This is a genomic window from Streptococcus sp. Marseille-Q7087, assembly GCF_965111935.1.
Map to the genome: position 1 here is coordinate 254,560 of NZ_CBCOPJ010000001.1, position 57,671 is coordinate 312,230.

The 57,671-nt window shown below is 40.9% G+C and carries 57 protein-coding genes (1 of these 57 running past the window's edge); 50 read left to right on the plus strand and 7 right to left on the minus strand.

Features of this window, described 5'->3' with window-relative positions; genetic code table 11:
- The 9 genes from ACWPVF_RS01375 to ACWPVF_RS01415 form a co-directional block, all read left to right on the plus strand.
- Positions 1-16, plus strand: partial view of a metallophosphoesterase gene (locus tag ACWPVF_RS01375; RefSeq protein WP_454384228.1) — the final stretch only. Its footprint begins 506 nt before the window's first position; the window shows 16 of its 522 coding nt (coding positions 507-522); its start codon lies off the left edge, out of view; its stop codon occupies positions 14-16.
- Positions 13-474, plus strand: coding sequence for a cyclic-di-AMP-binding protein CbpB (gene cbpB, locus ACWPVF_RS01380; RefSeq protein WP_454384230.1), 462 nt, complete (start codon positions 13-15; stop codon positions 472-474). Before ACWPVF_RS01375 ends, cbpB begins: the two co-directional genes overlap by 4 nt.
- Entirely contained in the window at positions 471-1,205 is a 735-nt protein-coding gene (gene xerD, locus ACWPVF_RS01385) for a site-specific tyrosine recombinase XerD (RefSeq protein ID WP_454384232.1), read from the plus strand. Before cbpB ends, xerD begins: the two co-directional genes overlap by 4 nt.
- Positions 1,205-1,939: a segregation/condensation protein A gene (locus ACWPVF_RS01390; protein ID WP_454384234.1), complete on the plus strand. Its 735-nt coding sequence runs from the start codon at positions 1,205-1,207 to the stop codon at positions 1,937-1,939. The genes xerD and ACWPVF_RS01390 overlap by 1 nt, the downstream gene beginning before the upstream one ends.
- 12 nt (positions 1,940-1,951) lie before the next feature.
- A complete protein-coding gene (scpB, locus tag ACWPVF_RS01395) occupies positions 1,952-2,521 on the plus strand; it encodes an SMC-Scp complex subunit ScpB (RefSeq protein WP_016466837.1) in 570 nt (189 codons plus the stop codon).
- Positions 2,508-3,233, plus strand: coding sequence for a pseudouridine synthase (locus ACWPVF_RS01400; protein ID WP_016466836.1), 726 nt, complete (start codon positions 2,508-2,510; stop codon positions 3,231-3,233). Before scpB ends, ACWPVF_RS01400 begins: the two co-directional genes overlap by 14 nt.
- Complete coding sequence (gene yidD / locus ACWPVF_RS01405; RefSeq protein WP_016466835.1) at positions 3,233-3,469, plus strand: membrane protein insertion efficiency factor YidD; 237 nt, start codon at positions 3,233-3,235, stop codon at positions 3,467-3,469. The genes ACWPVF_RS01400 and yidD overlap by 1 nt, the downstream gene beginning before the upstream one ends.
- A 120-nt stretch (positions 3,470-3,589) precedes the next feature.
- Entirely contained in the window at positions 3,590-4,654 is a 1,065-nt protein-coding gene (pepA, locus tag ACWPVF_RS01410) for a glutamyl aminopeptidase (RefSeq protein WP_454384237.1), read from the plus strand.
- 24 nt (positions 4,655-4,678) lie between these two features.
- Positions 4,679-4,975, plus strand: coding sequence for a bacteriocin immunity protein (locus ACWPVF_RS01415; protein WP_314945637.1), 297 nt, complete (start codon positions 4,679-4,681; stop codon positions 4,973-4,975).
- Positions 4,976-5,004: 29 nt separating this feature from the next.
- Here ACWPVF_RS01415 and ACWPVF_RS01420 read toward each other — a convergent pair whose 3' ends face one another.
- A complete protein-coding gene (locus ACWPVF_RS01420; RefSeq protein ID WP_454384239.1) occupies positions 5,005-6,636 on the minus strand; it encodes a Na/Pi cotransporter family protein in 1,632 nt (543 codons plus the stop codon).
- Positions 6,637-6,936: 300 nt separating this feature from the next.
- Here ACWPVF_RS01420 and ACWPVF_RS01425 point away from each other — a divergent pair, with 300 nt between their 5' ends.
- From ACWPVF_RS01425 to ACWPVF_RS01455, 7 genes are all read left to right on the plus strand, one after another.
- Positions 6,937-11,769: an endo-beta-N-acetylglucosaminidase gene (locus tag ACWPVF_RS01425; RefSeq protein ID WP_454384241.1), complete on the plus strand. Its 4,833-nt coding sequence runs from the start codon at positions 6,937-6,939 to the stop codon at positions 11,767-11,769.
- A gap of 234 nt (positions 11,770-12,003) precedes the next feature.
- Positions 12,004-13,203, plus strand: coding sequence for a phosphoglycerate kinase (locus tag ACWPVF_RS01430; RefSeq protein ID WP_045614609.1), 1,200 nt, complete (start codon positions 12,004-12,006; stop codon positions 13,201-13,203).
- A 135-nt stretch (positions 13,204-13,338) separates the two neighbouring features.
- Entirely contained in the window at positions 13,339-14,289 is a 951-nt protein-coding gene (gene folP, locus ACWPVF_RS01435; RefSeq protein ID WP_454384244.1) for a dihydropteroate synthase, read from the plus strand.
- A 1-nt stretch (position 14,290) separates the two neighbouring features.
- A complete protein-coding gene (locus ACWPVF_RS01440) occupies positions 14,291-15,589 on the plus strand; it encodes a bifunctional folylpolyglutamate synthase/dihydrofolate synthase (protein WP_454384246.1) in 1,299 nt (432 codons plus the stop codon).
- 3 nt (positions 15,590-15,592) lie between these two features.
- On the plus strand, positions 15,593-16,147 hold the full coding sequence (gene folE, locus ACWPVF_RS01445) for a GTP cyclohydrolase I FolE (protein WP_214262416.1): 555 nt from the start codon (positions 15,593-15,595) through the stop codon (positions 16,145-16,147).
- Positions 16,148-16,187: 40 nt separating this feature from the next.
- Positions 16,188-17,009 carry a 2-amino-4-hydroxy-6-hydroxymethyldihydropteridine diphosphokinase gene (folK, locus tag ACWPVF_RS01450; RefSeq protein WP_454384248.1) on the plus strand — a complete coding sequence of 274 codons (822 nt, stop codon included), beginning with the start codon at positions 16,188-16,190 and terminating at the stop codon, positions 17,007-17,009.
- Entirely contained in the window at positions 17,002-18,285 is a 1,284-nt protein-coding gene (locus ACWPVF_RS01455; RefSeq protein WP_454384250.1) for a DUF308 domain-containing protein, read from the plus strand. Before folK ends, ACWPVF_RS01455 begins: the two co-directional genes overlap by 8 nt.
- Positions 18,286-18,318: 33 nt before the next feature.
- Here the strand turns inward: ACWPVF_RS01455 and ACWPVF_RS01460 are convergent, their stop codons facing one another.
- Positions 18,319-18,636 carry a DUF960 domain-containing protein gene (locus ACWPVF_RS01460; RefSeq protein WP_045614591.1) on the minus strand — a complete coding sequence of 106 codons (318 nt, stop codon included), beginning with the start codon at positions 18,634-18,636 and terminating at the stop codon, positions 18,319-18,321.
- A gap of 204 nt (positions 18,637-18,840) precedes the next feature.
- Between ACWPVF_RS01460 and ccpA the strand changes: the two genes are divergently transcribed.
- Positions 18,841-19,848, plus strand: coding sequence for a catabolite control protein A (ccpA, locus tag ACWPVF_RS01465; protein ID WP_454384252.1), 1,008 nt, complete (start codon positions 18,841-18,843; stop codon positions 19,846-19,848).
- A 40-nt stretch (positions 19,849-19,888) separates the two neighbouring features.
- Here ccpA and ACWPVF_RS01470 read toward each other — a convergent pair whose 3' ends face one another.
- Complete coding sequence (locus ACWPVF_RS01470; RefSeq protein WP_454384254.1) at positions 19,889-20,851, minus strand: asparaginase; 963 nt, start codon at positions 20,849-20,851, stop codon at positions 19,889-19,891.
- A gap of 65 nt (positions 20,852-20,916) precedes the next feature.
- Between ACWPVF_RS01470 and ACWPVF_RS01475 the strand changes: the two genes are divergently transcribed.
- Positions 20,917-22,308: a Cof-type HAD-IIB family hydrolase gene (locus ACWPVF_RS01475; RefSeq protein WP_454384256.1), complete on the plus strand. Its 1,392-nt coding sequence runs from the start codon at positions 20,917-20,919 to the stop codon at positions 22,306-22,308.
- A 29-nt stretch (positions 22,309-22,337) separates the two neighbouring features.
- Here ACWPVF_RS01475 and ACWPVF_RS01480 read toward each other — a convergent pair whose 3' ends face one another.
- Entirely contained in the window at positions 22,338-22,790 is a 453-nt protein-coding gene (locus ACWPVF_RS01480; protein WP_454384258.1) for a universal stress protein, read from the minus strand.
- A 144-nt stretch (positions 22,791-22,934) separates the two neighbouring features.
- Here ACWPVF_RS01480 and ACWPVF_RS01485 point away from each other — a divergent pair, with 144 nt between their 5' ends.
- From ACWPVF_RS01485 to dnaJ, 22 genes are all read left to right on the plus strand, one after another.
- Positions 22,935-23,774: a metallophosphoesterase family protein gene (locus ACWPVF_RS01485; RefSeq protein WP_454384260.1), complete on the plus strand. Its 840-nt coding sequence runs from the start codon at positions 22,935-22,937 to the stop codon at positions 23,772-23,774.
- A 70-nt stretch (positions 23,775-23,844) separates the two neighbouring features.
- Positions 23,845-24,282 carry an Rrf2 family transcriptional regulator gene (locus tag ACWPVF_RS01490; RefSeq protein WP_454384262.1) on the plus strand — a complete coding sequence of 146 codons (438 nt, stop codon included), beginning with the start codon at positions 23,845-23,847 and terminating at the stop codon, positions 24,280-24,282.
- Between the two features lie 197 nt (positions 24,283-24,479).
- Entirely contained in the window at positions 24,480-26,699 is a 2,220-nt protein-coding gene (recJ, locus tag ACWPVF_RS01495) for a single-stranded-DNA-specific exonuclease RecJ (protein WP_454384264.1), read from the plus strand.
- A gap of 191 nt (positions 26,700-26,890) precedes the next feature.
- Positions 26,891-27,553 carry a COG3942 and LysM peptidoglycan-binding domain-containing protein gene (locus ACWPVF_RS01500; RefSeq protein WP_454384266.1) on the plus strand — a complete coding sequence of 221 codons (663 nt, stop codon included), beginning with the start codon at positions 26,891-26,893 and terminating at the stop codon, positions 27,551-27,553.
- Between the two features lie 324 nt (positions 27,554-27,877).
- Entirely contained in the window at positions 27,878-29,539 is a 1,662-nt protein-coding gene (locus ACWPVF_RS01505) for a ribonuclease J (protein WP_414254311.1), read from the plus strand.
- A 68-nt stretch (positions 29,540-29,607) separates the two neighbouring features.
- Positions 29,608-30,387 carry an alpha/beta hydrolase gene (locus ACWPVF_RS01510; protein WP_178895447.1) on the plus strand — a complete coding sequence of 260 codons (780 nt, stop codon included), beginning with the start codon at positions 29,608-29,610 and terminating at the stop codon, positions 30,385-30,387.
- Positions 30,388-30,491: 104 nt separating this feature from the next.
- Entirely contained in the window at positions 30,492-31,193 is a 702-nt protein-coding gene (locus ACWPVF_RS01515) for a matrixin family metalloprotease (protein ID WP_178895446.1), read from the plus strand.
- Positions 31,194-31,262: 69 nt separating this feature from the next.
- Positions 31,263-33,089: an excinuclease ABC subunit UvrC gene (uvrC, locus tag ACWPVF_RS01520; protein ID WP_454384269.1), complete on the plus strand. Its 1,827-nt coding sequence runs from the start codon at positions 31,263-31,265 to the stop codon at positions 33,087-33,089.
- A 68-nt stretch (positions 33,090-33,157) separates the two neighbouring features.
- Positions 33,158-34,108: a 16S rRNA (cytosine(1402)-N(4))-methyltransferase RsmH gene (rsmH, locus tag ACWPVF_RS01525; protein ID WP_454384271.1), complete on the plus strand. Its 951-nt coding sequence runs from the start codon at positions 33,158-33,160 to the stop codon at positions 34,106-34,108.
- Positions 34,109-34,117: 9 nt separating this feature from the next.
- On the plus strand, positions 34,118-34,435 hold the full coding sequence (gene ftsL, locus ACWPVF_RS01530) for a cell division protein FtsL (protein ID WP_070460255.1): 318 nt from the start codon (positions 34,118-34,120) through the stop codon (positions 34,433-34,435).
- A gap of 3 nt (positions 34,436-34,438) precedes the next feature.
- Positions 34,439-36,694: a penicillin-binding protein PBP2X gene (gene pbp2x / locus ACWPVF_RS01535; protein ID WP_454384274.1), complete on the plus strand. Its 2,256-nt coding sequence runs from the start codon at positions 34,439-34,441 to the stop codon at positions 36,692-36,694.
- Between the two features lies 1 nt (position 36,695).
- Positions 36,696-37,676, plus strand: a complete 981-nt coding sequence (gene mraY / locus ACWPVF_RS01540; protein WP_454384276.1) for a phospho-N-acetylmuramoyl-pentapeptide-transferase — start codon at positions 36,696-36,698, stop codon at positions 37,674-37,676.
- 119 nt (positions 37,677-37,795) lie between these two features.
- Positions 37,796-38,317, plus strand: coding sequence for an FUSC family protein (locus ACWPVF_RS01545; RefSeq protein ID WP_454384278.1), 522 nt, complete (start codon positions 37,796-37,798; stop codon positions 38,315-38,317).
- 80 nt (positions 38,318-38,397) lie between these two features.
- Positions 38,398-38,754, plus strand: a complete 357-nt coding sequence (gene glnR / locus ACWPVF_RS01550) for a transcriptional repressor GlnR (RefSeq protein ID WP_000659543.1) — start codon at positions 38,398-38,400, stop codon at positions 38,752-38,754.
- A gap of 35 nt (positions 38,755-38,789) precedes the next feature.
- A complete protein-coding gene (glnA, locus tag ACWPVF_RS01555) occupies positions 38,790-40,136 on the plus strand; it encodes a type I glutamate--ammonia ligase (RefSeq protein WP_254726567.1) in 1,347 nt (448 codons plus the stop codon).
- A 127-nt stretch (positions 40,137-40,263) separates the two neighbouring features.
- A complete protein-coding gene (locus ACWPVF_RS01560) occupies positions 40,264-40,584 on the plus strand; it encodes a PadR family transcriptional regulator (RefSeq protein ID WP_454384281.1) in 321 nt (106 codons plus the stop codon).
- Positions 40,584-41,156: a DUF2812 domain-containing protein gene (locus tag ACWPVF_RS01565; RefSeq protein ID WP_454384283.1), complete on the plus strand. Its 573-nt coding sequence runs from the start codon at positions 40,584-40,586 to the stop codon at positions 41,154-41,156. The genes ACWPVF_RS01560 and ACWPVF_RS01565 overlap by 1 nt, the downstream gene beginning before the upstream one ends.
- A 34-nt stretch (positions 41,157-41,190) precedes the next feature.
- A complete protein-coding gene (locus tag ACWPVF_RS01570) occupies positions 41,191-41,697 on the plus strand; it encodes a DUF2812 domain-containing protein (RefSeq protein ID WP_454384285.1) in 507 nt (168 codons plus the stop codon).
- Positions 41,698-41,863: 166 nt separating this feature from the next.
- A complete protein-coding gene (gene hrcA / locus ACWPVF_RS01575) occupies positions 41,864-42,898 on the plus strand; it encodes a heat-inducible transcriptional repressor HrcA (RefSeq protein WP_454384287.1) in 1,035 nt (344 codons plus the stop codon).
- A gap of 26 nt (positions 42,899-42,924) precedes the next feature.
- On the plus strand, positions 42,925-43,440 hold the full coding sequence (grpE, locus tag ACWPVF_RS01580) for a nucleotide exchange factor GrpE (RefSeq protein ID WP_454384289.1): 516 nt from the start codon (positions 42,925-42,927) through the stop codon (positions 43,438-43,440).
- A 255-nt stretch (positions 43,441-43,695) separates the two neighbouring features.
- Positions 43,696-45,519: a molecular chaperone DnaK gene (gene dnaK, locus ACWPVF_RS01585; RefSeq protein WP_454384291.1), complete on the plus strand. Its 1,824-nt coding sequence runs from the start codon at positions 43,696-43,698 to the stop codon at positions 45,517-45,519.
- Between the two features lie 401 nt (positions 45,520-45,920).
- Positions 45,921-47,057, plus strand: a complete 1,137-nt coding sequence (gene dnaJ, locus ACWPVF_RS01590; RefSeq protein ID WP_454384293.1) for a molecular chaperone DnaJ — start codon at positions 45,921-45,923, stop codon at positions 47,055-47,057.
- Between the two features lie 76 nt (positions 47,058-47,133).
- Here the strand turns inward: dnaJ and ACWPVF_RS01595 are convergent, their stop codons facing one another.
- From ACWPVF_RS01595 to ACWPVF_RS01605, 3 genes are all read right to left on the minus strand, one after another.
- Complete coding sequence (locus tag ACWPVF_RS01595; RefSeq protein ID WP_454384295.1) at positions 47,134-47,775, minus strand: hypothetical protein; 642 nt, start codon at positions 47,773-47,775, stop codon at positions 47,134-47,136.
- A gap of 85 nt (positions 47,776-47,860) precedes the next feature.
- Positions 47,861-48,148, minus strand: a complete 288-nt coding sequence (locus ACWPVF_RS01600; protein ID WP_004251799.1) for a hypothetical protein — start codon at positions 48,146-48,148, stop codon at positions 47,861-47,863.
- 9 nt (positions 48,149-48,157) lie between these two features.
- Positions 48,158-48,568 carry an HIT family protein gene (locus ACWPVF_RS01605; protein ID WP_454384297.1) on the minus strand — a complete coding sequence of 137 codons (411 nt, stop codon included), beginning with the start codon at positions 48,566-48,568 and terminating at the stop codon, positions 48,158-48,160.
- A gap of 67 nt (positions 48,569-48,635) precedes the next feature.
- On the opposite strand from ACWPVF_RS01605, the gene ACWPVF_RS01610 reads away from it, so the two are divergent.
- From ACWPVF_RS01610 to rbfA, 10 genes are all read left to right on the plus strand, one after another.
- Entirely contained in the window at positions 48,636-49,367 is a 732-nt protein-coding gene (locus tag ACWPVF_RS01610) for an ABC transporter ATP-binding protein (RefSeq protein WP_454384299.1), read from the plus strand.
- On the plus strand, positions 49,364-50,413 hold the full coding sequence (locus ACWPVF_RS01615) for an ABC transporter permease (protein ID WP_373074986.1): 1,050 nt from the start codon (positions 49,364-49,366) through the stop codon (positions 50,411-50,413). The genes ACWPVF_RS01610 and ACWPVF_RS01615 overlap by 4 nt, the downstream gene beginning before the upstream one ends.
- A gap of 47 nt (positions 50,414-50,460) precedes the next feature.
- On the plus strand, positions 50,461-51,255 hold the full coding sequence (gene ccrZ / locus ACWPVF_RS01620; RefSeq protein ID WP_454384301.1) for a cell cycle regulator CcrZ: 795 nt from the start codon (positions 50,461-50,463) through the stop codon (positions 51,253-51,255).
- Positions 51,252-51,887 (plus strand): tRNA (guanosine(46)-N7)-methyltransferase TrmB, encoded by a 636-nt coding sequence (gene trmB, locus ACWPVF_RS01625; RefSeq protein ID WP_414268405.1) that lies wholly within the window; start codon positions 51,252-51,254, stop codon positions 51,885-51,887. Before ccrZ ends, trmB begins: the two co-directional genes overlap by 4 nt.
- Positions 51,888-52,005: 118 nt before the next feature.
- Positions 52,006-52,494: a ribosome maturation factor RimP gene (gene rimP, locus ACWPVF_RS01630; RefSeq protein ID WP_454384303.1), complete on the plus strand. Its 489-nt coding sequence runs from the start codon at positions 52,006-52,008 to the stop codon at positions 52,492-52,494.
- A gap of 42 nt (positions 52,495-52,536) precedes the next feature.
- Positions 52,537-53,673 (plus strand): transcription termination factor NusA, encoded by a 1,137-nt coding sequence (nusA, locus tag ACWPVF_RS01635; RefSeq protein WP_006144963.1) that lies wholly within the window; start codon positions 52,537-52,539, stop codon positions 53,671-53,673.
- 21 nt (positions 53,674-53,694) lie between these two features.
- Complete coding sequence (rnpM, locus tag ACWPVF_RS01640) at positions 53,695-53,988, plus strand: RNase P modulator RnpM (RefSeq protein ID WP_006144965.1); 294 nt, start codon at positions 53,695-53,697, stop codon at positions 53,986-53,988.
- The gene (locus tag ACWPVF_RS01645; RefSeq protein ID WP_178895425.1) at positions 53,981-54,280 is read left to right on the plus strand and encodes a YlxQ-related RNA-binding protein; all 300 of its coding nucleotides are present in this window, start codon (positions 53,981-53,983) and stop codon (positions 54,278-54,280) included. Before rnpM ends, ACWPVF_RS01645 begins: the two co-directional genes overlap by 8 nt.
- Before the next feature lie 16 nt (positions 54,281-54,296).
- The gene (gene infB / locus ACWPVF_RS01650; protein WP_454384306.1) at positions 54,297-57,038 is read left to right on the plus strand and encodes a translation initiation factor IF-2; all 2,742 of its coding nucleotides are present in this window, start codon (positions 54,297-54,299) and stop codon (positions 57,036-57,038) included.
- 250 nt (positions 57,039-57,288) lie between these two features.
- A complete protein-coding gene (rbfA, locus tag ACWPVF_RS01655) occupies positions 57,289-57,639 on the plus strand; it encodes a 30S ribosome-binding factor RbfA (protein ID WP_373113734.1) in 351 nt (116 codons plus the stop codon).
- The last annotated feature ends 32 nt before the right edge of the window (positions 57,640-57,671 follow it).

Here is a 57,671-nt window from a genome sequence, read left to right on the forward strand (position 1 = left end):
GGAGTTTGCTCGATGATTGCCAAAGAATTTGAACAGTTTTTACTGGAGCAAGAGGAAACCTTTTTAACTCCTGCTGAAAATTTGGCTGCGCTCATTGATACTCACAATGCAGATCATGCAATTCTCCTCCTTAGCCAGATGACCTATACCAGAGTACCAGTCGTGACTGATGAGAAAAAATTCGTCGGAACTATTGGTCTTAGAGATATCCTTGCCTACCAGATGGAGCAGGGATTGAGTCAGGAAGCTATGGCAGATACGGATATCGTACACATGACCAAGAAGGATGTTGCAGTGGTAGCTCCAGATTATACATTGACAGATGTTTTACATAAGTTAGTGGATGAATCTTTCCTACCAGTTGTTGATAAGGATGGAATTTTCCAAGGGATTATTACACGGAAATCAATCCTTAAGGCTGTCAATGCCCTTCTGCATGATTTTAGTAAGGAATATGAGATTCGAAGCAAATGAGAGAATGGATTTTAACATTTTTAGAAGAAAAGCAAAATCTATCTAGTAATTCTAAACAGTCTTATAAGTATGATTTGGAGCAGTTTTTGGATTTTGTTGGAAAACAAATCTCAGAGACAAGTTTAAAAATCTACCAAGCTCAATTATCAAATTTTAAAATGAGTGCCCAAAAGCGGAAGGTTTCTGCTTGCAATCAATTTCTTTACTTTTTATATCAGAAAGGAATGATTGGCACCTTTTACCGTTTGGAATTACCCAAACAGGCTGAGAAAAAACAAGGGAAGTCGGAACTTTTAGACCTCAGTTCTTTCTGGCAAGAAAGTGCTTATCCAGAAGGACGCCTACTAGCCTTGTTAATAGTAGAGTTGGGCCTCTTGCCGAGTGAAATTCTAGCCTTAAAAACAGGTGATGTGAACCTGGATTTTCAAGTTTTGAGAGTCAATAAAGCTTCTCAACAAAGAATCTTGAGCCTTCCCACAAATTTGCTTGCGGAGTTAGAGCCCTTGATGAAGCAGACCTATCTCTTTGAAAAAGCTGGGAAACCGTATTCCCGTCAATGGGCCTTTCGTCAGTTGGAAGCTTTTTTAAAGGAAAAAGGATTTTCAGATTTATCTGCCCAAGGATTGAGAGAACAGTTTATATTAAGACAAATCGAAGAAAAGGTTGACTTGTACGAAATCGCTAAAAAATTAGGATTAAAGACAGTCATGACCTTAGAAAAATATAGATAATGGATATTAAATTAAAAGATTTTGAAGGGCCTTTGGACTTGCTCCTACACTTAGTTTCAAAGTATCAGATGGATATCTATGATGTGCCGATCACAGAGGTTATCGAGCAATATCTAGCCTATATCTCGACATTACAAGCTATGCGTTTAGAAGTTGCAGGAGAGTATATGGTGATGGCTAGCCAACTGATGCTGATTAAGAGTCGCAAGCTCTTGCCAAAGGTTGCAGAAGTGACGGATTTAGAGGATGACCTAGAGCAGGATCTCCTTTCTCAGATTGAGGAATACCGTAAATTTAAACTTTTGGGAGAGCAGTTGGAAGTGAAACACCAGGAACGAGCCCAATATTACTCAAAAGCACCTACAGAGTTGATCTATGAGGATGCAGAACTTGTGCATGATAAAACGACGATTGATCTTTTCTTAGCCTTTTCAACCTTACTGACCAAGAAAAAGGAAGAATTCTCGAAAAGTCATACAACTATTTTACGAGATGAGTATAAGATTGAGGATATGATGGTTATCGTCCGAGAAGCCTTGATTGAAGGTCAGCAATTATGCTTGCAGGATTTGTTTAAAGAAACAAAGGATTTACAAGAGGTCATTACACTCTTTTTAGCAACTTTGGAGTTGATTAAAACTCAAGAAATTCTCTTGATTCAAAAAGAGAGTTTTGGAGATATTTATCTCATGAAAAAGAATGAAGAAAATCAAGTAGAGCAGAGTCAAGCTTGATAGAGAGGAAATATGAGTACTTTAGCAGAAATAGAAGCACTCCTGTTTGTAGCGGGGGAGGATGGCATTAGAGTCCGTCAGCTAGCTGAGGTCCTATCGCTTCCACCGACTGGGATTCAGCAAAGCTTAGAAAAGTTAGCCCACAAGTATGAAAAAGACCAGGATTCTAGTTTAGCACTGATTGAGACTGGTGGTGCCTACAGATTGGTGACCAAGCCACAATTTGCAGCGATTTTAAAAGAATACTCTAAGGCACCAATCAATCAAAGTCTATCTCGGGCCGCCCTTGAAACCTTATCCATCATTGCTTACAAGCAACCCATCACACGGATTGAGATTGATGCTATTCGGGGGGTTAATTCAAGTGGAGCGCTAGCTAAGTTACAGGCCTTTGAGTTGATACGAGAAGACGGGAAAAAAGAAGTTCTTGGGCGCCCTAATCTCTATGTAACTACGGATTATTTTCTAGATTACATGGGAATTAATCACTTGGAAGAGTTGCCCGTGATTGATGAGCTTGACATTCAAGCACAAGAAAGCCAATTATTTGGTGAAAGGATAGAAGAAGATGAGAATCAATAAATATATTGCCCATGCAGGAGTGGCCAGTAGGAGAAAAGCAGAAGAGTTGATCAAGCAAGGCTTGGTGACGGTTAACGGTCAAGTCGTGCGTGAACTAGCAACGACCATCAAGTCAGGCGACAAGGTCGAAGTTGAAGGTCAACCAATCTATAACGAAGAAAAAGTCTACTATCTGCTTAACAAACCGCGCGGTGTGATTTCCAGTGTAACGGATGATAAGGGTCGTAAGACTGTTGTAGATCTTTTGCCCAATGTGAAAGAGCGCATCTATCCTGTGGGTCGCTTGGACTGGGATACGTCTGGAGTCTTGATTTTGACCAACGATGGTGACTTTACAGATGAGATGATTCATCCTCGTAATGAGATTGATAAGGTCTATGTTGCGCGTGTGAAAGGAATTGCCAATAAAGAAAATCTCCGTCCTTTGACTCGTGGAGTTGAGATTGATGGCAAGAAGACTAAGCCAGCTGTTTACGAAATTCTCAAAGTAGATCCAGTAAAAAACCGCTCAGTTGTTCAGTTGACCATCCATGAAGGGCGCAATCACCAGGTTAAAAAGATGTTTGAAGCTGTTGGCCTCCAAGTGGATAAACTCTCTCGTACTCGTTTTGGACATCTAGACTTAACGGGCCTTCGTCCAGGAGAATCACGTCGTCTTAATAAAAAAGAAATCAGCCAATTACACACCATGGCTGTAACCAATAATAAATAATGAAAAAAATTTTAATTGCGCCAGTGCGATTTTATCAACGATTTATCTCGCCTGCTTTTCCACCTTCTTGTCGCTTTGAACCGACTTGTTCGAACTACATGATACAAGCTATCGAAAAGCACGGCGCCAAGGGAGTTTTGATGGGCTTAGCACGGATTTTACGGTGCCACCCTTGGTCCGAAGAGGGTAAAGATCCAGTGCCGGATGTTTTCTCATTAAAAAGAAATTCAAAATAAAAGAATCACATTTGTGGTTCTTTTTTGTTGCAGGAAATAAGTTACATGGTAAAATGTTGATTTCTACTACCTTTCTCCTATAAAAAGTGGTAAAATGGTTGAAAGAAAGAAGGGATAGAAATGACAACATTATTTTCTAAAATCAAAGAAGTAACAGAGCTTTCTGCTATCTCAGGTCATGAAGCACCTGTTCGCGCTTATCTTCGTGAAAAATTAACACCTCACGTGGATGAAGTGGTGACTGATGGCTTGGGTGGTATTTTTGGGGTTAAGCACTCAGAAGCAGCCAATGCACCTCGTGTTTTAGTAGCCTCTCACATGGATGAAGTTGGTTTCATGGTCAGTGAAATCAAAGCAGACGGGACCTTCCGAGTAGTCAGCATTGGTGGTTGGAACCCAATGGTTGTTAGTAGCCAACGCTTTAAACTCTTTACGCGCCAAGGACGTGAAATTCCAGTCATCTCAGGTTCAGTACCTCCACATTTGACTCGTGGGACAGGCGGGCCAACCATGCCAGCTATTTCAGATATCGTCTTTGATGGTGGTTTTGCAGATAAGGCTGAGGCTGAAAGTTTTGGTATCCGTCCTGGAGACACCATCGTTCCAGATAGTAGTGCAATCCTAACTGCTAATGAAAAAAATATCATCTCCAAAGCTTGGGATAACCGTTATGGAGTGCTCATGGTTAGTGAATTGGCAGAAAACTTGTCAGGTCAAAAACTGGGAAATGAACTTTACCTTGGTGCTAACGTCCAAGAAGAAGTCGGACTTCGTGGTGCTCATACCTCAACAACCAAATTTGATCCAGAAGTATTTTTAGCAGTTGACTGTTCACCTGCTGGTGATGTTTATGGTGGTCAAGGTAAGATTGGTGATGGAACCTTAATTCGTTTCTACGATCCAGGTCACTTGCTTCTCCCAGGTATGAAGGATTTCCTTTTGACGACAGCTGAAGAAATTGGAATCAAGTACCAATACTACTGTGGAAAAGGTGGAACCGACGCAGGTGCAGCTCATCTGAAAAATGGTGGTGTCCCATCAACAACAATCGGTGTTTGTGCCCGTTATATCCACTCTCATCAAACACTTTATGCTATGGACGATTTCCTTGAAGCTCAAGCTTTCTTACAAGCCTTGGTTAAAAAATTGGATCGTTCTACAGTAGATTTAATCAAAAATTATTAAACAGAAAAGATGGAGGTGATAGGGATGGAAGAACCAAACCTAGAAACCTTGATACGGGATCTTTACAATAATGCCCGTCAAAACCTGAGTGAAGATCTAGTGAATGCACTGCTAGAGACTGCTAAGAAATTACCTAGCACCAATGAGCGCTTGCTAGCAGTGCGACTTTCAGGGCTAGTCACACTTGAACTACTCAAAAATCCCAAGACCCCAGCGCCAGAGTTAGTCAATTTGGCTCGCTTTATCAAAAAGGAAGAAGCGAGATACAGGGGTGCAGCCGCATCTTCCTTTATGATTGGAGAGCTATTTAAAATGCTTTGATTCGAAAGAATCAAAGCATTTTTTTCGTTTTAAATTTGTTCTGCCAAAACCTTTTCAGCAAGGTTCATAGCGTGGTCTGATACACGAGTGTAATGTGAAATAATATCAATAAAGTTGACACCTGCTTGGGTAGAACATTCTCCGTTATTTAGACGTTTGATGTGAGTCTTACGAAGGACACGTTCCATGTTATTGATGTCTTCGTGTCGCTCGATAAGAGCTTTAGCTTTCTCAAGGTCGTTGTTTTCCACACTCTCAAGAGCATCTTTGACGAAATCACTAGTTTTAAGATAAATCTCTGCTAGTTCTTCTAAGGCAGCCTCAGAGAACTGAACATTCTTGCGTTGCAAGTAATCGTTAAGATTGAGCAGGGCTTCTGCGTGGTCTCCGATACGTTCCAAGTCTCGTGAAGAGTCAAGGATATTGGTTAAGACTTCACTCTCTTTTTGGCTCAAAGCTTCACCAGATAAACTAATGAGGTAACGAGTCAATTTTTCATCAATGGTATTGATAGCTTCTTCAGTCTTATGTCCCTTTTCTGCAACTTTTTCATTAGAGTTGATGATATAGTCGTAAGAGAGGTCAAAGGCTTTCGCAGCATAATTACCCAAGTGTAGAAGTTCTTTTTTAGCATTTCCAAGAGCGATAGATGGAGCTTGTTTGATCAGTTGCTCATCAAGGTAAAGTGGCTCGTATTTGACAACTTCGTCTTCTCCAGGGATAAGTTTGGTTACCAAGAAGGCAAGAGCTCCGATGAATGGAAACTGAATGATCGTATTGGTAATGTTGAAGGTTCCGTGGGCGAAGGCAATGGTCATTTCTGGAGCTAGATTTAAGAAGCTCTCAAACCATTGGATTAAGCCTGTAAATGGAACGAGGAAGATAATACAGATAACAGTCCCGATAACGTTAAAAGCCACATGGGCTGCCGCCACACGTTTGGCTGCAATATTAGCACCCAAAGAAGCGATAATAGCAGTGATGGTTGTTCCAATGTTATCTCCAAAGAGAACTGGTAGGGCACCCTGAAGGTCAATCAGATTGCTAGCGTAGAGATTTTGTAGAATCCCGATGGTTGCGGAGGAGGCTTGAATCAGAAGGGTTAAACCTGTTCCGACAAGAACACCCAAGATTGGATTTTTACTCAGTTCTACCATGTAGTCTTTAAAGACTTGTAAATCCTTAAGGGGTTCCATAGCGCCACTCATAAGATTGAGGGCAAAGAAGATACCACCGACACCAAAAACAATTCGTCCGATGTTATTGATGGTTCTATTTTTTGTGAAGAAGAGACAGACTGCTCCGAGAAAGAGCATAGGTAATGCGTAGTCTCCCAATTTAAAACCAATGATAAAGGATGTGACAGTTGTTCCAATATTGGCTCCCATAACAATCCCAATAGCCTGACGTAAAGTCAATAGTCCAGCACTAACCAGACCAACTGTAATAACCGTAACACCTGAACTCGATTGAATCAAGGCGGTCATCCCAATTCCAACTAAAATTCCAAAGAAAGGATTGCTAGTATATTTGTCAATGTAAAATCGAAGACGATCTCCAGCTGCTTGTTGCAAACCGTCCCCCATGGTTTTGATACTATATAAGAATAGTCCCAGGCCACCTAAAAAGTGAAATGCAATTTCCTGCCAATTAATGGACATTTTATTTTCCCTCCGAAAACTAATCGCGGAATTTCTCCCATTCTATTTTAAAGGATTAATAGCAATCTAACAAGTAGTAAATGAAGTTTTTTAAGAAAAATGCTAGTAAAAGTAGAAAAATGCTTCTGATTGTCTAATTTATATCATTTATTCACTCCTTTATAGATATTTATGGGCAAGTGTTGACTCTTCCTTTAAATAACGTAAAATAAAAATGAACAGTTCTGCTATTTCAAGAGCAGTTACTTTTTTTAAAACAAAAAATAAAGCGCTTACTTTTGAAAGTAAAAGGAGAAAAAGATGAAGAATCCATTTTTTGAGCAACGTTGCCGCTATAGTATTCGAAAATTATCTGTGGGTGCCTGCTCCTTGATGATTGGATCGGTTTTGTTTGCTAACCAGGCTTTTGCAGAAGAAGTCGCCCTTCCAGCAAATGAGACCACGACCACTGCTGTGGCTGCAGAACAAGCAGCAAATAGCACAACAGAACAACCAGCAACTGCTACAACAGAACAACCAACAACAGCTTCACCTGAAGTCTTGAAGCAGTTGGAGGAGACAGAAAACAAGGTTAGTGAACAGCCTATTTCAGAAGAAAAACCAACCTTGGACCAATTGACTACAGCTGATAAGGAAGCAACTAGCCCAGTTACTGAAACTCCTAAGGTTGAAGAAACACATGCAACTACAGAAAATAAGCCAGAAGAAAAAGCTACTGTTTCTGATGTTCCTAAGAAAGAAGAAAAAAGTCTCCGACCAAAAGAAATTAAGTTTGACACCTGGGAAGATTTGTTAAAATGGGAACCAGGTGCCCGCGAAGACGATGCTATTAACCGCTCTTCAGTAGAACTAGCCAAGCGCTATCGTGGACATGTTGTCAATGAAAAAGCTAATAAGGATGCCAAGGTTGAGGCTCTTGCTAATACCAACTCTAAGGCTAAAGATCATGCTTCTGTAGGTGGTGAAGAGTTTAAAGCCTACGCTTTTGACTACTGGCAATACTTGAATTCAATGGTCTTCTGGGAAGGCCTCGTTCCGACTCCAGATGTGATTGATGCTGGTCACCGAAATGGTGTTCCTGTGTTGGGAACTTTGTTCTTCAACTGGTCAAATAGTATTGCAGACCAAGAAAAATTTGCTGCAGCTCTTCAACAAGATGAGGATGGAACTTTCCCTATCGCTCGTAAGTTAGTTGATTTGGCTAAATATTATGGATTTGATGGATACTTTATCAACCAAGAAACAACAGGAGATATCGTAACGCCTCTTGGTAAGAAAATGCGTGACTTCATGCTTTATACCAAGGAGTATGCTGCCAAAGTCAACCACCCAGTCAAATATTCTTGGTACGATGCCATGACTTATGAATATGGTCGTTACCATGAGGATGGACTTGGTGAGTACAACTATCAATTCATGGAAAAAGAAGGCGATAAAGTGCCTGCAGATCACTTCTTTGCAAACTTTAACTGGACTAAAGAGAAAAATGATTACTCTGTAACAATGGCGGAATGGATTGGACGCAGTCAGTATGATGTTTTTGCAGGTTTGGAATTGCAACAGGGTGGTTCTTATAAGACAAAAGTAAAATGGGATGCCCTTTTTGATGAAAATGGAAAACTTCGCTTGTCACTTGGACTCTTTGCGCCTGATACTATCACGAGTCTTGGAAAGACTGGAGAAGACTATCACAAGAATGAAAATATCTTCTTCACAGGCTACCAAGGAGATCCGACTGGTCAAAAACCAGATAACAAGGACTGGTACGGCATTGCCAACCTCGTAGCTGACCGTACACCAGCAGTAGGTCGTACCTTTACAACATCCTTTAACACTGGACATGGTAAAAAATGGTTTGTGGATGGTAAAATCTCTAAGGATTCTGAATGGAACTATCGTTCTGTATCAGGTGTTTTGCCTACATGGCGCTGGTGGCAAACTTCATCAGGAGCTAAACTTCAAGCTAATTATGACTTTGAAGATGCCTACAATGGAGGAAACTCACTCAAGTTTGCGGGTAATTTGGCTGAAAATACTAACCAAGATGTTCGTCTCTACTCTACAAAACTGGAAGTAACGGATAAAACAAAACTTCGTGTTGCCCATAAGGGTGGTAAGGGAAGTAAGGTTTATGTAGAGTTTGCGACTCAGAAAAATTATACCTATGGTGGAGAGAATACTCGCAAAGAACTGACTCTATCTGACGATTGGACAAAAGACGAATTTGACTTGAGTGAATTGGCTGGGCAAAAGATTTATGGGATCAAACTCACCTTTGAAAATACTGCAACTGTCAGGGATTACCAATTCAATCTAGGAGAGTTGACTGTTACAGATAATCAAGAGGCTCCTCAAGCACCAACAACTCTAACAGTAGCTAAGCAATCTCTTAAAAACGCACAAGAGGCAGAAGCCATTGTTCAATTTAAGGGCAATAAAGATGCTGACTTCTATGAAGTTTACGAAAAGGATGGCGATGCTTGGCGTCTATTGACAGGATCATCAGCAACTACGATTTACCTACCAAAAGTTAGCCGTTCAGCTAGTGCAACTGGAACCAGTCAAGAGTTGAAGGTTGTCGCAGTTGGTAAGAATGGCCTTCGCTCTGAAGCTGCAACCACAAACTTTGACTGGGGAATGACGGTCCAAGACACCAGTCTTCCAAGACCTCTAGCAGAAAACATCGTTCCAGGAGCTACTGTTATCGGAAGTACCTTCCCAAATACAGAAGGTGGAGAAGGCATCGAAGGTATGTTGAATGGTACGATCACCAGCCTATCTGACAAATGGTCTTCTGCTCAGTTGAGTGGTAGCGTTGATATCCGTTTGACACAACCACGCCGTGTTGTTAGATGGGTCATGGACCATGCTGGTGCTGGTGGAGAATCCGTTAACGATGGTTTGATGAATACGAAGGACTTTGACCTTTACTACAAGGATGATGCTGGAGAATGGAAGCTAGCCAAGGCTGTTCGTGGCAATAGAGCTCATGTTTCAGATATCACTCTTGATAGCCCAATTACTGCGCAAGAATGGCGCTTGAACGTCATCACATCTGACAATGGAACACCATGGAAAGCCATTCGTATATATAACTGGAAGATGTATGAGACTCTTGATACGGAGAGCCAAAATATTCCAATGGCTAAAGTTGCAGCGCGTGTTCTAACTGACAATAAGGTTCAACTTGGTTTCTCAGAAGTTCCTGCTGGAGCAACAATTACAGTCTATGACAAGGCAGATTCACAAACTCCAATCGCTACCTTAAATACAGTAGTTGGAGGTGATTTGGCGACAGATTCATTGACCTTCGAAAAACGTCCGAGCCTTCTTTACTACCGTACACAATTGCCAGGTAAAGAAATCAGTAATACCCTTGCTGTAACAATTCCTCAGGATGAGAGAAAGATTAAGGCTGTTAGTCTAGAAGTTGCGCCTAAAAAGATGACTTATCAAGTTGGTGAAGAATTGAATCTTAAAGGTGGTCTTCTCCGTGTCAAATACGAAGGTGAAGAAGCAGACGAAGTCATCAACCTTAGTCATGCAGGTGTTACTGTTAATAGCTACGATGCTCACCACCATGGAGAACAAGAGTTAACAGTGACCTATCTTGGTTTACCGGTTGCAGGAAGCTTCAAGGTTCAAGTGACAGGTGAAGAAGCTGGTCCAAAAGAAATAGCAGCCTTGTATATTAGCAAGCAACCGAAAATTGACTACTTGGTAGGCGATGCTCTGGACTTATCAGAAGGCCGCTTTAAGGTCTTGTATGACGATGAAACTGAAACAGAACATAGCTTTACAGACGAGGGGATCGAAATTACAGGCTATGATTCTCAAAAAACAGGCCGTCAAAAACTTCAATTGCACTATCAAGGTCAAACTGTCGAGTTTGATGTTCTAGTGTCACCTAAGGCAGCTGTCAACGACGAATATCTGAAACAAGAAATCACATCTGCTCAAGGACGCAAAGGAACAACAGCTTATACATTTGCGGATGCCGAAAAACAAGCGGCTCTAGTTGAGAAGATTGATGCAGCAAAAGCGATCTTAGAAAACCACGATGCTAGCCAAGAAGCAGTCAACCAAGCCTTGAATGACTTGAAACAAGCTGGTGCTGACTTGAATGGTGTACAGGTTTATCAAGCAGCTAAGGAAGAACTTGAAACTCTTCTAGGGAAAGTTCGTGAGAAAAATGCAGATGATCCAATCATCGCTCAAGCAGAAACTCTCATTGGCTCAACAAATCCAAGTCCAGAAGCATTTGCGGACATGAAAGAAAAGCTGAATAAGAAACTAACTCCTGCAGAAGAAAGCCATCATGTAGGTAGCTTAGAAGATGAAACTGCTCCAACAGTTGAAGCTTTACCTGAGTTAGTGATTGAAACCGAAACTCAAGCCTTCGAGCGTCAAGAACGTCCGTCAGGAGACCTCTTGTTGGGTGAACGTCGAGTCGTTCAGGCAGGTGTAGAAGGTCAGACTCGTCGTCTGATTGAAGTTGATGCCAAAGGCAAACGCACTCTTCTTAAGACGGAAGTAGTCAAAGAAGCAGTGGCAGAGATTACTGAAATTGGTACGAAGGTAGAAAGTCGTGTTCAGCCAGTGGATGGAGTCAAAGATTTGACCATTAGTAACCCAGCACTAGTGATTGAGGAAGAAACAGTTGCATACGGACATGAAGAACGAGTAAATCCTAGTCTTAAAGCAGGTGAGCGTCGTCTGGTTCAAGCAGGAGTTGAAGGGCTTCGTAGAAATCTTGTAGAAGTCGATGCAGAAGGCAACCGTAGTCTTAAGGGGACAGAAGTAGTTAAAGAAACCGTAACTGAGATTGTTGAGATTGGGCCAAAAGTAGCTAAAGCTCCAACTACCCAACCAGTTGTGTCTACTCCAGCGGCTCAGGACACTAAGAAGGAAATTACAAAAACAGAACCTAAGACTGAAACATCCGTTGCGCCAGTTCAAGCAAGCCAAGCAGCGAAGCAAGAACCAGCAAAAGTAGAAGTTCAAGCTGAGAAACCTGAAGGAAAACAACTTCCAAATACAGGTGAAGAAGTCGATGCAAATCTTCTTGCCCTTGGCTTGGTTGGAGTTCTGGGTGGTTTCGGATTACTTGCCCAAAAGAAAAAAGAAGATTAAGTTAGATAGTGTATCTAACATTTACTTCATACAGTAAAAAGATTTGACTATTAGTAGTCAAATCTTTTTTTAGACTTGCTGAGGTGAAAAACGAGAAGTACCTATCGTTTCTTGAGGGATTCTCTATATTTACCAATGAGAAATGGTTCAGGGGAAAAGTTTAAGGTTTTGCTATCTCTTTTATTGATTTTGTGATATAATTAACACGTAAAAAAAAAGAAGGAGTCATATCTAATGGCAAAATTGACTGTTAAAGACGTTGACTTGAAAGGGAAAAAAGTTCTCGTTCGTGTTGACTTCAACGTACCTGTAAAAGATGGCGTGATCACTAACGACAACCGTATCACTGCAGCTCTTCCAACTATCAAGTATATCCTTGAACAAGGCGGACGTGCAATCCTCTTCTCTCACCTTGGACGTGTAAAAGAAGAAGCAGATAAAGAAGGTAAATCACTTGCTCCTGTAGCTGCTGACTTGGCTGCTAAATTGGGTCAAGAAGTTAAATTTATCCCAGGCGTTACTCGTGGTGCTGAATTGGAAGCAGCTGTTAACGCTCTTGAAGATGGACAAGTTCTCTTGGTTGAAAACACTCGTTACGAAGATGTTGACGGCAAGAAAGAATCTAAAAACGATCCTGAACTTGGTAAATACTGGGCATCACTTGGAGATGGTATCTTCGTAAACGATGCATTCGGTACAGCTCACCGTGCACACGCATCTAACGTAGGTATCTCAGCAAACGTTGAAAAAGCTGTTGCTGGTTTCCTTCTTGAAAACGAAATTGCTTACATCAAAGAAGCAGTTGAAGCTCCAGAACGTCCATTCGTAGCCATCCTTGGTGGTTCAAAAGTTTCAGACAAGATTGGTGTTATCGAAAACTTGCTTGAAAAAGCTGATAAAGTTCTTATCGGTGGTGGTATGACTTACACATTCTACAAAGCACAAGGTATCGAAATCGGTAACTCACTTGTAGAAGAAGACAAATTGGATGTTGCTAAATCTCTTCTTGAAAAATCAAACGGCAAATTGATCTTGCCAGTTGACTCAAAAGAAGCAAATGCATTTGCTGACTACACTGAAGTGAAAGACACTGAAGGTGAAGCAGTAGACCCAGGATTCCTTGGTCTTGATATCGGTCCTAAATCAATCGCTAAATTCGACCAAGAATTGACTGGTGCGAAAACAGTTGTATGGAACGGACCAATGGGTGTATTTGAAAACCCTGACTTCCAAGCTGGTACAATCGGTGTGATGGACGCTATCGTGAAACAACCAGGCGTTAAATCAATCATCGGTGGTGGTGACTCAGCTGCTGCAGCGATCAACCTTGGACGTGCAGACAAATTCTCATGGATCTCTACTGGTGGTGGAGCTTCAATGGAACTCCTTGAAGGTAAAGAACTTCCAGGACTTGCTGCTTTGACTGAAAAATAAGAAAACCTAAAAAGGAGAACTCAGGTTCTCCTTTTTTTGCGCTCTTTTAATGTTTGGGAGTGTCGAGGGATAATTGGACAGAATCCAAAAAAAACAGTAAAATAGAGGAATACCAATCTAAATGAAATTTGAGTGATGAACGTGGAAAAAAGAGGGAATCTTACTAAAACAGCTATTTGTGGTATTATCAATGTCACCCCAGATTCTTTTTCTGATGGGGGCCAATTTTTTGCTATTGAAGAAGCCTTAAAACAGGCTCGAAAATTGATAGCTGAAGGTGCTACTATCTTAGATATCGGTGGTGAATCTACTCGACCTGGAAGCAGCTATGTTGAGATAGAAGAGGAAATCCAACGTGTCGTTCCAGTCATTCAAGCTATCCGTCAAGAAAGTGATGTTCTGATTTCAGTCGACACTTGGAAGAGTCGAGTCGCAGAAGCAGCTTTACAGGCTGGTGCTAATATAGTCAATGACATTACCGGTCTCATGGGGGATGAAGTCATGGCGGAAGTGGTTGCTAAAGCAGGAGCTCAAGTGGTCATCATGTTTAATCCAGTTATGGCACGCCCTCAGCACCCTAGTTCGCTCATCTTCCCTCATTTTGGATTTGGAGAGACTTTCACAAAGGAAGACTTGGCTGAATTTGAACAACTTCCAGTAGAAGAATTGATGGCAGCTTTCTTTGACCGTGCACTTGCAAGAGCGAAGAAGGCAGGAATATCGAAAGACAAGATCATGCTGGATCCAGGGATCGGCTTTGGCTTGACTAAAAAGGAAAATCTGGTACTTTTACGTGACCTTGATAAATTGCACGAGATGGGATATCCAATCTTTTTGGGAGTCTCTCGCAAGCGCTTTGTCATCAATATTCTTGAAGAAAATGGATTTGAAGTCAATCCAGATACAGAAGTAGGTTTCCGCAATCGTGATATTGCTTCGGCTCATGTAACCAGTATTGCCGCTAGACAAGGTGTGGAAGTGGTGCGCGTGCACGATGTAGTCAGTCACAAGATGGCAGTCGACATTGCATCAGCTATCCGCCTAGCAGATGATGCAGAAAATTTAGATTTGAAACAATATAAGTAAGATGAATAAAAATGAAACGAATCAGTGGATAGTAAACTATCGGACAGACCAACCTCATTTTGGTTTGGAAAGAATGGTAGAGCTTTTAGCTTTACGTGGCAATCCTCATCTCAAGCTTAAGGTTATCCACATAGGTGGAACCAATGGTAAGGGATCTACCATAGCTTTTTTGAAGAATATGTTGGAAAAGATGGGACTAAGAGTTGGTGTCTTTAGCTCTCCCTATCTGATTCATTATACCGACCAGATTGCCATTAATGGAGTATCTATCCCAGAAGCGAGATTAGAAGTCTTAATGTCTGAATATCGTTCACTACTTGAAGGGGAGCATGCTCAAGTCTTACAAGGAACGACAGAATTCGAGATTATCACTGCTATAGCCTATGATTACTTTGCTTCTGAGCAGGTTGATGTGGCGATTATGGAAGTTGGTATGGGTGGACTTTTGGATAGTACCAACGTCTGTCAGCCTATTCTAACAGGTATTACGACCATTGGGCTGGATCACATAGCTTTACTTGGTGATACTTTGGAAGCCATCGCAGAGCAGAAAGCAGGCATTATCAAGCCAGGAGTTCCCCTTGTAACGGGGAACATTGTCCCAGAAGCCTTGGCGGTTATTGACCAGATTGCGAAAGCGAAACAAGCTCCTAGACTTGCCCATGGAGATGACTATCAGCTCAATCATTGTGAGAGTACCGTAACGGGCGAAATCTTCGACTATACAAGTACGCTTAGACAAGATCGCTTTCAAACAGGTCTGCTTGGTTTGCACCAGATAGAGAATGCTGGAATGGCACTAACTTTGTTGGATGCCTATTGTCATGAGACTGGGCGAGAATTGCCAGAAAATTATTTAGTGGCTCAAGCTTTAGAGGAAACAAGCTGGCCTGGACGTTTAGAAGTTGTTTCTAGAAAACCCTTGATGATTTTAGATGGGGCCCACAACCCCCATGCAATCAAAGCTTTATTAGCTACCCTGAAAGAACGATTTGCTGACTATCACAAGGAAATCCTCTTTACTTGTATAAAAACCAAGGCCTTGGAGGATATGTTAGATTTATTAGAAACCTTGCCAGATACTGAGCTTACGCTTACTCACTTTGATGATGGTCGAGCAACGGATGAAGAAGTACTAAAGAAAGCAGCTGATTCTAGAAATCTTAACTACCAAAGTTGGCAGGCGTTTCTAGATCAAAATATGCTAGACGATGAAGAGAAAAAAACAGTTAGGATCATCACGGGCTCCTTGTATTTCTTGAGCCAGGTGAGAGCCTATCTGATGGAGAGGAAAAACTAGAGAATGGATACACAAAAAATTGAGACGGCTGTCAAAATGATTATCGAGGCAGTCGGTGAAGATGTCAACCGCGAAGGATTGCAGGAGACACCTGCTCGGGTAGCTCGCATGTACCAAGAGATTTTTTCAGGTCTTGGGCAAACTGCTGAAGAGCACCTGTCAAAATCCTTTGAGATTATTGATGACAATATGGTAGTGGAAAAGGATATTTTTTTCCATACCATGTGTGAACACCACTTCTTGCCATTTTATGGGAAAGCCCATATTGCTTACATCCCAGATGGCCGTGTAGCAGGTTTGTCGAAGCTTGCACGTACAGTTGAAGTTTATGCTAAAAAGCCACAAATTCAAGAACGCTTGAATATCGAAGTAGCTGACGCCTTGATGGAATACCTAGGAGCTAAGGGAGCTTTTGTTGTGATTGAAGCAGAGCATATGTGTATGAGTATGCGAGGTGTCCGAAAACCAGGAACTGCAACCTTGACAACAGTAGCTCGTGGAGTCTTTGAAACGGATAAAGACCTCCGAGATCAAGCATACCGTTTGATGGGACTATAAGAAATCTGTTTTAAGTAGATTTTTCTAGAAAGGACTAGTTATGGATCAATTGCGCATTAAGGATCTGGAAGTTTTCGCCTTTCATGGACTCTTCCCTAGTGAGAAGGAATTAGGGCAAAAGTTTGTCATTTCAGCTAGCTTATCCTATGATATGACCAAGGCTGCGACGGAGTTGGACTTGGAGTCTTCTATCCATTATGGAGAACTTTGTCAGCAATGGACGACTTGGTTTCAGGAAGTAAGTGAAGACTTGATTGAAACAGTAGCCTACAAACTAGTAGAACGCACTTTTGAGACCTACCCTATCGTTCAAGAAATTGAGCTAGAACTTAAAAAACCATGGGCACCTGTCCATTTACCACTAGATACCTGTTCAGTGACCATCCATCGTCGTAAACAACGAGCTTTTATCGCACTAGGAAGTAATATGGGTGATAAGACAGTTAATCTTGAGCAAGCAATTGACAAAATGCGAGCTCGTGGCATCCATGTTCTCAAGGAGTCTAGCGTAATTACGACTGAGCCTTGGGGCGGGGTAGAGCAAGATAGCTTTGCCAATCAAGTCATTGAAGTGGAAACCTGGTTGCCAGCTCCAATCTTGTTAGAAACCTTGTTGGCGATTGAGTCAGAAATGGGACGAGTTAGAGAGGTACATTGGGGACCACGCTTGATTGACTTGGATTTGCTCTTTGTAGAGGACCAAGTGGTCTATACTGACGCCCTCATCTTGCCGCATCCCTATATTCCCGAGCGTCTCTTTGTCCTAGAATCCCTTCAAGAAATAGCTCCGCATTTTATTCATCCAGTGCTAGGACAACCGATTCGTCACTTATATAGTCAATTGGAGAAAGAAAATGCCTAAGTTTTCCGAAACTTATAGTAAATGGAGAAGTCTAGGGGAGGGAGCGCTAGCTATTATCCTTGGTCTTCTCCTGATTTGTTTTGGGCAGATAGTACCGAGGTTGGGTTACCAGCTATTGATGGGTTATTTTTTCTTGTCAGCAGTTTGGCATTTATTGACACGATGGTTTCAGGAAAAGTCCCGTAGAGAAAATATTTTTGTAACATTAGCCAAGCTCTTTGTTGCTGTCATCCTATTTGATTCTGTCATTCTGCAGGGAATAGCCCTCTATTTCTTAGTCATTGCTATTGGAAGTTATCAATTGTGTACCGGTCTGATTAGTCTGATTACCTGGTTGATTTATCGGAAGAATCATATCCGTCCAAGGGTCAATTACTTATTTGATGCTGTGTGGATGATGGGATTTGGTCTCTACAGTATCTCCCCTTTCCATGATGCAACAAATTTTGAGTTGCTTCTGTTAGGTTTTTACTTAATCATGTTGGGGTCGAGCAGTTTCAGGGATGGTTTATTTTTTGAAAAAGGGAGAAGCAATCCCAAGCTGAAGCGCAGAATGAGAATGACACTGCCTATATTTGTGACAGCTTTGATTCCCATTAACACCTTACGAAAGTGGAATGAAACTTTAGCTACCCATCAATCTGAAGAAATTCAATTACATTCAGAGAGAAAAAATGATCAGACAGTTGATTTGGAAATTTTCATCCATGCTTCAGAATCCTCATTCTTTTTAGCCATGGGGCATGTGGATATCTGCTATCAAGGTCAGGTTATTTCCTATGGTTCTTATGATCCTCACTCAGAGCGTTTGTTTGGTACGATTGGTGATGGAGTCCTATTTAAAGCCAATCGAGAAAAGTATATCGAGCTCTGCAAGAGAGAAAGTCAGAAAACTCTATTTGCTTATGGTTTGAGCTTGTCTCAACAACAGAAGGAAGCAATTGAGGAACGATTGAGAGATATAGAAAATCTTTTAATCCCTTGGGAACCAAGTTCGCAGTTGATGAAAAGAAGAGAAGGAGAAATCAAACATACTTACTCTTATCAATTGAAACATGAAGCGGATGCTAGTCTCTATAAGTTTAAATCGTCTAAATACAAAACCTATTTTGTCCTTAGTACCAATTGTGTTCTGCTAGCAGATTCCATCGTTGGAGAAGCTGGGACAGATATCCTGAGCCCGCAAGGGTTCATCGTTCCTGGAACCTATCAGGACTATCTAGATTTAGAATTTAAAAAACCAGGTGGTATCGTGGTCAGTCGTTCTGTTTATTAAAAAAAGAAAACTCTAGTCAGGAGACTAGAGTTTTTAAAATAGGTCATTTTCTTCAGGGAGGAGAATAGTTTCCTTCCCATCCATATCCATCACGAGAACTTTTGGTGGATACAATGGGTTAAAACGATGATTAAAGTCGAAGTCAATCGTTGTAGGCAGGTGTTGGCTAGAAAAACGGAAGGTGATAGAGCCTTCATTGTTCAAAAGTCGAAATTCTAATTCATCCTCTAGTTCAAAAACATGCTTTAAAAAATGATCGATAATATACCAGATTGAGTCGATGACATCGTCTGGGAGATTAGTTACTACCCCAAAACTAGCACAACGTCGATGTGAATCCGTAAAAGCCATCTTTGCCTCCTACTTCATTTTTTATTATCATACAGCAATCATCTTTAAAAATCAAGAAAAGTAAACTGATTTCAGAAAATATGATTTACAATAAAAATTTTTCAAAGAAACTTTATATATCCCTTGAAAATGCTTACAATAAATGGTAAACTAAAGGTAGTGTAAACATGAAAACAAAATTTTCAACATTAGAAAGGAAATGGTATGAACACAGATGATACAGTAACGATTTATGATGTTGCCCGAGAAGCAGGAGTTTCAATGGCAACCGTTAGTCGTGTAGTCAATGGCAACAAAAACGTCAAAGAGAACACTCGTAAGAAAGTTCTAGAGGTTATTGAACGCCTGGACTATCGTCCAAATGCAGTCGCCCGTGGCTTGGCAAGCAAACGAACAACAACAGTTGGGGTTGTCATTCCTGATATCACTAACACTTATTTCGCTGCTCTCGCAAAAGGGATTGATGACATCGCAGAGATGTACAAGTACAACATCGTTCTTGCTAATAGTGACGAAGATGATGAAAAAGAAGTAGCCGTAGTGAACACACTCTTTTCAAAACAAGTTGACGGTGTTATCTTTATGGGCTACCATTTGACAGAGAAGATTCGTTCAGAGTTTTCACGCTCACGTACTCCTGTCGTTCTTGCAGGAACAGTGGATGTTGAACACCAACTTCCAAGTGTTAACATCGACTATAAGAATGCTACTGCGGATGCTGTTCGTCATTTGTTGAAACGTAATAAAAAGATTGCTTTTGTGAGTGGTCCCTTAGTAGATGATATTAATGGTAAAGTTCGCTTGGTTGGTTATAAGGAAGCTTTGAAACAGGCTGGAGTCAACTATAGTGAAGGTCTTGTATTCGAATCAAAATATCGCTATGATGATGGGTATGCCTTGGCAGAACGCTTAGTTTCTTCGAAAGCAACAGCAGCTATTGTGACTGGTGATGAATTGGCGGCAGGTCTCTTGAACGGCTTAGCTGACCATGGAGTCTCAGTACCAGAAGACTTTGAAATCATTACGAGCGATGATTCGCAAGTTGCTCGCTTTACTCGACCAAATCTGACAACTATCGCACAACCTTTGTATGACCTTGGTGCGATTAGTATGCGTATGTTGACGAAGATTATGCATAAAGAAGAGTTGGAGGAACGTGAAGTTCTTCTCCCTCACGGTTTGACAGAGCGTAAATCAACACGTAAAGACTAAAAACAAATCCCAAGAAATCACTGATTTCTTGGGATTTTTCTTATCCTTCCATATATGCTCGGAGTTGGTCGCCCTTTAGTCCAGCATTAATTGCAATAAGGAGTTTAAGACGTGCTTTCTGAGCATTTAATTCTTTTACAAAATAAACACCATCATTTTGAAGGCAAATACCTCCGCCTTCATAGGCATAAACAGGTTCTGCAATCCCATTGAAACAACGAGAAACGAGTGCAATAGGAAGTCCTGTTTGACAGAGAGATTTCAGTTTTTGGGCAGTTTCTTTAGGAACATTCCCAGCTCCAAAAGCCTGGATAATCAGTCCATCTAACTGATCGACAGGAAGCAGATCGAGAAGCTCTTCGGTCATGCCTGCATAAACAGGTACGATAGGAACCAATCCCTGAATGTGATCAAGGTCAAAACGAACACGAGGTTCTGCCGTTTTGAAGTAGAGAATTTCATGCTTCATAATGAGCCCAAGTGGCCCATGAGTCGGTGTTTGAAAGGTACTAACATTCGTCGTATGCGTCTTGGTCACATACTTAGCAGCGTGAATTTCGTCGTTCATAACGACTAGCACACCCTTATCTGAAGCCTTGTCATCGCTCGCAACACGCAAGGCGCTAAGATAGTTATAGACACCATCACTTCCCAGTTCATTGGAAGATCTCATAGCCCCTGTCAAAACGATAGGTATTTGAGGGACCTCCATGGTGTCGAGAAAATAGGCTGTTTCTTCTAGAGTATCTGTCCCATGTGTGATGACAACCCCATCGTATGCAATTGCTTCTTGTTTAATCTTTTGGTAAAGAGCTAACATATGCTTGGGCTTGATGTGTGGACTAGGCAAATTTAAAAAATCTAAGGAATGGACTTCGACGCCTTCAAGTGGATTAGAGATGTGATTCATAGGGTTGTCAGCACTAGTTCTTACAGCTCCAGCTTCATCTGCCTGCATGGAAATAGTACCACCAGTATGTAAAACAAGGATTTTCTTAGTCATGATTCACTCACTTTTTCTGAATTGTGGTATAATCATTGTATCATAAAAGAAAGGAATGAGATAGGATGGAAGTCAAAGCCGTTTTTTTTGATATTGATGGAACGCTTGTAAATGATAGTAAGAGTGTTTTGAAGTCCACTAAGGAAGCTATCAAGATTGTGAAAGAACAAGGGGTTCTTGTTGGAGTAGCTACAGGGCGAGGACCTTTTTTTGTTAAGGATTTGATGGACGATTTGGACCTGGATTTTGCAGTGACCTACAATGGCCAATATATCTTTAACAAAGACCGTGTTCTTTTTGCTAGCCCTATTGATAAGAGGAGCCTCAGACAAATCATCTCTTATGCTAAGGAAAATCGAAAAGAGATTGCCATGGGAACGCGACAAGACGTTGTCGGTTCTCGGATTATGTCCTTTGGGCTCAGTCCTCTTTCACAACTCGTCAGTCGTTTTGTACCAAAATTCTTGACTCGTACTGTTAGTCATTCCTTTAATCGTATGGTCAGTAAGGCCCTTCCTCAGAAGGAAGATGATTTGCTGAACTTAATCAACCAACCGGTCTATCAGGTGCTTATGTTGATGACACCTGAGGAAACCAACCGTGCTGCTGAAGAATTAAATCATCTCAAGTTTACCAGAAGTAATCCTTTTGCAGCTGATATTATCAATCAGGGAAATTCCAAGTTAGAAGGAATTCGCCGTGTCGGAAAAGAGTACGGTTTTGATCTCAATCAAGTCATGGCTTTTGGTGACTCAGATAATGACTTAGAAATGTTGGCGGGCGTTGGGATGTCTGTTGCCATGGGAAATGGTAGTAGCAGTGTGAAAGAAGTTGCCAAGCATATCACTGCCAGCAACCAAAATGATGGGATTCACAAGGCTTTAGAATATTTTGGAGTCTTGGCTTCTGAAAAAGTCTTTGTCAGTCGTGACTATCATTTCAACAAGGTCAAGACCTTCCATCGTATGATGGATGAGCGAACTCAAGAAGAACCTATAGCTTGGGATTTAGAAGGGGCGACCCACCGTGCTGGCTTTAAGATTGAAGAGTTAGTTGAATTTGTCCGTGCTGCCAGCAATTCTGAAGAGGAATTCCAACAAGCTGTGCAGAATTTACACCAAGCACTTGATAAAGCTGCTGAAAAAGTATCTCAGTCAACACCAGCTGAGAAAACCCTCGTTGGTCAAGTGGATGCTTTGATTGACACGCTCTACTTTACTTATGGCAGTTTTGTTTTAATGGGGGTAGACCCAGAGAGAATCTTTGAGATTGTCCATCAAGCCAACATGGGTAAAATCTTCCCAGATGGTAAGGCTCATTTTGATCCTGTGACGCACAAAATTTTGAAACCAGACAACTGGAAAGAAAAATACGCCCCAGAACCTGCTATCAAAAAGGAAATAGAACGCCAAATAAAGGCTTATGAACGTCATAAGGAAAGAAAAAACCAAAAATAAAAGGAGCAGATGCTCCTTTTATTTTTGGTTTATAAAGTTTTATCCTTGTCTCGAACAACGAGAAGGTCAACGCTTGTATGGCGTAGGATATATTCTGATGAAGATCCGACAAGCAAACGTTCGAAGGCGTTAAGCCCTGTTGCACCAACCAAAATCAAATCAACATGTTCTTGTTCAGGAATTGTTTTGGCCAAAAGAGTTTTAGGATTTCCCATTTCGATGACAACTTTAATATCTGTAAGACCAGCGTCTAGTGCACGTTTTTCATATTCTGCCATCAAGTCTTGGGCTTCAACTTGTAACTCTTCATAAACTTCAGCATCAAATGTTGAAATGCTTTGAAGAGCCCGAGTATCGATTACATGGGCGATGGTTAGTTTAGCCTGGTTACGCACAGCTGACTGAACTCCCTTAACAAAAGCCAAATCAGCTTCTTTAGAGCCGTCGACTGCTACCATGATGTTTTCGTAACGTTGTGTCATAGCAAAAACCTCCTCATTTCTTATCACCCTCATTGTAATCCTTTTCACTAAAAAAGTAAAGTAAAAAATGATAGGAAGGAAAACGCTTTTGACTTTGGGTTTAAGAGTGCTATAATTAAATATGAGAAAACAAGAGGAAATGATATGACAAAAATTGCAGTACTTTCAGATATTCATGGAAATACAGGAGCGTTGGAAGCTGTCCTCGTAGACGCTGAGAAGGCAGGAGTAGAAGAATATTGGCTCTTGGGCGATATTCTCATGCCAGGGACAGGACGAAAAAGTATCCTCAGACGATTGGAGGAATTGCCGATTACGGTTCGGGTTCTGGGGAATTGGGAAGAAAGTTTGTGGCGGGCTGCTCACCGAAAATTGGATACAAGTAGGCCCAGTCATCGCTACCTTTTGCGTCAATGTCAGTATATCATGGAAGAAATTAGTCTAGATGAGATTGAAGAACTTCAGGATTTTCCTATGCACACCCATCGCCAGTTTGGAAATCTAAAGGTGGGGATTAGTCATCATTTACCGGATAAAAATTGGGGAAGAGAACTGATTCATCTTGGGAAGCAGGAAGATTTTGATCGTTTGGTGACTAATCCTGACTGCGATATTGCCATCTATGGTCATATCCACCAACAATTTTTACGTTATGGAAGTGGTGGACAACTCATTTTGAATCCAGGTTCGATTGGGCAGCCTTTCTTTTTATCAGCAAATCTACGTAAGGACTTGCGTGCTCAATATATGATTTTAGAATTTGATGACAAAGGATTGAAGGATGTAGATTTTCGTCGTGTTGATTATGATGTTGAGGCAGAATTGCAGTTGGCTAGAGAGTTACAGTTGCCCTACTATAAAATTTACTATGAAAGCTTAGTCAATGGAATTCACCACACTCATAATCAAGAATTACTCCATGAAATTGCTCAAAATGAAGGACATGATGCAGAATTGGATGATTGGCTTAGTCGTAACTCTTGACATTACAACTATAGAAGCTATAATAAATATAAGAGAAGAATGAGCTTAGTTAACGAAAAAGGAGGACTGCATGCAAATTTCAAGTCGATTTACCATCGCAACCCATATGCTAGTTATTATCGCCCTAAAAGGGAAGGAAAGTAAGGTGACTAGCGATTTTCTAGCTAGTAGTGTTGGAGTCAATCCTGTTATTATCCGTAAAACCTTATCCCAACTGAAAAAGGCCGAGTTAATCTCAGTCGCGCGTGGAACTGGTGGAGCAGAGATTATCAAAGACCTAGAGGATATCAGTCTTTTAGATGTTTACCAAGCAGTTGAGTGTCTAGGAAAAACAGGTCAACTCTTTAGTTTTCATGACAATCCCAATCCAAATTGTCCAGTTGGAGCCAATATTCATGTAGTTTTAGATGAGAAATTGCTTCAAATCCAGCAAGCTATGGAAGAAGAATTGAGTCGGACTAGTCTTGCTCAACTGGTTGCAGATACAGAAGCAAGAATTCAACATTAACCTTAAAAATAATGAACACCTGAATGACTAAGCTGAAAAGTCTAATTGTTGAGGTGTTTTTTTCGTTGTTAAATAGGCTAGATGTTAGCTGAAGTGACCTAAAAAATTAGCAAGGAATGTGGTCAGATTAGCAGGAGAAAAACTAAAAATCGTGTTATAATAAATGAATAGAATCGTAAGAAAGAGTGGATGTTTGAGTGATAATTCCTACTTATAATTGGCAATTTTCTCCGCAAGTTGAGGACGCGGATTTTACCAAGATAGCCAAGAGTGCAGGCTTGAGCTCTGAAGTCGCTTGTTTGTTGTATCAACGAGGGATCAGGGATGAAAGCAGCCTGAAGAAATTTTTAGAACCTTCTTTGGAAGATTTACATGATCCTTATCTCTTACATGATATGGATAAGGCAGTTGAGCGTATTCGCCAGGCTATCGAGCAGGGGGAATTGATTCTGGTCTATGGAGACTATGATGCGGATGGGATGACTTCGGCTTCGATTGTCAAGGAGAGTTTGGAACAATTAGGTGCAGAGTGTCTAATCTATCTCCCTAATCGCTTTACAGATGGTTATGGACCAAATGCTAGTGTCTACAAATATTTTATCGAGCAGCAGGGAGTGTCTCTGATTGTGACGGTGGACAATGGTGTTGCCGGGCATGAGGCTATTGACTTGGCTCAGTCTATGGGCGTGGACGTCATTGTGACAGACCACCACTCCATGCCAGAGGTTTTACCAGATGCTTATGCAATCGTCCATCCTGAGCACCCAAAAGCAGATTATCCTTTTAAACATTTAGCAGGCTGTGGAGTTGCTTTTAAACTAGCTTGTGCCCTCTTGGAGGAAGTGCAGGTTGAGTTGCTTGACTTGGTTGCCATTGGAACCATTGCGGATATGGTCAGCCTGACGGATGAAAATCGTATCATGGTTCAGTACGGTCTAGAAGTTTTGCGCAATACTCAACGAATTGGTCTCCAAGAACTATTTGAAATTGCAGGAATTGCTACTAGTGATATTACAGAAGAAACAGTTGGTTTTCAGTTGGCACCTCGGTTAAATGCCTTGGGGCGCTTGGATGATCCCAATCCAGCGATTGATTTACTGACTGGCTTTGATGATGAAGAGGTGCATGAAATTGCCCTCATGATTCAAGAAAAAAATGAAGAACGCAAGGAAATCGTTCAAGCCATCTATGAAGAAGCTAAAAACTTGGTAGACCCTAGTAAAAGTGTTCAGGTTTTGGCCAAGGAAGGCTGGAACCCAGGGGTTCTTGGGATTGTAGCTGGACGCTTGTTGGAAGAATTAGGGCAGACAGTTATTGTTCTGAATATTGAAGACGGCCGTGCTAAGGGAAGTGCGCGGAGTATTGAAGCTGTCGATATTTTTGAAGCCTTGGATCCGCATCGTGCTCTCTTTATCGCCTTTGGTGGCCATGCAGGTGCCGCAGGTATGACGCTCGAAGCTGAACAGTTAGATGCCCTATCAGAAATTTTAGAAACCTATGTAAAAGACAAAGGGATAGATGACAAGGGCAAGAGTAAACTATATCTTGACGAAGAACTAGATTTGGAAAATCTGAGTTTAGATACAGTTAAAAGTTTCGAACGGTTAGCTCCTTTTGGAATGGACAATCAAAAGCCTGTCTTCTATATTCGAGATTTTCAAGTTGAAAATGCTCGTTCTATGGGAGCGGGAGATAGTCACCTGAAATTGAAAATATCCAAAGGGAATGCGAACTTTGAAGTGGTTGCCTTTGGTCAAGGGTCGAAAGCGACAGAATTTGCGCAGACCAAACAACTGGAGTTAGCAGTCACTCTTTCTGTTAACCAGTGGAATGGACAAACAACCCTCCAGTTGGTGATGGTAGACGCTCGTGTAGACGGTGTTCAACTCTTTAATATTCGTGGGAAGACTGCAGCTCTGCCAGATGGAGTACCCGTACTTGATTTTTCAGGAGAATTGCCTGATATCTCTAAAAGTCTAGCGGTTGCGGTCAAAAATCTTCCAGAAGACATCACTATTCTTAAAGACATCTTCCAGCAACATGATTTCTCAGCTATTTACTTTAAAAACGATATTGATAAACCCTACTATTTGACAGGTTATGGGACAAGAGACCAATTTGCTAAACTCTATAAGACGATCTACCAGTTCCCAGAATTCGATATCCGTTATAAATTAAAAGACTTATCAGCTTATCTAAAAATTGAACAAATCTTATTAATAAAGATGATTCAGATTTTTGAAGAGCTTGGTTTTGTCACCATTGAAAATGGTGTGATGAGGGTTAATAAAGATGCGGCTAAACGGGATATTGCTGAAAGTCAGATCTATCAAAATCTCAAACAAACTGTTAAAGACCAAGAAATGATGGCCCTAGGTACAGTACAGGAAATCTATGATTTCTTGATGAAAAAATAAATACAAAGAGGCTGAAGTAAACTATTTCAGTCTCTTTTTGTAAGTGCTTTTTAACTTTATGTAGTAAAAGTATACAGATTTGTAACATGACTACAACATAAATCTAAAACAACTGACATGTAAATCAGGTATGATTCTCTTATCAACATTAAAATTAAAAATAATCAATAAAATTTTAGGAGAAAATTGTTATGAAAAAAACAGTTGCTAAACTGACTCTTGGTTTAACATCTACAGCTATTTTGGCGACAGTTGGTGCTCAGACTGTTAGCGCAGACTCTTACGTTGTTCAAGACGGTGATTCATTTTTTGCTATTGCTACTGCAAATGGTATGAATCCTTATGAGTTGGCAGCTAATAATGGGAAAAGCATTTTTGATACCATCCACCCAGGTGATGTGCTAGAAGTGAGTGGTCCAACTCAAGTTAGCTATTCATACAATGCTCCGGCTTATGAAGCACCTAGTACTGCGAATGCGGTGGCAGTTGAGGGTGTTGTCGTAAATACTCCTACAAACTACGGGAACTCATATCCTATTGGTCAGTGTACATGGGGCGTAAAAGAATTGGCACCTTGGGCTAGTAACTGGTGGGGAAATGCCAATACTTGGGCAATCTACGCTAGTGCACAAGGCTTTAAGACAGGAAATGTACCTGTAGTAGGAGCAATCGCCGTGTGGGACGGTGGTGAATATGGACATGTTGCTTATGTGACAGATGTTCAAAGTGAAACTTCTATTCAAGTATTAGAATGCAACTATGATGGTAGTGGAACTCAACCAATCGGAAACTATCGTGGATGGTTTAATCCGACTGCATCAAGAGGTACTGTAAGATACATTTATCCAAACTAAGAATACTTAAAAAGATTTAGAATTTCTAAATCTTTTTTTATGTACTCCGGCCTGGGTTTTTAGGATTTTGGTCAGCTATAAATTTTGGAGTTTCATTCGATTTAATCGTTTAATGATCTTAGACGAAGCTTAAAAAAGAACAAAGGAAGCTGCTGTGGCTATTAGAGTGAATGTTCTCTAGTTGAAATCCTATCTTCATTTTGAAAATTAGTAAAAAAATGGTATAATGAGAGGAAAAGATTCGGATAAAAGTATATTGGACTTTAAAAAAAAGAGAGTTGTGAAGACTCTATAAACACGTTATAGTAATACTTCGGAGGGAAAATGACCAATATTAAATTAACAACTTTGGGCGGTGTTCGTGAAAATGGTAAAAACATGTACATCGCAGAAATTAACGACTCTATCTTCGTTTTAGATGCAGGTTTGAAATATCCTGAAAATGAGCAGTTGGGTGTCGATGTCGTTATTCCAAATATGGAATATCTATTTGAAAACAGCGACCGTATTGCAGGAGTCTTTTTAACGCACGGACATGCGGATGCGATTGGAGCACTTCCTTACCTCTTGTCAGAAGTGAAAGTTCCTGTTTTTGGTTCAGAGTTGACCATCGAACTTGCTAAGCTTTTTGTTAAGGGAAATGATAGCGCTAAAAAATTCGATGATTTCCATGTTATTGATGAAAATACAGAAATCGACTTTGGTGGTACTGAAGTTTCCTTCTTCCGCACGACTCACTCTATCCCAGAAAGTCTGGGTGTCGTCTTGAAAACATCTGAAGGCAACATCGTTTATACAGGTGACTTTAAATTCGACCAAACAGCTAGTGAATCTTACGCCACTGACTTTGGTCGTTTAGCAGAAATCGGTCGCGAAGGAGTCTTAGCACTTCTAAGTGACTCAGCAAATGCAGACAGTAATATTCAAGTGGCCAGCGAAAGTGAAGTTGGTGATGAAATTACTCAAACCATTTCTGATTGGGATGGACGAATCATTGTAGCGGCTGTTGCAAGTAACCTTTCTCGTATTCAGCAGGTCTTTGACGCTGCCGCAGATACAGGTCGTCGCGTTGTTTTGACTGGATTTGATATTGAAAATATCGTTCGTACAGCCATTCGCTTGAAAAAATTGTCATTGGCTAACGAAAGTCTCTTGATTAAACCCAAAGATATGTCTCGCTTCGAGGATCATGAATTAATTATCCTTGAAACTGGACGTATGGGTGAACCAATTAACGGACTCCGTAAAATGTCTATCGGTCGTCACCGCTATGTTGAAATCAAGGATGGAGACTTGGTTTATATCGTTACAACGCCATCAATCGCTAAAGAAGCTGTGATGGCACGTGTAGAAAACATGGTCTACCAAGCAGGTGGTGTTGTTAAACCGATTACTCAAAGCTTGCGTGTATCAGGACATGGGAATGCGCGTGATCTTCAATTGATGATTAATCTTTTGCAACCTCAGTATCTCTTCCCAATCCAGGGAGAATACCGTGAGTTGGATGCTCATGCCAAGGCTGCTATGGCGGTTGGTATGCTACCAGAGCGTATCTTTATCCCTAAAAAAGGGACAACCATGTCTTATGAGCATGGAGACTTTGTTCCATCTGGTGCCGTTGCTGCAGGAGATGTCTTGATTGATGGTAATGCCATTGGGGATGTTGGGAACGTTGTTCTTCGTGACCGCAAGGTCTTGTCAGAAGATGGTATCTTTATCGTAGCTATCACTGTTAACCGTCGTGAAAAGAAAATCATTGCCAAAGCGCGAGTACATACACGTGGCTTTGTCTATCTCAAGAAGAGTCGTGATATCTTGCGTGAAAGTACAGAGTTGGTGAACCAAACAGTTGAAGATTACCTCCAAGGTGAGGATTTTGACTGGGCTGATCTTAAAGGGAAGGTCCGTGATAATTTGGCCAAATTCCTTTTTGACCAAACCAAGCGTCGTCCAGCCATCCTCCCAGTAGTCATGGAAGCAAAATAAGGATTAAATAACAGTAGAGAAAGTCGAGTTTCGGCTTTTTCTTATCTTAAGTGTATAAGGAGCAAGTTATGGCAGTAATGAAGATTGAGTATTACTCAGAAGTTTTAGATATGGAGTGGGGAGTAAATGTACTCTATCCGGATGCGTCTCGGGTAACAGAGCCAGACTCTACAGATATCCCAGTTCTCTACCTACTTCACGGAATGTCTGGAAATCAAAATAGTTGGCTCAAGCGGACCAATGTAGAACGCTTGCTACGAGGGACCAATCTGATTGTTGTCCTGCCAAATACATGTAATGGCTGGTATACAGATACTCAGTATGGCTATAACTACTATACAGCTATAGCAGAAGAATTGCCTAAGGTGCTCAAACGCTTCTTCCCAAATATGACCAACAAGCGTGAAAAGACTTTTATCGCTGGTCTTTCAATGGGAGGCTACGGTTCCTTCAAATTGGCACTGTCAACTGACCGTTTCTCGCGTGCCGCTAGCTTTTCTGGGGCACTTAGTTTCGAGGAGTTTTCTCCTGAGAGTCAAGATTTAGGGACGCGTTCCTACTGGAGAGGAGTTTTTGGCAAAGTAAATGATTGGGTGAATAGTCCTTACTCACTTGAAACACTCGCTAAAAAGTCTGATAAGAAAACCAAGCTCTGGGTTTGGTGTGGGGAGCAAGATTTCTTGTATGCTGCTAATAATCTAGCAGTGAAGAATCTCAAGAAACTCGGTTTTGATGTGACCTATAGCCACAGTGCAGGAACCCATGAGTGGTATTATTGGGAAAAGCAATTGGACCGTTTTTTGGCTACTTTACCAATTGATTTCGTTTTGGAGGAACGCTTGTCTTAATTTTAGCTTTCTTTCAGTTTTCTTCAGTAAAATAGAGAACCTATCTTTAGAATGGGATCCATGGCTTAAAGATGGGTTCTTATTTTTTAGAAAGGTGGGCAATTATGGGCTGGATTATTCGTGTGTTATGTCGATTTTTATTAGGGATTTTGCGCATTTTTTGGCGCCTTGTATGGACACTTATCCTCTTAATTCTCATCACTTTTGGGATTCTCTGGTATGTGACAGGTGATTTACCTGCTACTTTAAATCAAGTTAGTAAAGTGGTTCGAGTCGGCCAAGAAGGTTGGCAACAATGGCAAGAAACTGGCAAATTGCAAGGCTTATCTCAGACAGATTATCACCAAGATTCAGGAGCAAAATGGCCAAAGGCACAAGCAACGATTTATATCGATCCTCAAATGGATGTTAGCTTCCAAAAAGCTTATACTGAAGCTATTTCTAACTGGAATCAGACCGGTACTTTTAACTTTGTGCTTGTAACAGAACCGGATCAGGCCAATATTTTCGCTACCGAAATGAACGATGGTTCGACAGCTGTTGCTGGCGAGGCAGAGAGTCAAACAAATCTCCTAACCAAACAATTCACTTCCGTAACCGTTCGTTTGAATCATTACTATCTATCTAATCCAAATTATGGCTATACGGATGACCGTATCTTGCATACAGCAGAGCATGAACTAGGCCATGCTATTGGTTTGGAACACACCAATGAAGTTTCGGTTATGCAACCAGCGGGGTCCTATTATGGTATCCAAGCTCAAGATGTAAAAGAAGTTCAAGAGCTATATGAGTCTGGAGAATAACTGATTTTCTAAGGAAACTGGAGCTCTCTGATTTAAGCAATACAGGGGGCTTTTTGCTATAATGGAACTATGAATAACTTGATCAAATCAAAACTGGAGCTCTTGCCGACTAGTCCAGGTTGTTACATCCACAAAGACAAGAATGGCACCATCATCTATGTGGGGAAGGCTAAAAATCTGCGTAATCGTGTACGGTCCTATTTCCGTGGAAATCATGACACCAAGACAGAAGCCTTGGTGTCTGAAATTGTGGATTTTGAGTTTATCGTTACGGAGTCCAATATTGAGGCCCTTCTTCTTGAAATCAACCTGATCAAGGAAAACAAGCCTAAATACAATATTATGCTCAAGGACGATAAGTCCTATCCTTTCATTAAAATTACCAATGAGCGCTATCCTCGTTTGATTATTACCCGTCAGGTCAAGAAAGACGGAGGACTCTATTTTGGTCCCTATCCGGATGTGGGGGCAGCCAATGAAATCAAACGGCTATTGGATCGGATTTTCCCTTTTCGTAAATGTACAAATCCACCATCGAAGGTTTGTTTTTATTACCATATAGGTCAGTGTATGGCACATACTGTCTGCCATAAAGACGAGGCCTATTTCAAAGCCATGGCCCAAGAAGTTTCTGATTTTCTCAAGGGGCAGGATGATAAAATCATCGATGACCTCAAGGAAAAGATGAATGTGGCGGCTCAGAGCATGGAATTTGAACGTGCAGCTGAATACCGTGATTTAATTCAGGCCATTGGAACCCTTCGGACCAAGCAACGTGTTATGGCCAAGGATCTCCAAAATCGTGATGTCTTCGGTTACTATGTGGATAAGGGTTGGATGTGCGTTCAGGTTTTCTTTGTCCGTCAAGGTAAACTAATTGAACGCGACGTCAATCTCTTTCCATACTACAACGATCCAGACGAGGATTTCTTGACCTATGTGGGACAGTTTTATCAAGAAAAATCACACTTGGTTCCTAATGAGATTCTGATTCCTCAGGATATTGATGAAGAAGCAGTTAAGGCTTTGGTGGATACCAAGGTTCTTAAACCTCAGCGCGGGGAGAAAAAGCAACTGGTCAATCTCGCCATCAAAAATGCTCGTGTCAGTCTAGAGCAGAAATTTAATCTGTTGGAGAAATCGGTTGAAAAGACCCAAGGGGCTATTGAAAACTTAGGACGATTGCTCAAGATTCCAACCCCAGTCCGTATCGAGTCCTTTGACAATTCCAATATCATGGGGACTAGTCCAGTCTCTGCTATGGTTGTTTTTGTCAATGGAAAACCTAGCAAGAAGGATTACCGTAAGTATAAAATCAAGACTGTGGTCGGACCAGATGACTATGCTAGTATGCGTGAGGTCATCCGCAGACGCTATGGACGCGTCCAGCGTGATGGTTTGACACCGCCAGATTTGATTGTCATTGATGGTGGTCAAGGTCAGGTTAATATTGCCAAGCAGGTTATTCAAGAAGAGTTAGGGTTAGATATTCCAATCGCAGGTCTGCAAAAGAATGACAAGCACCAAACCCATGAATTGCTCTTTGGCGATCCTCTCCAAGTCATCGAACTCTCACGGACCTCACAGGAATTTTTCCTCCTGCAACGCATTCAGGATGAAGTCCACCGCTTTGCGATTACCTTCCACCGTCAACTACGTTCTAAAAATTCCTTCTCTTCTCAATTAGATGGAATTGAAGGTTTGGGTCCAAAACGCAAGCAGAATTTGATGAAATATTTCAAATCTCTGACAAAAATCAAGGAAGCCAGCGTGGATGAGATTGTCGCCGTTGGTATACCAAGAGCAGTGGCAGAAGCAGTTCATCATCACCTGAATCCAGAAGTAGACTCAGCGTTAGCTCAAGTAGCTGAAAAGCCTGTCGAGTATAAGGAATAAAGTAGCAATGGAATGTTTTAGCTTTAGTGGGTGCAAGCTAGTCGGATTTGTGGTAAAATAGATAAGATATGACAAAAGAATTTCATCATGTAACGGTCATGCTCCATGAGACTATTGATATGCTAGATGTGAAACCTGATGGTATTTACGTTGATGCGACCTTGGGAGGAGCAGGACACAGCGAGTATTTATTAAGTAAGTTAAGCGAGAAAGGCCATCTCTATGCCTTTGACCAAGACCAGAATGCCATTGATAATGCGCAAAAACGTCTGGCTCCCTATATCGAAAAGGGCATGGTCACCTTCATCAAGGATAATTTCCGTCATTTGAAGGACTGCTTACATGACTTAGGTGTGACTGAAATTGATGGAATTTGTTATGATTTAGGTGTGTCAAGCCCGCAGTTAGATCAGCGTGAACGTGGTTTTTCCTATAAGAAGGATGCACCACTGGATATGCGCATGAATCAGGAAGCTAGTTTGACCGCTTATGAAGTCGTTAATCACTACGACTACCATGATTTGGTAAGAATCTTTTTCAAATATGGAGAGGACAAGTTTTCCAAACAGATTGCTCGAAAAATTGAACAGGCGCGTGAGCTTAAACCAATCGAGACAACGACCGAGTTGGCAGAGATTATCAAATCTGCCAAACCGGCTAAGGAGCTCAAGAAAAAAGGTCACCCAGCCAAACAAATTTTCCAAGCTATCCGTATAGAGGTCAATGATGAACTGGGGGCTGCGGATGAATCAATCCAGCAGGCGATTGAACTTCTAGCTCTTGATGGAAGAATTTCAGTCATCACATTTCATTCGCTGGAAGATCGCTTGACTAAGCAGTTATTTAAGGAAGCTTCTACAGTTGAAGTTCCTAAAGGTTTGCCTTTTATTCCAGACGATCTCAAGCCAAAGATGGAATTAGTATCTCGGAAGCCGATTTTACCAAGCAAGGAAGAATTGGAAGCCAATAATCGTTCCCACTCAGCAAAGCTACGAGTGGCAAGAAAAATTCACAAGTAAGAGGAAATAATGGCAGAAAACAGAGGAACAACGAGCCAATTGCTACAAGCTCGTATAAAAAAATTTTCACGTGTTGAAAAGGCCTTTTACCTTTCAATTGCCATCACAGCCCTTGTCTTAGCAATCAGTGTAGTCTATATGCAGACTAAACTTTTGCAGGTCCAGAATGATTTGACAACTGTTAACACACAGATTGAAGAGAAAAAGACAGAGCTGGATGATGCTAAACAAGAAGTTAATGAATTAATCCGATCAGAACGTTTGACCGGAATTGCAAATTCACAAGATTTGCAATTAAATAATGAAAATATCCGATCGGCGGAGTAGTAAATGAAAAACTGGAAAGAAAGAATCATACACTTTGCCATTAAGAATCGCAGAACTCCTCTAGAAAACCGCAGACGAGTTGGGAAAAGCCTTAGTCTCTTGGCTGTCATTCTCTTTGCTGTTTTTTTGGTTAACTTTGCGGTGATTATTGGTACGGGAAAGAAGTTTGGTGTTGACCTGGTCAAAGAAGCTTATAAGGTTCATCAAACAACTCGAACAGTCCCTGCTAAGAGGGGAACCATTTATGATCGTAATGGAACTCCCATAGCAGAAGATGCGACCTCTTATAATGTTTATGCTGTAATAGATAAAGAATATAAGTCCGCTAATGGTGATGTTCTTTATGTAGAAGAATCTCAGTACAACAAAGTGGCAGAAATTTTTCATAAATACTTAGATATGGAGGAGACTTACGTCAAAAATCAACTCTCTCAACCAAATCTCAAACAGGTTTCTTTTGGTGCTAAAGGGAATGGGATTACCTATGCTAATATGATGTCCATTAAACAGGACTTAGAATCTGCTAAGGTTGAGGGTATTAATTTTACGACTAGTCCAAATCGAAGTTATCCAAATGGGAAATTTGCCTCATCCTTTATTGGTTTAGCACAGTTACATGAAAATGAAGATGGCACGAAAAGTCTAATTGGGACATCTGGTATCGAGAGTTCCTTAAATAGTTTATTGGCAGGGACAGATGGTATTATTACATACGAAAAAGACCGTCTAGGTAATATTGTTCCTGGTACAGAACAAGTCACCCAACAGACCGTAAACGGGAAAGACGTCTATACGACCCTATCTAGTCCTTTGCAGTCCTTTATGGAAAGTCAAATGGATGCCTTCCAAGGAAAACTAAAAGGCAAGTATATGACTGCGACCTTGGTTAGTGCCAAGACAGGAGAAATTCTGGCCACGACTCAAAGACCGACCTTTGATGCTGATACCAAAGAAGGGATTACAGAGGACTTTGTCTGGCGTGATATCCTTTACCAAAGTAACTATGAACCAGGTTCAACCATGAAGGTCATGACCTTAGCAGCAGCTATAGATAACAACACCTTCCCTGGTGGAGAATACTTTAATAGTAGCGAATTAAAAATAGCAGATGCAACTATTAAGGACTGGGATGTGAATGATGGCTTATCAGCTGGAAGTATAATGACATACTCACAAGGTTTTGATCACTCGAGTAATGTCGGTATGACCTTGCTCCAGCAAAAAATGGGGGATGCCACTTGGTTAGACTATCTCAGTCGTTTCAAATTTGGTGTTCCTACTCGTTTTGGGATGAGTGATGAATATGCCGGACAATTGCCTGAAGACAATATCGTTAGTATTGCCATGAGTTCTTTTGGTCAAGGGATTTCTGTTACTCAGACCCAGATGCTTCGTGCCTTTACAGCAATCGCTAATGATGGGGTCATGCTAGAGCCGAAGTTTATTAGTGCCCTCTATGATCCAAATGATCAGACTGTTCGTAAATCGCAGAGGGAGGTTGTAGGGAATCCTGTTTCTAAAGAAGCGGCTAGTCTGACTCGAGAAAATATGATTTTGGTTGGTACAGATCCTGTTTATGGTACAATGTACAATAAACTTACCGGTAAACCAATCGTTACTGTTCCTGGTCAGACTGTTTCTGTCAAATCTGGAACAGCTCAAATTGCCGATGAGCAAAACGGAGGATATTTAGTTGGGAAAACCAATTATATCTTTTCTGTAGTAACCATGCATCCTTCTGAAAATCCTGATTTTATTCTTTACGTAACAGTTCAACAGCCAGAACACTTTTCTAACCCTTGGTTTGGAGAATTTGCTAATCCTATTCTTGAACGAGCTTCTGCCATGAAGGAATCTCTCAATCTTCAATCTACAGCTAAGAACTTGGATCAGGTAACATCAACAACTAACTATGCAATGCCTGCGACTAAGGATTATAGTGCTGGAGATTTGGCTGAAGAGCTACGACGTAACCTTGTTCAACCAATTGTTATCGGTTCCGGAACAAAAATTAAAGAAAGTTCAGTATCAGAAGGAACCAATCTAGATGCTAATGAAAAAGTTCTACTACTCTCTGACAAGGTAGAGGAGATGCCTGACTTATATGGCTGGTCTAAGAAAAATGTTGAAACCTTTGCCAAATGGTTGAATCTTGAAGTTGAATTTGAAGGTACAGGAGAAATTGTTAAAAAACAAAGTGTTCGTTCTAATACAGCTTTAAAAAATATACAGAAAATAAAAATAACTTTAGGAGATTAGAATGCTAGTTTCTATCTTTCCTGGAATCCTTACTTTTGTTCTTACAGTGGTAGGAATTCCAGCTTTTATCCGTTTTTACCGTAAAGCACAAATTACTGGTCAACAGATGCATGAGGATGTTAAACAGCACCAAGCAAAAGCTGGGACGCCAACAATGGGAGGAATAGTCTTCCTCGTAACAAGTGTTTTAGTTAGTTTAGTTCTTGCACTTTTGACTAATCAACTAACCAACAATGTCGGAATGATTCTCTTTATTCTCGTTTTGTATGGTTTGGTTGGCTTCTTAGATGATTTCCTCAAGGTTTTCCGTAAAATCAATGAAGGACTTAATCCTAAACAAAAGCTCCTGCTTCAATTAGTAGGAGGAGTTATTTTCTATCTCTTTTATGAAAGAGGAGGAGATATCTTAAATGTATTTGGCTATCCTTTGCATTTGGGTGTTCTTTATATTCTCTTTGCCCTTTTCTGGTTAGTCGGTTTTTCGAATGCTGTTAACTTGACTGACGGGATTGATGGCTTGGCAAGCATTTCGGTGGTCATTAGCCTATCTGCTTATGGAGTGATTGCCTATGTGCAGAACCAGTTGGATATCTTGCTAGTGATTATAGCTATGATTGGTGGGCTTCTTGGTTTCTTTGTCTTTAACCACAAGCCTGCTAAGGTGTTCATGGGTGATGTCGGCAGTCTTGCTCTTGGAGGGATGTTGGCTGCTATTTCCATGGCACTACACCAAGAATGGACCTTGCTCTTGATTGGGATAGTATATGTTTTTGAAACAACATCTGTTATGATGCAAGTTAGCTACTTTAAGTTGAGTGGAGGGAAACGCATCTTCCGTATGACACCGGTTCACCACCATTTTGAATTAGGTGGCTTTTCAGGTAAAGGTCAGCCTTGGAGTGAGTGGAAGGTTGATTTCTTCTTCTGGGGAGTCGGTATACTCGCTAGTCTTCTAACGTTAGCTATTATGTATTTGTTCTAAAAATAGAATGATAAATCATAGAAAAAGAGAAGGATTTTTTCCGTCTCTTTTTTTATTTTTCAATCCTTTTATCAAAAAAAGTAAAATTATGGTAAAATGGAAAAAAGAAAGATGAGACTATGAGTTATTTTAAAAAATATACATTTGATAAATCTAAGTTTAAGTTAGGGATGCGAACGTTTAAAACAGGAATCGCTGTTTTTCTGGTTCTCATGATTTTTGGTTTTTTTGGTTGGAAAGGACTTCAGATTGCAGCCTTGACTGCGGTTTTTAGTTTAAGAGAAGACTTTGATAAGAGTGTCCATTTTGGGACATCACGTATTTTAGGGAATAGTATCGGTGGCTTTTATGCCCTGATTTTCTTTCTTTTAAATAATCTTTTTCATGGCGCCTTCTGGGTAACCCTCCTTGTTGTTCCGATTTGCACCATGTTAACCATTATGACAAACGTTGCCATGAACAATAAGTCAGGAGTCATCGGAGGAGTTGCAGCCATGTTGATTATTACCCTATCAATTCCAAATGGCGAAACTGTTTTGTACGTGTTTGCCCGGGTTTTTGAAACTTTTATGGGTGTTTTTGTAGCAATTCTTGTAAATTACGATATTGACCGTTTGCGGATTATTTTGCTGAAAAAATAAAATAATGTCACAAAATATGACATAAACAATTGACGATTGATTTTTTTTAGATTATAATAGACAGAAAGAAGGAAGTGTACATGAAGGAAAAAGAATTTCGCCGCAATATGGCAGTTTTCCCTATTGGTAGTGTTATGAAGCTAACCGATCTTTCGGCGCGCCAAATTCGTTACTATGAGGACCAGGAATTGATTAAGCCTGACCGCAACGAAGGTAATCGCCGGATGTATTCTTTGAATGACATGGATCGCTTGTTGGAGATTAAAGATTATATCTCTGAAGGTCTTAACATTGCTGCCATCAAGAAAAAATATGCTGAACGTGAAGCGAAATCTAAAAAACCAGTCAGTCAAACTGAAGTGCGTCGGGCGCTTCGGAATGAGGTTCTCCAACAAAGTCGCTTTGCTTCTCAACAATCACCTTTTGGTCGCGGTTAGGCAACCGCTAGTCGTCATATATAAGGAGAAAAACCATGCCAATCACAGCTGCAGATATTCGTCGTGAAGTTAAGGAAAAAAATGTAACCTTTATCCGCCTCATGTTTTCAGATATTTTGGGAACAATGAAAAACGTCGAAATTCCTGCTACAGATGAACAACTAGACAAGGTCTTGTCAAACAAGGCTATGTTTGATGGATCTTCTATTGAAGGGTTTGTTCGTATTAACGAATCGGATATGTATCTTTACCCTGACTTGGATACCTGGACAGTCTTTCCTTGGGGAGATGAGAATGGTAGTGTCGCAGGATTGATTTGTGATGTCTATACGACAGAAGGAAAACCATTTGCAGGAGACCCTCGTGGAAACCTCAAACGTGCTCTTCGTCACATGGAAGAAGTTGGATTCAAATCTTTCAACCTTGGACCAGAACCAGAATTCTTCCTATTTAAGCTTGATGAAAACGGGGACCCAACTCTTGAGGTAAATGACAAGGGTGGTTACTTTGATTTGGCACCTACAGACCTTGCTGATAACACTCGTCGTGAGATTGTTAACGTCTTGACCAAAATGGGATTTGAAGTAGAAGCCAGTCACCACGAAGTGGCCGTAGGTCAACATGAGATTGACTTTAAGTACGATGAAGTCCTCCGTGCTTGTGATAAGATTCAAATTTTTAAACTTGTTGTAAAAACAATCGCTCGTAAACACGGTCTCTATGCAACCTTTATGGCTAAACCAAAATTTGGTATCGCTGGTTCAGGTATGCACTGCAATATGTCTTTGTTTGATGCTGAGGGAAATAATGCCTTCTTTGATCCAAATGATCCAAAAGGAATGCAGTTATCAGAAACTGCTTACTACTTCCTTGGTGGTTTGATCAAACATGCCTACAACTATACAGCTATCATGAACCCAACCGTTAACTCATACAAACGTTTGGTTCCAGGCTACGAGGCCCCTGTTTACATCGCTTGGGCTGGCCGTAACCGTTCACCACTTGTCCGCGTACCAGCTTCACGCGGAATGGGAACACGTTTGGAGTTGCGCTCAGTGGACCCAATGGCAAACCCTTATATTGCTATGGCTGTTCTTTTGGAAGTCGGTTTGAATGGTATTGAAAACAAAATTGAAGCACCAGCACCAATCGAAGAAAATATCTACATCATGACTGCAGAAGAGCGTAAAGAGGCTGGCATTACTGACCTTCCATCAACTCTTCACAACGCTTTGAAGGCTTTGACAGAAGATGAAGTTGTTAAAGCAGCCCTAGGTGAACATATCTATACGAGCTTCCTTGAAGCCAAACGCATCGAGTGGGCGAGCTACGCAACCTTTGTCTCACAATGGGAAATTGACAACTACCTAGATCTTTACTAATGATAAATCAGAAAGATTGTCCGAGAGGACAATCTTTTTTTTTTTTTTTCTTGCAATTTATATCGAGATGTGATATATTTTATATAACGAAGTGCGATACATCGAACTACATAGGGGGTTTACTTAAATGGAATTAACAGATAAGATTAGACGTGTCTACCTTCCCATGACTGAAACGGGTTTTTATATTCTGTTCTGTCTACAGAAGGAAAATCATGGCTATGGTATTACACAAAAGGTCAAAGAGATGACAGAATCGCAAGTATCAATTAGTCCTGGAACCATGTATGGAACCCTGTCAAAGATGGAAAAGGATGGTTTGATTTCCTTTGTCCGAGAAGAGGAAAAACGAAAAATCTATCAGATAACAGACTTGGGCCGAAAAGTTTTAGAGATTGAGTTGAAACGTATTGAACGACTCTACAGAAACAGTCGGGAGGAGCTTTGATGGAAAAGAAAGTTTATAGGATTTGTACCATTGCGGATTATGATAGAGAAGCTCTCTATCTCAGGGAAATGCATGCTCAGGGCTGGAAACTTAAGGAAGTAAGTTACTCTAACTTAGTAGTTGCGGTTAAGTATACTTTTGAAAAGTGCCAACCGGAGCAGGTGGTTTATCAGTTAGATTTTTATCCTATGAAAAAGTCAGAGAGAGCTTCCTATTTACAACTGTTTAAAGATTGTGGCTGGGAGCATATTACAGACTTTAATGGTTTTTCCTACTTTAGAAAGCTTTATTCTGGAGTTGAGTCGGATGCTGAGTTTGAAATTTATAATGACACGGCCGGGAAGTTAGCAATGGTCAAGAAGATTTTAACAGTGCGGATGCTCCCTGTTTTGCTTCTCTTTTCAGCGCTACTCCCAGTTTTCTCAAAGTTACTTAGTGGAAGAAGTTATTTCAGTTGGGGAATGTTTTTGATTGTTATCATAGACTGTACTTTATTGATAGTTTTCGCGATTCAGATTTCTTATATTTTTTGGAGATTGTTTCAAAAGTGGAAAGAATTATCTGATAAATAAAACCATGCATGTTTTCTAATTTGGAGGTCAGACAATGAATAGCAAAGTACAATTTCGAATGTTTACCATATTTGATTTGGATAAGGTAGAAGATTATTTGCATGATATGCATTTGAAAGGTTGGAAATTTAAATCGAATCGTTTTGGCTTTTTCTATTTTGAACAATGCCAACCTGATGATGTAATTTACCGTGTGTGGAATACTAGCTATCTTAGAAAAAATGAGCTAGATTTACAAGGTATTAAGGATAGAGGATGGGAATTTGTGGAAAATTGTTCTTATTCTGTTTTTCGAAAAGCAACTTGTGATGTAGATTTAAATGATCGATTTTTCATGGACAATCGTCTTAGATGGGATGGTGTGAAATCTGGACTTCGTACATCTACAGTTTCTATCTCTGGCGGTCTAGTTGTTTGTATGAGCCTGTTTCACGAAAGTCTCTCTCAGTCTTTCTTCGTTATTTTTGTCCTATATGCTCTCATGATTACTTATCTTATCTATAGTTTTTACAGACTTAGACGGAAATATCTGGTTGATTGACAATAGTTTCTAGGTCCTCAGACTGATTTTTAGCACTCTTGATTAAAGAGTGCTAATTTTTTGAGTTTTTGTCTTGACATTCTTTTCTAAGGGTGTATAATAGAATCATAAGTTAGCACTTGGATGTCTCGAGTGCTAAAAAGATCTATCAGAGAGGAGTGACGAGATGGTTACGGAACGTCAGCAGAATATTTTAAATCTGATTATTGACATCTTTACCAAAACGCACGAACCTGTTGGATCCAAAGCCTTGCAAGAGTCTATCAACTCTAGTAGCGCTACCATTCGAAATGATATGGCAGCTCTAGAAAAGCAAGGTTTGCTTGAAAAGGCTCATACTTCCAGTGGTCGGATGCCGAGTGTGGCTGGATTTCAATACTATGTCAAACACTCCTTGTCCTTCGACCGTTTAGCTGAGAATCAAGTTTATGAGATTGTAAAAGCTTTTGATCAGGAGTTCTTCAAACTTGAGGATATCCTTCAAGAGGCAACGAAAATCTTGTCAGACTTGAGTGGTTGTACGGTTGTAGCACTGGATGTCGAACCAAGTAGGCAGAAGCTGACAGCTTTTGATATTGTTGTCCTCGGACAACATACAGCTCTGGCAGTTTTTACGCTTGATGAGTCTAGAACAGTTACCAGTCAGTTTTTGATTCCGAGAAATTTCTTGCAGGAGGATTTAAATCGCCTCAAGACCATGATTCAAGAACGTTTCCTGGATCAGACTGTTTTGGATATTCACTACAAGATTCGGACAGAGATTCCGCAAGTTATCCAACGTTACTTTACAACAACGGATAACGTCATGGACCTCGTCGAACATATCTTCAAAGAAATGTTCAATGAAAACATCGTGGTTTCTGGGAAAGTCAATCTTTTGAATTTCGCTAATTTAGCGGCATATCAATTCTTTGATCATCCACAAAAAGTAGCATTGGAAATTCGAGAGAATTTGATTGGAGACCAGATGCAAAGTGTCCGAGTTGCGGATAGCAAAGAATCTTGTCTTGCTGACTTAGCAGTAATCAGCAGTAAGTTTCTGATTCCTTATCGTGGATTTGGAATCCTTGCGATAATAGGTCCGGTTAATCTGGATTATCAACAATTGGTTAATCAACTCAATGTTGTCAATCGAGTTCTAACCATGAAGTTGACGGATTTTTACCGCTATCTCAGCAGTAATCACTATGAAGTGAATTAAGATTGAAATCATTAAAGGAGGCGAAAATGGCCCAAGATATAAAAAATGAAGAAGTAAAAGAAGAGGAAGTTGTTGAATCAGTAGAAGAAACAACTCCTGAGAAGTCGGAATTGGATTTGGCTAATGAACGGGCCGAGGAATTTGAAAACAAATATCTTCGTGCTCATGCAGAAATGCAAAACATTCAGCGCCGTGCCAATGAAGAGCGTCAACTCTTGCAACGCTATCGCAGCCAAGATTTAGCAAAAGCGATCTTACCATCACTGGACAACCTCGAACGTGCCCTTGCCGTCGAAGGATTGACAGATGATGTGAAGAAGGGCTTAGAAATGGTCCAAGAAAGTTTGGTACATGCTCTGAAAGAAGAAGGAATCGAGGAAATCGCAGCGGACGGGGAATTTGACCATAACTACCACATGGCTATTCAAACAGTTCCAGCAGATGACGAACATCCAGCAGACACCATCGCACAAGTCTTCCAAAAAGGCTACAAACTCCATGACCGCATCCTAAGACCGGCTATGGTAGTTGTCTACAATTAGGCTAGAAAACTTGAAAAACCTTGTCCGAAACGACAATAAACTATGAAAGAATGATAAAAAGCAAGCCGGAGGCTTGCAAGGAAGATATTTCCCGCTGTAGTGAAAGTTTCAGTAGCTCATGCTACTGAAACAGGGGGATTTTTGAGACAATAGGCTCAAAAATAAGTGATGAAATCCCGAAGGGAGTTGCTCACGTCCCCACCACTTAAGGGAAATATCAAAAAAGGAAGAAAAAATCAACAAGGAGAAAAACATATGTCTAAAATTATCGGTATTGACTTAGGTACAACAAACTCAGCAGTTGCAGTTCTTGAAGGAACTGAATCAAAAATCATCGCAAACCCAGAAGGAAACCGCACAACTCCATCTGTTGTGTCATTCAAAAACGGTGAAATCATCGTTGGTGACGCTGCGAAGCGCCAAGCAGTCACAAACCCAGATACAGTTATCTCTATCAAATCTAAGATGGGTACTTCTGAAAAAGTTTCTGCAAACGGTAAAGAATACACACCACAAGAAATCTCAGCTATGATTCTTCAATACTTGAAAGGTTACGCTGAAGAATACCTTGGTGAAAAAGTAACCAAGGCTGTTATCACAGTTCCAGCTTACTTCAACGATGCTCAACGTCAAGCAACTAAAGACGCTGGTAAAATCGCTGGTCTTGAAGTGGAACGTATCGTCAACGAACCAACTGCAGCAGCTCTTGCTTACGGTTTGGACAAGACTGACAAAGAAGAAAAAATCTTGGTATTCGACCTTGGTGGTGGTACATTCGACGTATCTATCCTTGAACTCGGTGATGGTGTCTTTGATGTATTGGCAACTGCAGGGGATAACAAACTCGGTGGTGACGACTTTGACCAAAAAATCATCGACTACTTAGTAGCAGAATTCAAGAAAGAAAATGGTATCGACTTGTCAAATGACAAGATGGCTCTTCAACGTTTGAAAGATGCGGCAGAAAAAGCTAAAAAAGACCTTTCTGGTGTGACTTCAACTCAAATCAGCTTGCCGTTTATCACTGCTGGTGAGGCTGGACCTCTCCACTTGGAAATGACTTTGAGTCGTGCCAAATTTGACGATTTGACTCGTGACCTTGTTGAACGTACAAAAGTTCCAGTTCGTCAAGCCCTTTCAGATGCAGGTTTGAGCTTGTCAGAAATCGACGAAGTTATTCTTGTTGGTGGTTCAACTCGTATCCCTGCCGTTGTTGAAGCTGTTAAAGCTGAAACTGGTAAAGAACCAAACAAATCAGTAAACCCTGATGAAGTAGTTGCTATGGGTGCTGCCATCCAAGGTGGTGTCATCACTGGTGATGTCAAAGACGTTGTCCTTCTTGATGTAACACCATTGTCACTTGGTATCGAAACAATGGGTGGGGTCTTCACAAAACTCATCGACCGTAACACTACAATTCCAACATCTAAATCACAAGTCTTCTCAACTGCAGCAGACAACCAACCAGCCGTTGATATCCACGTTCTTCAAGGTGAACGCCCAATGGCAGCGGATAACAAGACTCTTGGACGCTTCCAATTGACAGATATTCCAGCTGCACCTCGTGGAATTCCTCAAATCGAAGTAACATTTGACATCGACAAGAATGGTATCGTATCTGTTAAGGCCAAAGACCTTGGAACTCAAAAAGAACAAACCATTGTCATTCAATCCAACTCAGGTTTGACAGACGAAGAAATCGACCGCATGATGAAAGATGCAGAAGCTAACGCTGAAGCCGATAAGAAACGTAAAGAAGAAGTTGACCTTCGTAACGAAGTAGACCAAGCTATCTTTGCGACTGAAAAGACCATCAAGGAAACTGAAGGCAAAGGCTTCGATGCAGAACGTGATGCTGCCCAAGCTGCCCTTGATGAGCTTAAGAAAGCCCAAGAAGACAACAACTTGGACGAAATGAAAGCAAAACTCGAAGCATTGAACGAAAAAGCTCAAGGACTTGCTGTGAAACTCTACGAACAAGCCGCAGCAACGCAACAAGCTCAAGCAGGAGCAGAAGGTGCACAAGCAACAGGAAACGCAGGCGATGACGTCGTAGACGGAGAGTTTACAGAAAAATAAAATAGTCCAGTGGACTATTTTATCCCGAGCTTGAAAATCGGGGAGCGAGGCGTTAATAATGACTGTTCACTCTAATGATTGCCAGTCTACGGCAATCGCTATGGCGCCTTGCCTAAACGCCTAACTGGCAAATGATAGGAAGAAATCCAGAGGTTGCAACCCAGCCTCTGTTTTTCGGTAAAAGGGGACTGAATCTCATTTATTTGGGAATATAAAAGAAAGGAATTGAACCCGACCTAAATCGTGGTTTGATTCACAATATCAATAGAAAGGAACAAAGAGCTTTCGAGAAATTGAACTCGAGCGGAAAGCTTGGAAATTAGATAAACCGCCTAAGAAATCAGGATTTCTTGTCGGTTTCCTAAATTTCAGTCGCTTTCTGTTCGCTCTTAGTATCTTGTATGAACAATACTGAATTTTATGACCGTTTGGGCGTTTCAAATAATGCATCTCAAGATGAGATCAAGAAAGCCTATCGGAAATTATCTAAAAAATATCACCCAGATATCAATAAAGAGCCTGGTGCTGAGGAAAAGTACAAGGAAGTTCAAGAAGCCTATGAGACTTTGAGTGACGAACAAAAGCGTGCAGCTTATGACCAATATGGTGCGGCTGGAGCCAACGGTGGCTTCGGTGGTGCAGGCGGTTTCGGTGGCTTCGATGGTGCAGGCGGTTTTGGTGGATTTGAAGATATCTTCTCAAGTTTTTTCGGCGGAGGCGGTTCTTCTCGCAATCCAAACGCTCCTCGTCAAGGTGATGACCTCCAGTATCGTGTCAATTTGACTTTTGAAGAAGCCATCTTTGGTACTGAAAAAGAAGTCAAATACAATCGTGAATCAAGCTGTCGTACTTGTAATGGGTCTGGTGCTAAGCCTGGAACAAGTCCGGTTACTTGTGGACGTTGTCATGGTTCTGGTGTTATCAACGTCGATACTCAAACACCGCTTGGTATGATGCGTCGCCAAGTAACCTGTGATGTCTGTCATGGTCGCGGAAAAGAAATCAAAGATCCATGTACAACATGTCATGGAACAGGTCATGAAAAACAAGCCCACAGTGTCCATGTGAAAATTCCAGCAGGTGTCGAAACTGGTCAACAAATTCGTCTAGCTGGTCAAGGGGAGGCAGGCTTTAACGGTGGTCCTTATGGAGATTTGTATGTAGTAGTTTCTGTAGAAGCAAGCGATAAATTTGAGCGTGAAGGAACAACTATTTTCTACAAGTTAAACCTTAATATCGTCCAAGCAACTCTTGGTGATACTGTCGATATCCCAACCGTTCACGGTGATGTTGAATTGGTGATTCCAGAGGGAACTCAAACCGGTAAACGATTCCGTCTACGTGGTAAGGGAGCTCCAAGTCTTCGTGGTGGTGCTGTTGGTGACCAATACGTGACTGTTAATGTCGTGACTCCAACAGGATTGAACGATCGCCAAAAAGCAGCCTTGAAAGAATTCGCAGCTGCAGGTGATTTGAAAGTCAATCCAAAGAAAAAAGGCTTCTTTGACCATATAAAAGATGCCTTTGAGGGTGAATAAAACAAAAGAGCCGATTGGCTCTTTTTGTGTTGTCTTGAAAAATTTAGCTTCGGAAAATTATTTTCCAGTTAGTCTACTATTTATACTTTTGAATGAGCAAGCCGGCTTTATCCATTTCCTGGATCAGTTGCTTGAGTTCCGCTTCTTTGCCGGGTTTCACAGTTACGGTATCAATGTGCTTAATCGCCGAATTATCCTGGATATCTACCAAGGTCAACGCCTTTTCGTAGAATGCGATTCCCTTTTTCATGCTTTCCGAATCATTCAAAGTTAGAATTGTGTAAGAAGAATGTGATTTCTTTCCGTTTTCTCGGAAATACTTCTCGCCTTCCTCCTCTAAAAATTGTATTAAACCATGATTAAACAAGTTATCCCCTACTTTATAGTAAGAAATATCTCCTGTCTGTAGGACATAGACTTTGAGTTGGTTTTTAGTGAGGTTTGGACTTTCTTTTAGGACTGGGTGGCTATTGATAACCTCATCTGAAAAAGTCACATAAAAATCCAAGCCTCCCCCCTCGTATTGATAGTGTCCGTTTGATTCAACTTTCTCAGGAGGCAGGTCAAGGGAGATAAAGATTTGTTTTAAGGTTTCATTTCCTTCTCGAATGTCACTTGATGAGGCCTTGAAAAGATTGGCCACAAGTAGAAAAGCTAGGGTTACAAAAAGACAGAAGCAACCAGAAATAATCAAGATGACTTTTAAAAACTGTTTCATGTTTAGTCCCTCCCTTTTCTATTAGGAGCTGGTAATCCAAGATGGATTTAAGGGGATATGAGGAAAGTTGGATGCTTTCCTTTCTTTAGTTTTCTTCAGTTTCTCGTAGTTCTTTTATCACAGCAAGTCTTGCTTGGAGGTCTTTTTCTAAGACTTTAAATTTATAGGTTAGGTCTTCTTGATACTCCTTGATGACTTCTTTTTGTTGATTGATAATTTGTAAGCTATTTTGGATAACATCTAAATCACCTTTGATTGCTTCAACGCGATCAGTTGTATCTAAAACTTCTTCGGTGATAACTTCACGATTCTTAACGAGGAGGTAAGAGCCGACTGCTGATCCAGCAAAAAGTAGCAAATTTGATAGTTTCATAGGAACTCCTTAAGCGTTTTTGATCATTTCAGCGACTTGGGCAAGTTTGTCAAAGTCAGGTTCATGGGCAACAAAGTCAATTTTTAGGTCATCCTCGGCACCATAACGAGGAACGAGATGGACATGGGTATGGAAAACGGTTTGTCCAGCTACCTCTTCGCAGTTGGCAATGATATTCATACCCTTGGCTTTAGTAGCAGTCATGACTTTTTGTGCTACCAATGGAACCTTAGCAAAGAGTTGGCTAGCGCTCGTCGCATCCATTTCTAAAAGGTTGCGATAGTGTTCTTTAGGTACGACCAAGGTATGACCAGGTGTTACTTGAGAAATATCAAGAAAGGCAAGGACTTGCTCATCTTCATAAACCTTGGCTGCAGGGATTTCTCCTGCGATAATCTTACAAAAAATACAATCTGACATAAAAACCACCTCTAGTGTATTGAATTTTGATATAATATAGCTACATTATACCAGATTCGGAGAAAATATGTTAGAAATTAAAAATCTGACAGGAGGCTATGTTCATGTCCCTGTCTTGAAAGATGTGTCCTTTACAGTTAAGAGCGGACAGTTAGTTGGTTTGATTGGTTTGAATGGTGCGGGGAAATCAACGACTATCAATGAGATTATTGGTCTTTTGACGCCATATAGTGGTGAGATTAAGATTGACGGATTGACTCTAGGAGAGGATGCTACGAGCTATCGCAAGAAAATTGGTTATATCCCTGAAACTCCTAGCTTGTATGAAGAATTGACTCTCAGAGAGCATATTGAGACAGTTGCTATGGCCTATGGTATCGAGCAAAATCTAGCTTTTGAACGTGTAGAGCCGCTTTTAAAAATGTTCCGTTTGGATCAAAAATTGGATTGGTTCCCGGTTCATTTTTCCAAAGGGATGAAGCAAAAGGTTATGATTATCTGTGCCTTTGTCGTGGATCCTAGTCTCTTTATCGTAGACGAACCTTTCCTTGGTCTTGATCCTTTGGCGATTTCAGATTTGATTCAACTTCTAGAAGCGGAAAAGAAAAAAGGAAAGTCTATCCTTATGAGTACCCACGTTCTTGATTCTGCTGAAAAGATGTGTGACTCTTTTGTCATTCTTCACAAAGGTCAAGTAAGAGCCAAAGGAAATCTCCAACAACTCCGAGAAGCCTTTGATATGCCAGAAGCAAGCCTCAATGATATCTATTTGGCTCTGACCAAAGAGGAGGAGCTATGAAGGACTTGTTTTTAAAACGAAAGCAGGAATTTCGCAAGGAATGCTTGGGCTATCTCCGTTATGTGCTCAATGATCATTTTGTCTTATTTTTGTTGGTGTTGTTAGGATTTTTGGCCTACCAGTACAACCAGTTGCTCCAACACTTTCCTGAGAATCATTTCCCAATCCTAATTTTGATTGGGATGATATCTATTTTACTTTTGCTTTGGGGTGGTATTGCGACCTATCTTGAAGCGCCTGACAAACTATTTCTTTTAGTTGCTGAAGAAGAAGTGAGAGAACACATCCAGAAGCAAAGTCTGATTTCTTTCATCTTTTGGGTCAGTGTACAGACTCTCTTTTTGCTCCTGTTTGCGCCTTTATTCTTAGCCATGGGTCTTGGGTTGCCGATTTTTGGAGTCTATCTCCTTGTCTTGGGGATAGTAAAATATGTGATTTTTCGCCAAAAGTCTAGCAACTTTTTCCTTGGAAATGGACTTGACTGGGATTATGTCATTGCCCAGGAAAGCAAACGTAAGCAGTTCTTGCTTCGATTTTTTGCTCTCTTTACCCAGGTCAAGGGAATTTCAAATAGTGTTAAGCGTCGAGCTTATCTGGACTTTATCCTCAAGGGAGTTCAGAAAGTGCCAGGAAAAATCTGGCAGAATCTTTATCTCCGCTCCTATCTTAGAAATGGAGATTTATTCGCCCTTAGTCTGCGACTCATAATCCTATCTTTGACCGCTCTCATCTTCATTGAGCAATCTTGGATTGCAGTCGCAATTGTAATTTTATTCAATTATCTTTTGTTATTCCAGCTTCTAGCCCTCTATCATGCCTTTGACTATCAATATTTGACGCAATTATTCCCAGTAGGTACGGGGCAAAAAGAGAAAGGCTTGAAGGAAATTTTGAGAGCGATTGGGTTTTTTGTATTAATCTTGGAAAGTCTCATAGGATTGCTTGTTTTTAAGGACAAAATTCTTGTTCTAGCACTTGTGGGAGCAAGTCTTGTCTTGCAATTTCTTTATTTGCCGTATCAACTGAGAAGATTGGTTGACGAATAGCATAAAAATTAGTAGAATAATAAGGAAACTTTATTCGGAGGAAAGAAATGGACTTGGGTGATATTGAGCTAACGCTAACCCCGATATCTGGGAAGAGCGGAAAAGCTTATATGGGAAGTTATCCTGATGGAAAACGTGTTTTTATAAAAATGAATACTTCTCCAATCCTGCCTGGTTTAGCTAGAGAGCAAATTGCACCACAATTGCTCTGGAGTCGTCGTTTACCAGACGGCCGTGATATGTCCGCTCAGGAATGGTTGACAGGAAAAATTTTGACGCCAAGCGATATGAACCGTAAACAAATTATCGATATTTTGACACGTTTACACTGTTCACGTCCCTTAATGACCCAGTTGACACGATTGGGATATGCAATGGAAACACCTTCGGATTTACTTCAGTCATGGGTAAACAAGGCTCCGGATGCTTTAAAAAACAACCAGTATCTACGTATGGTTTTAGGTGATTTGCGTGAGAATCTTCCTGGTTTTAGGGAAGACTATGCAACCATAGTCCATGGGGATGTCCGTCATAGCAACTGGTTTGAGACAGAGAGTGGCTTGATTTATTTAGTAGATTGGGATTCTGTTCGCTTAACTGATCGTATGTTTGATGTGGCCTATCTGCTCTGTCACTATATTCCAGAGTTTCAATGGCAAGAATGGCTAGCTAATTATGGCTATAAGTATAATCAAACTGTCTTGAATAAGTTATATTGGTATGCTCAACTGTCATTTTTGAGTCTCATTACCAAATACTATGAAAATCAAGATTTGGATAATGTAAATCGGGAAATCTATGCTTTGCGTAGCTTCCGAGAAAAGTATGGAAAGAAAAAATGAGAGTTAGAAATCGTAAAGGGGCAACAGAACTGTTAGAGGCTAATCCGCAGTATGTTGTCTTAAACCCCGCAGAAGCTAAAGGAAAGTGGCGAGATTTGTTTGGCAATGACAATCCAATCCATGTAGAGGTTGGTAGTGGCAAAGGTGCTTTCGTAACAGGAATGGCCAAACAAAATCCTGGCATCAACTATATCGGGATTGATATTCAGAAGTCTGTATTAAGCTATGCTTTAGACAAGGTCTTAGAAGTTGGAGTTCCCAACATCAAACTTCTATGGGTTGATGGTTCAGAATTGACCAATTATTTTGAAGATGGTGAAATTGATCGCTTGTATTTGAATTTCTCGGATCCATGGCCTAAAAAACGCCATGAGAAGCGTCGTTTGACTTATAAGAGCTTCTTGGATACTTTCAAACGAATCTTACCTGAACACGGTGAAATTCATTTCAAGACAGATAATCGTGGCTTGTTTGAATATAGCTTAGTGAGCTTTTCACAATATGGCATGAAACTCAAGGGCGTTTGGTTAGATTTACATGCCAGCGACTTTGAAGGAAATGTCATGACTGAGTATGAACAAAAGTTCTCAAGCAAAGGTCAAGTCATCTATCGAGTTGAAGCAGAATTTTAAGAAAAAGCTTGAATCCAAGCTATTTGGGTGCTTATGCTTTACATTAGTACATAAAAGTGCTATACTAATAGCAAGAATATAAGAAAGAGAGGCGGGGAGATATCTTCGCCTCTTGCTTATGAGGAGGTGTTGTCCTATCGCAACGATTGTAGAATTAGTAACGGAACTTCTTCAACCAGCCATTCAAGAACCCTTTGAATTAGTGGATGTTGAATATGAAAAAGTTGTAGGAGATTATGTTCTAAGTATCTTTGTTGATAAAGTCGGTGGTATTACTTTGAACGATACGGCAGATTTGACAGAAGTGATTAGTCCACTCTTGGATCAACTTCAGCCAGACCCATTTCCAGAACAGTATTTCCTAGAAGTGACGAGTCCTGGTTTGGAGCGTCCTTTGAAAACCAAGGAAGCTGTAGCTGGAGCAGTTGGGAAATACATTCACGTTGGTCTTTATAAGGCCATCGACAAGCAGAAAGTCTTTGAGGGAACCTTGCTGGCCTTTGAAGAGGATGAGTTGACAATGGAATATATGGATAAAACGCGCAAGAAAACAGTCCAAATTCCATATAACTTGGTATCAAAAGCACGTTTAGCAGTAAAATTATAGAAAAGAAAGGATAGCTTTTGAAAATTCAAAAGTAAAAAGAACATGAGTAAAGAAATGCTAGAGGCCTTCCGCATTTTGGAAGAAGACAAGGGAATCAAGAAAGAAGATATCATCGACGCAGTAGTAGAATCACTTCGTTCTGCTTATCGTAGACGCTATGGTCAATCAGACAGCGTAGCTATTGACTTCAACGAAAAAACAGGTGACTTTACAGTCTACACTGTCCGCGAAGTTGTTGATGAAGTATTTGATAGCCGTTTGGAAATCAGTTTGAAAGATGCTCTTGCCATTAATTCAGCCTATGAGCTTGGTGACAAAATCAAATTTGAAGAAGCACCAGGAGAGTTTGGTCGTGTAGCGGCTCAGTCTGCGAAACAAACCATTATGGAAAAAATGCGCAAGCAAACACGTGCCATTACCTACAATACATACAAAGAACATGAACAAGAAATCATGTCAGGTACAGTAGAACGCTTTGACAACCGTTTCATCTATGTCAACCTTGGTAGCATCGAAGCCCAATTGTCAAAACAAGACCAAATTCCTGGAGAAGTTTTTGCTTCTCATGATCGTATCGAAGTCTATGTTTACAAAGTTGAAGACAACCCTCGTGGAGTTAACGTCTTTGTTAGCCGTAGTCATCCAGAAATGATCAAACGTTTGATGGAACAAGAAATTCCAGAAGTATACGATGGAACCGTTGAAATTATGAGCGTAGCTCGTGAAGCGGGTGACCGTACCAAGGTTGCAGTTCGTAGTCACAATCCAAACGTGGATGCTATCGGAACAATTGTAGGACGCGGTGGTGCAAACATCAAGAAAATCACTAGCAAATTCCACCCAGCTCGCTACGATGCTAAGAGCGACCGCATGGTACCTGTAGAAGAAAACATCGACGTTATCGAATGGGTGGCGGATCCAGCTGAGTTTATCTACAATGCCATTGCTCCTGCAGAAGTTGACCAAGTTATCTTTGATGAAAACGACAGCAAGCGTGCCTTGGTTGTTGTACCAGATAATAAACTTTCTCTTGCAATCGGTCGTCGTGGACAGAACGTTCGCTTGGCAGCTCACTTGACTGGATACCGTATCGATATCAAGTCTGCAAGTGAATTTGAAGCTATGGAAGAAGCAGGTCAGGTTGATTTCGCTGACACAGACGAATTGACAGAAGAATAAAAGCCGCAAGAGGAGGGAAAGATGAAAACAAGAAAAATCCCTTTGCGCAAGTCTGTTGTTTCCAACGAAGTAATTGATAAGCGAGATTTACTCCGTATTGTCAAGAACAAAGAAGGGGAGGTCTTTATCGACCCGACAGGCAAGGCTAATGGCCGTGGCGCTTATATCAAGCTAGACAATGCAGAAGCCCTAGAGGCTAAAAAGAAAAAAGTCTTTAACCGTAGCTTTAACATGGAAGTTGAAGAAAGCTTTTATGACGAGTTGATCGCCTATGTTGATCACAAAGTAAAAAGAAGAGAGTTAGGACTTGAATAAGCAAAAAGTAAGTAATCTTTTGGGACTTGCTCAACGAGCAGGGAAAATTATCTCGGGTGAAGAAATGGTTGTCAAAGCCATTCAGGAACAGAAAGCTAAGCTGGTATTTCTAGCGCATGATGCTGCTCCCAACCTGACCAAGAAGATTCAAGATAAAAGTCACTATTATCAAGTAGAAGTTGTAACCGTGTTTTCAACACTGGAATTAAGCATAGCAGTTGGAAAATCAAGAAAGGTTTTAGCTGTGACAGATGCTGGATTTACAAAGAAAATGAGGTCTCTTATGGAATAGAAGAGGAGGACATAATTTGTCTAAGAAAAGATTGTACGAAATCGCAAAAGAACTTGGAAAAGAAAGTAAAGAAGTTGTAGCGCGTGCAAAAGAGTTGGGCTTGGAGGTGAAGAGCCACTCGTCAAGCGTTGAAGCTGATGCTGCTGAAAAAATCGTTGCTAGCTTTAAGCCTGCTGCTCCTAAAGCAGAAGCAAAACCTGTAGCACCAAAAGCAAGTGAAGCGAAGTTAGAAAAGAAATCTGAAACGCCAGCAGCTCCTAAGGAAGAAAAAGTAGTAGCTGCTAGACCACAAAGCCGAAATTTCAAGGCAGAGCGTGAAGCTCGTGCAAAAGAGCAAGCAGAGCGACGCAAGCAAAACAAGGGCAACAATCGCGACCAACAACAAAACGGGAACCGTCAAAAAAATGAGAACCGTAATGGTGGAAAACCAGGTCAAGGAAACCGCGACAACCGTCGTTTTAATGATCAAGGTAAAAAACAACAAGGTCAGCAAAACCGTGGCAATGATCGTCGCCAACAAGCGGAAAATCGTCCGAACCAAGCTGGTCCACGTATTGATTTCAAGGCTCGTGCAGCAGCCCTGAAAGCAGAGCAAAATGCCGAATACGCACGCTCAAGCGAGGAACGCTTCAAACAGTCACAAGCAGCTAAAGAAGCTTTGGCTCAAGCTAATAAACGCAAAGAACCAGAGGAAATCTTTGAAGAAGCTGCTAAGCTAGCTGAACAAACTCAGCAAGTGGTTGAAGTAGCTCCTGTAGTCAAAGAGCCTGTAGTGGATACACGTCGTAAAAAACAAGCCCGACCAGACAAAGATCGTGATGATTACGATCGTGAAGAAGATGGTCCTAGAAAACAACAAAAGAATCGAAGTAGTCAGAATCAAGTGAGAAATCAAAGAAATAGTAACTGGAATAACAATAAGAAAAATAAAAAAGGCAACAAGCAAAACAACCGTAACCAGGCTCCAAAACCTGTTACAGAGCGTAAATTCCATGAGTTGCCAACAGAATTTGAATATACAGATGGTATGACTGTTGCGGAAATCGCAAAACGTATCAAACGTGAACCAGCTGAGATTGTTAAGAAACTATTTATGATGGGCGTAATGGCCACTCAAAACCAATCTCTGGATGGTGAAACAATTGAACTCCTTATGGTTGATTACGGAATTGAAGCTAAACAAAAGGTTGAAGTGGATAATGCGGATATCGAACGCTTCTTCGTAGAAGATGGATACCTCAATGAAGATGAGTTGGTTGAGCGTCCACCGGTTGTAACCATCATGGGACACGTTGACCATGGTAAAACAACCCTTTTGGATACCCTTCGTAATTCTCGTGTTGCTACAGGAGAAGCAGGTGGTATCACTCAGCATATCGGTGCCTATCAGATCGAAGAAAATGGTAAGAAGATTACCTTCCTCGACACACCAGGACACGCGGCCTTTACTTCTATGCGTGCACGTGGTGCCTCTGTTACTGATATTACCATCTTGGTCGTAGCGGCAGATGACGGGGTTATGCCTCAAACTATCGAAGCTATCAACCACTCAAAAGCAGCTAATGTTCCAATCATCGTTGCCATTAACAAGATTGATAAACCAGGTGCAAACCCAGAGCGCGTTATCGGTGAATTGGCTGAACACGGTGTTATGTCAACAGCTTGGGGTGGAGATTCTGAGTTTGTAGAAATCTCAGCTAAATTCAACCAAAATATCGATGAACTCTTGGAAACTGTTCTTCTTGTGGCTGAAATCCAAGAACTCAAAGCAGACCCAACCGTTCGTGCCATCGGTACCGTTATCGAAGCCCGTTTGGATAAAGGAAAAGGTGCGGTTGCAACCCTCCTTGTTCAACAAGGTACTTTGAATGTCCAAGACCCAATCGTTGTTGGTAATACTTTCGGACGTGTCCGTGCCATGACCAATGACCTTGGACGTCGTGTGAAGGTTGCAGGACCATCAACACCAGTATCTATTACAGGTTTGAATGAAGCACCTATGGCGGGTGATCACTTTGCTGTATACGAAGATGAAAAATCTGCTCGTGCAGCTGGTGAAGAACGTGCTAAACGTGCTCTTATGAAGCAACGTCAAGCTACACAACGTGTCAGCCTAGAAAACCTCTTTGACACTCTTAAAGCTGGTGAACTTAAATCTGTTAACGTCATCATCAAAGCTGACGTACAAGGTTCTGTTGAAGCTCTTGCTGCATCCCTTCAAAAGATTGATGTGGAAGGTGTAAAAGTTACCATCGTCCACTCAGCAGTTGGTGCTATCAACGAATCTGACGTGACTCTTGCCGAAGCTTCAAATGCCTTTATCATTGGTTTCAATGTACGTCCTACACCACAAGCTCGTCAACAAGCAGAAGCAGACGATGTAGAAATCCGTCTCCACAGCATTATCTACAAGGTTATCGAAGAGATGGAAGAAGCTATGAAAGGGATGCTTGATCCAGAATTTGAAGAAAAAGTTATCGGTGAAGCAATCATCCGTGAAACCTTCAAAGTATCTAAAGTCGGAACGATCGGTGGATTTATGGTTACTAGTGGTAAAATTACCCGTGACTCTAAAGTCCGTGTTATTCGTGATGGTGTCGTTATTTACGATGGTGAACTTGCAAGCTTGAAACACTATAAAGATGACGTCAAAGAAGTTACAAACGGCCGTGAAGGTGGTCTCATGATTGATGGCTACAATGATATCAAGATGGATGATGTGATTGAGGCCTATGTCATGGAAGAAATCAAGAGATAAGTTTTTTGCTCCTTTCTTAGGTGGTGAGGGACGCAAGCAAACCGATGGTTTTATTGCTTATTTTTGAGCCTAGAGTCTCAAAAATCCCCTGTGATGAGACTGATAAATCAGTTCCATCACTTTCACCATAACGAAAGAAGCGGATGAGTTCAAACTGAACTTCGTTTCAATTTGAACTGAAAATCAATAAGTTTAAAAATAGCTAGGTCTGCTGGCCTAGCTTTTGGTTCAATAGAGAGGAAGGAATAGCATGGGAAATCATTTCCGTACGGATCGTGTGGGCATGGAAATCAAACGTGAAGTCAATGAGATTTTGCAAAAGAAAGTCCGTGATCCTCGTGTCCAAGGTGTGACCATCACAGATGTTCAGATGCTAGGCGACTTGTCTGTTGCCAAGGTCTACTACACTATTTTGAGTAACCTTGCCTCAGATAATCAAAAAGCTCAAATTGGGCTTGAAAAAGCAACTGGGACTATCAAACGAGAACTCGGTCGCAATTTGAAATTGTATAAAATTCCAGACTTAACTTTCGTTAAAGACGAATCCATCGAGTATGGAAACAAGATTGACGAAATGTTACGCAATCTGGATAAGAAATAAGAAAGAGGGGGAACCCTCTTTTTTGTATAAAA

What these genes read in the sequence shown, in the direction of transcription:
- xerD (WP_454384232.1), top strand. Translation starts at nt 471, where the DNA reads ATGAGAGAATGGATTTTAACATTTTTAGAAGAAAAGCAAAATCTATCT.
- ccrZ (WP_454384301.1), top strand. Translation starts at nt 50,461, where the DNA reads ATGGACTTGGGTGATATTGAGCTAACGCTAACCCCGATATCTGGGAAG.
- uvrC (WP_454384269.1), top strand. Translation starts at nt 31,263, where the DNA reads ATGAATAACTTGATCAAATCAAAACTGGAGCTCTTGCCGACTAGTCCA.
- grpE (WP_454384289.1), top strand. Translation starts at nt 42,925, where the DNA reads ATGGCCCAAGATATAAAAAATGAAGAAGTAAAAGAAGAGGAAGTTGTT.
- ACWPVF_RS01490 (WP_454384262.1), top strand. Translation starts at nt 23,845, where the DNA reads ATGCAAATTTCAAGTCGATTTACCATCGCAACCCATATGCTAGTTATT.
- ACWPVF_RS01390 (WP_454384234.1), top strand. Translation starts at nt 1,205, where the DNA reads ATGGATATTAAATTAAAAGATTTTGAAGGGCCTTTGGACTTGCTCCTA.
- nusA (WP_006144963.1), top strand. Translation starts at nt 52,537, where the DNA reads ATGAGTAAAGAAATGCTAGAGGCCTTCCGCATTTTGGAAGAAGACAAG.
- hrcA (WP_454384287.1), top strand. Translation starts at nt 41,864, where the DNA reads ATGGTTACGGAACGTCAGCAGAATATTTTAAATCTGATTATTGACATC.
- ACWPVF_RS01515 (WP_178895446.1), top strand. Translation starts at nt 30,492, where the DNA reads ATGGGCTGGATTATTCGTGTGTTATGTCGATTTTTATTAGGGATTTTG.
- ACWPVF_RS01475 (WP_454384256.1), top strand. Translation starts at nt 20,917, where the DNA reads ATGGAAGTCAAAGCCGTTTTTTTTGATATTGATGGAACGCTTGTAAAT.
- ACWPVF_RS01595 (WP_454384295.1), bottom strand. Translation starts at nt 47,775, where the DNA reads ATGAAACAGTTTTTAAAAGTCATCTTGATTATTTCTGGTTGCTTCTGT.
- folK (WP_454384248.1), top strand. Translation starts at nt 16,188, where the DNA reads ATGGATCAATTGCGCATTAAGGATCTGGAAGTTTTCGCCTTTCATGGA.
- ACWPVF_RS01505 (WP_414254311.1), top strand. Translation starts at nt 27,878, where the DNA reads ATGACCAATATTAAATTAACAACTTTGGGCGGTGTTCGTGAAAATGGT.
- ACWPVF_RS01500 (WP_454384266.1), top strand. Translation starts at nt 26,891, where the DNA reads ATGAAAAAAACAGTTGCTAAACTGACTCTTGGTTTAACATCTACAGCT.
- rimP (WP_454384303.1), top strand. Translation starts at nt 52,006, where the DNA reads ATGAGGAGGTGTTGTCCTATCGCAACGATTGTAGAATTAGTAACGGAA.
- rbfA (WP_373113734.1), top strand. Translation starts at nt 57,289, where the DNA reads ATGGGAAATCATTTCCGTACGGATCGTGTGGGCATGGAAATCAAACGT.
- trmB (WP_414268405.1), top strand. Translation starts at nt 51,252, where the DNA reads ATGAGAGTTAGAAATCGTAAAGGGGCAACAGAACTGTTAGAGGCTAAT.
- ACWPVF_RS01570 (WP_454384285.1), top strand. Translation starts at nt 41,191, where the DNA reads ATGAATAGCAAAGTACAATTTCGAATGTTTACCATATTTGATTTGGAT.
- ACWPVF_RS01610 (WP_454384299.1), top strand. Translation starts at nt 48,636, where the DNA reads ATGTTAGAAATTAAAAATCTGACAGGAGGCTATGTTCATGTCCCTGTC.
- ACWPVF_RS01415 (WP_314945637.1), top strand. Translation starts at nt 4,679, where the DNA reads ATGGAAGAACCAAACCTAGAAACCTTGATACGGGATCTTTACAATAAT.
- ACWPVF_RS01615 (WP_373074986.1), top strand. Translation starts at nt 49,364, where the DNA reads ATGAAGGACTTGTTTTTAAAACGAAAGCAGGAATTTCGCAAGGAATGC.
- glnR (WP_000659543.1), top strand. Translation starts at nt 38,398, where the DNA reads ATGAAGGAAAAAGAATTTCGCCGCAATATGGCAGTTTTCCCTATTGGT.
- dnaK (WP_454384291.1), top strand. Translation starts at nt 43,696, where the DNA reads ATGTCTAAAATTATCGGTATTGACTTAGGTACAACAAACTCAGCAGTT.
- ACWPVF_RS01605 (WP_454384297.1), bottom strand. Translation starts at nt 48,568, where the DNA reads ATGTCAGATTGTATTTTTTGTAAGATTATCGCAGGAGAAATCCCTGCA.
- folE (WP_214262416.1), top strand. Translation starts at nt 15,593, where the DNA reads ATGGATACACAAAAAATTGAGACGGCTGTCAAAATGATTATCGAGGCA.
- ACWPVF_RS01600 (WP_004251799.1), bottom strand. Translation starts at nt 48,148, where the DNA reads ATGAAACTATCAAATTTGCTACTTTTTGCTGGATCAGCAGTCGGCTCT.
- ACWPVF_RS01400 (WP_016466836.1), top strand. Translation starts at nt 2,508, where the DNA reads ATGAGAATCAATAAATATATTGCCCATGCAGGAGTGGCCAGTAGGAGA.
- ACWPVF_RS01545 (WP_454384278.1), top strand. Translation starts at nt 37,796, where the DNA reads ATGAGTTATTTTAAAAAATATACATTTGATAAATCTAAGTTTAAGTTA.
- ACWPVF_RS01510 (WP_178895447.1), top strand. Translation starts at nt 29,608, where the DNA reads ATGGCAGTAATGAAGATTGAGTATTACTCAGAAGTTTTAGATATGGAG.
- ACWPVF_RS01455 (WP_454384250.1), top strand. Translation starts at nt 17,002, where the DNA reads ATGCCTAAGTTTTCCGAAACTTATAGTAAATGGAGAAGTCTAGGGGAG.
- ccpA (WP_454384252.1), top strand. Translation starts at nt 18,841, where the DNA reads ATGAACACAGATGATACAGTAACGATTTATGATGTTGCCCGAGAAGCA.
- ACWPVF_RS01565 (WP_454384283.1), top strand. Translation starts at nt 40,584, where the DNA reads ATGGAAAAGAAAGTTTATAGGATTTGTACCATTGCGGATTATGATAGA.
- pbp2x (WP_454384274.1), top strand. Translation starts at nt 34,439, where the DNA reads ATGAAAAACTGGAAAGAAAGAATCATACACTTTGCCATTAAGAATCGC.
- ACWPVF_RS01420 (WP_454384239.1), bottom strand. Translation starts at nt 6,636, where the DNA reads ATGTCCATTAATTGGCAGGAAATTGCATTTCACTTTTTAGGTGGCCTG.
- ftsL (WP_070460255.1), top strand. Translation starts at nt 34,118, where the DNA reads ATGGCAGAAAACAGAGGAACAACGAGCCAATTGCTACAAGCTCGTATA.
- ACWPVF_RS01480 (WP_454384258.1), bottom strand. Translation starts at nt 22,790, where the DNA reads ATGACACAACGTTACGAAAACATCATGGTAGCAGTCGACGGCTCTAAA.
- dnaJ (WP_454384293.1), top strand. Translation starts at nt 45,921, where the DNA reads ATGAACAATACTGAATTTTATGACCGTTTGGGCGTTTCAAATAATGCA.
- mraY (WP_454384276.1), top strand. Translation starts at nt 36,696, where the DNA reads ATGCTAGTTTCTATCTTTCCTGGAATCCTTACTTTTGTTCTTACAGTG.
- folP (WP_454384244.1), top strand. Translation starts at nt 13,339, where the DNA reads ATGAACGTGGAAAAAAGAGGGAATCTTACTAAAACAGCTATTTGTGGT.
- rnpM (WP_006144965.1), top strand. Translation starts at nt 53,695, where the DNA reads ATGAAAACAAGAAAAATCCCTTTGCGCAAGTCTGTTGTTTCCAACGAA.
- yidD (WP_016466835.1), top strand. Translation starts at nt 3,233, where the DNA reads ATGAAAAAAATTTTAATTGCGCCAGTGCGATTTTATCAACGATTTATC.
- cbpB (WP_454384230.1), top strand. Translation starts at nt 13, where the DNA reads ATGATTGCCAAAGAATTTGAACAGTTTTTACTGGAGCAAGAGGAAACC.
- ACWPVF_RS01425 (WP_454384241.1), top strand. Translation starts at nt 6,937, where the DNA reads ATGAAGAATCCATTTTTTGAGCAACGTTGCCGCTATAGTATTCGAAAA.
- rsmH (WP_454384271.1), top strand. Translation starts at nt 33,158, where the DNA reads ATGACAAAAGAATTTCATCATGTAACGGTCATGCTCCATGAGACTATT.
- scpB (WP_016466837.1), top strand. Translation starts at nt 1,952, where the DNA reads ATGAGTACTTTAGCAGAAATAGAAGCACTCCTGTTTGTAGCGGGGGAG.
- ACWPVF_RS01460 (WP_045614591.1), bottom strand. Translation starts at nt 18,636, where the DNA reads ATGGCTTTTACGGATTCACATCGACGTTGTGCTAGTTTTGGGGTAGTA.
- ACWPVF_RS01470 (WP_454384254.1), bottom strand. Translation starts at nt 20,851, where the DNA reads ATGACTAAGAAAATCCTTGTTTTACATACTGGTGGTACTATTTCCATG.
- ACWPVF_RS01440 (WP_454384246.1), top strand. Translation starts at nt 14,291, where the DNA reads ATGAATAAAAATGAAACGAATCAGTGGATAGTAAACTATCGGACAGAC.
- glnA (WP_254726567.1), top strand. Translation starts at nt 38,790, where the DNA reads ATGCCAATCACAGCTGCAGATATTCGTCGTGAAGTTAAGGAAAAAAAT.
- pepA (WP_454384237.1), top strand. Translation starts at nt 3,590, where the DNA reads ATGACAACATTATTTTCTAAAATCAAAGAAGTAACAGAGCTTTCTGCT.
- ACWPVF_RS01560 (WP_454384281.1), top strand. Translation starts at nt 40,264, where the DNA reads ATGGAATTAACAGATAAGATTAGACGTGTCTACCTTCCCATGACTGAA.
- ACWPVF_RS01485 (WP_454384260.1), top strand. Translation starts at nt 22,935, where the DNA reads ATGACAAAAATTGCAGTACTTTCAGATATTCATGGAAATACAGGAGCG.
- ACWPVF_RS01430 (WP_045614609.1), top strand. Translation starts at nt 12,004, where the DNA reads ATGGCAAAATTGACTGTTAAAGACGTTGACTTGAAAGGGAAAAAAGTT.